Source organism: Companilactobacillus keshanensis, from assembly GCF_003946205.1.
GTDB lineage: Bacteria > Bacillota > Bacilli > Lactobacillales > Lactobacillaceae > Companilactobacillus > Companilactobacillus keshanensis.
Map to the genome: position 1 here is coordinate 1 of NZ_RHOS01000012.1, position 56083 is coordinate 56083.

At 35.5% G+C, this 56083-nt stretch carries 76 protein-coding genes (1 of these 76 cut by a window edge); 14 read left to right on the plus strand and 62 right to left on the minus strand.

Annotated elements, in window-relative coordinates:
* Positions 1–113 precede the first annotated feature (113 nt).
* Both EKM64_RS07440 and EKM64_RS07445 read right to left on the minus strand, forming a co-directional pair.
* Positions 114–1217 carry a lactate oxidase gene (locus EKM64_RS07440; protein ID WP_125677189.1) on the minus strand — a complete coding sequence of 368 codons (1104 nt, stop codon included), beginning with the start codon at positions 1215–1217 and terminating at the stop codon, positions 114–116.
* 89 nt (positions 1218–1306) lie between these two features.
* Positions 1307–2053 (minus strand): TraX family protein, encoded by a 747-nt coding sequence (locus EKM64_RS07445; RefSeq protein ID WP_125677191.1) that lies wholly within the window; start codon positions 2051–2053, stop codon positions 1307–1309.
* 108 nt (positions 2054–2161) lie between these two features.
* On the opposite strand from EKM64_RS07445, the gene EKM64_RS07450 reads away from it, so the two are divergent.
* Positions 2162–2539, plus strand: coding sequence for a hypothetical protein (locus tag EKM64_RS07450; RefSeq protein ID WP_125677193.1), 378 nt, complete (start codon positions 2162–2164; stop codon positions 2537–2539).
* A gap of 30 nt (positions 2540–2569) precedes the next feature.
* Here the strand turns inward: EKM64_RS07450 and EKM64_RS07455 are convergent, their stop codons facing one another.
* The 3 genes from EKM64_RS07455 to EKM64_RS07465 form a co-directional block, all read right to left on the minus strand.
* A complete protein-coding gene (locus EKM64_RS07455) occupies positions 2570–3478 on the minus strand; it encodes an alpha/beta hydrolase (protein WP_225420980.1) in 909 nt (302 codons plus the stop codon).
* Between the two features lie 120 nt (positions 3479–3598).
* Positions 3599–4330, minus strand: coding sequence for a nicotinamide riboside transporter PnuC (gene pnuC, locus EKM64_RS07460; RefSeq protein ID WP_125677197.1), 732 nt, complete (start codon positions 4328–4330; stop codon positions 3599–3601).
* A gap of 368 nt (positions 4331–4698) precedes the next feature.
* The gene (locus EKM64_RS07465; protein WP_125677199.1) at positions 4699–5262 is read right to left on the minus strand and encodes a peroxiredoxin; all 564 of its coding nucleotides are present in this window, start codon (positions 5260–5262) and stop codon (positions 4699–4701) included.
* A 109-nt stretch (positions 5263–5371) separates the two neighbouring features.
* On the opposite strand from EKM64_RS07465, the gene EKM64_RS07470 reads away from it, so the two are divergent.
* From EKM64_RS07470 to EKM64_RS07480, 3 genes are read left to right on the plus strand one after another with little or no spacing between them, the layout of a single operon-like run.
* Positions 5372–6028 (plus strand): HD domain-containing protein, encoded by a 657-nt coding sequence (locus tag EKM64_RS07470; protein ID WP_125677201.1) that lies wholly within the window; start codon positions 5372–5374, stop codon positions 6026–6028.
* A gap of 20 nt (positions 6029–6048) precedes the next feature.
* On the plus strand, positions 6049–6576 hold the full coding sequence (locus EKM64_RS07475; RefSeq protein ID WP_225420981.1) for a phosphatidylglycerophosphatase A family protein: 528 nt from the start codon (positions 6049–6051) through the stop codon (positions 6574–6576).
* A 53-nt stretch (positions 6577–6629) separates the two neighbouring features.
* Positions 6630–6944 (plus strand): DUF2568 domain-containing protein, encoded by a 315-nt coding sequence (locus EKM64_RS07480; protein ID WP_164505325.1) that lies wholly within the window; start codon positions 6630–6632, stop codon positions 6942–6944.
* A gap of 289 nt (positions 6945–7233) precedes the next feature.
* Here EKM64_RS07480 and EKM64_RS07485 read toward each other — a convergent pair whose 3' ends face one another.
* Entirely contained in the window at positions 7234–7662 is a 429-nt protein-coding gene (locus EKM64_RS07485; protein ID WP_125677207.1) for a universal stress protein, read from the minus strand.
* Positions 7663–7807: 145 nt separating this feature from the next.
* Here EKM64_RS07485 and EKM64_RS07490 point away from each other — a divergent pair, with 145 nt between their 5' ends.
* On the plus strand, positions 7808–8377 hold the full coding sequence (locus EKM64_RS07490; RefSeq protein ID WP_125677209.1) for a TMEM175 family protein: 570 nt from the start codon (positions 7808–7810) through the stop codon (positions 8375–8377).
* On the opposite strand, the gene EKM64_RS07495 is transcribed toward EKM64_RS07490, so the two are convergent.
* Both EKM64_RS07495 and EKM64_RS07500 read right to left on the minus strand, forming a co-directional pair.
* Entirely contained in the window at positions 8333–8878 is a 546-nt protein-coding gene (locus tag EKM64_RS07495) for an acyl-CoA thioesterase (protein ID WP_125677211.1), read from the minus strand. The two genes, EKM64_RS07490 and EKM64_RS07495, sit on opposite strands and share 45 nt — an antisense overlap.
* An 86-nt stretch (positions 8879–8964) precedes the next feature.
* Positions 8965–9519, minus strand: coding sequence for a M15 family metallopeptidase (locus EKM64_RS07500; RefSeq protein ID WP_125677213.1), 555 nt, complete (start codon positions 9517–9519; stop codon positions 8965–8967).
* A 136-nt stretch (positions 9520–9655) separates the two neighbouring features.
* Here EKM64_RS07500 and EKM64_RS07505 point away from each other — a divergent pair, with 136 nt between their 5' ends.
* A complete protein-coding gene (locus EKM64_RS07505; protein WP_125677215.1) occupies positions 9656–10111 on the plus strand; it encodes a hypothetical protein in 456 nt (151 codons plus the stop codon).
* A 39-nt stretch (positions 10112–10150) separates the two neighbouring features.
* Here the strand turns inward: EKM64_RS07505 and EKM64_RS07510 are convergent, their stop codons facing one another.
* Positions 10151–10702: a TetR/AcrR family transcriptional regulator gene (locus EKM64_RS07510; RefSeq protein ID WP_125677217.1), complete on the minus strand. Its 552-nt coding sequence runs from the start codon at positions 10700–10702 to the stop codon at positions 10151–10153.
* A gap of 74 nt (positions 10703–10776) precedes the next feature.
* On the opposite strand from EKM64_RS07510, the gene EKM64_RS07515 reads away from it, so the two are divergent.
* Positions 10777–11520, plus strand: coding sequence for a sulfite exporter TauE/SafE family protein (locus tag EKM64_RS07515; RefSeq protein ID WP_125677219.1), 744 nt, complete (start codon positions 10777–10779; stop codon positions 11518–11520).
* A gap of 42 nt (positions 11521–11562) precedes the next feature.
* Here the strand turns inward: EKM64_RS07515 and EKM64_RS07520 are convergent, their stop codons facing one another.
* The 3 genes from EKM64_RS07520 to EKM64_RS07530 form a co-directional block, all read right to left on the minus strand.
* On the minus strand, positions 11563–12420 hold the full coding sequence (locus EKM64_RS07520) for an NAD(P)H-binding protein (protein WP_125677221.1): 858 nt from the start codon (positions 12418–12420) through the stop codon (positions 11563–11565).
* A 112-nt stretch (positions 12421–12532) separates the two neighbouring features.
* Positions 12533–13315 carry a type I methionyl aminopeptidase gene (gene map, locus EKM64_RS07525; RefSeq protein ID WP_125677223.1) on the minus strand — a complete coding sequence of 261 codons (783 nt, stop codon included), beginning with the start codon at positions 13313–13315 and terminating at the stop codon, positions 12533–12535.
* A 12-nt stretch (positions 13316–13327) separates the two neighbouring features.
* On the minus strand, positions 13328–13840 hold the full coding sequence (locus tag EKM64_RS07530) for a GNAT family N-acetyltransferase (RefSeq protein WP_225420982.1): 513 nt from the start codon (positions 13838–13840) through the stop codon (positions 13328–13330).
* Positions 13841–14625: 785 nt separating this feature from the next.
* Between EKM64_RS07530 and EKM64_RS07535 the strand changes: the two genes are divergently transcribed.
* The 4 genes from EKM64_RS07535 to EKM64_RS11400 all read left to right on the plus strand — a co-directional run bounded on the left by EKM64_RS07535 (position 14626) and on the right by EKM64_RS11400 (position 17025).
* On the plus strand, positions 14626–14811 hold the full coding sequence (locus tag EKM64_RS07535; RefSeq protein ID WP_125677227.1) for a hypothetical protein: 186 nt from the start codon (positions 14626–14628) through the stop codon (positions 14809–14811).
* 255 nt (positions 14812–15066) lie between these two features.
* Positions 15067–15768, plus strand: a complete 702-nt coding sequence (locus tag EKM64_RS07540) for an O-antigen ligase family protein (protein WP_125677229.1) — start codon at positions 15067–15069, stop codon at positions 15766–15768.
* A 710-nt stretch (positions 15769–16478) separates the two neighbouring features.
* Entirely contained in the window at positions 16479–16760 is a 282-nt protein-coding gene (locus EKM64_RS07545) for a hypothetical protein (RefSeq protein WP_125677231.1), read from the plus strand.
* A gap of 46 nt (positions 16761–16806) precedes the next feature.
* Positions 16807–17025, plus strand: a complete 219-nt coding sequence (locus tag EKM64_RS11400) for a hypothetical protein (protein ID WP_164505326.1) — start codon at positions 16807–16809, stop codon at positions 17023–17025.
* 561 nt (positions 17026–17586) lie between these two features.
* Here the strand turns inward: EKM64_RS11400 and EKM64_RS07550 are convergent.
* The 50 genes from EKM64_RS07550 to EKM64_RS11745 all read right to left on the minus strand — a co-directional run bounded on the left by EKM64_RS07550 (position 17587) and on the right by EKM64_RS11745 (position 53968).
* Positions 17587–18714, minus strand: coding sequence for a GH25 family lysozyme (locus EKM64_RS07550; protein WP_225420983.1), 1128 nt, complete (start codon positions 18712–18714; stop codon positions 17587–17589).
* Positions 18698–19114: a phage holin family protein gene (locus tag EKM64_RS07555; protein ID WP_125677233.1), complete on the minus strand. Its 417-nt coding sequence runs from the start codon at positions 19112–19114 to the stop codon at positions 18698–18700. The genes EKM64_RS07550 and EKM64_RS07555 overlap by 17 nt, the downstream gene beginning before the upstream one ends.
* Before the next feature lie 42 nt (positions 19115–19156).
* Positions 19157–20494, minus strand: coding sequence for a coiled-coil domain-containing protein (locus EKM64_RS07560; protein ID WP_125677235.1), 1338 nt, complete (start codon positions 20492–20494; stop codon positions 19157–19159).
* Positions 20472–20648, minus strand: coding sequence for an XkdX family protein (locus tag EKM64_RS07565; RefSeq protein ID WP_164505327.1), 177 nt, complete (start codon positions 20646–20648; stop codon positions 20472–20474). The genes EKM64_RS07560 and EKM64_RS07565 overlap by 23 nt, the downstream gene beginning before the upstream one ends.
* 1 nt (position 20649) lies before the next feature.
* Positions 20650–21141, minus strand: coding sequence for a hypothetical protein (locus tag EKM64_RS07570; protein WP_125677239.1), 492 nt, complete (start codon positions 21139–21141; stop codon positions 20650–20652).
* Entirely contained in the window at positions 21141–23114 is a 1974-nt protein-coding gene (locus tag EKM64_RS07575) for a hypothetical protein (protein WP_125677241.1), read from the minus strand. Before EKM64_RS07575 ends, EKM64_RS07570 begins: the two co-directional genes overlap by 1 nt.
* Entirely contained in the window at positions 23115–24188 is a 1074-nt protein-coding gene (locus tag EKM64_RS11405) for a hypothetical protein (RefSeq protein ID WP_164505328.1), read from the minus strand. It abuts the gene before it with no gap.
* Complete coding sequence (locus EKM64_RS07585) at positions 24188–24850, minus strand: hypothetical protein (protein ID WP_125677244.1); 663 nt, start codon at positions 24848–24850, stop codon at positions 24188–24190. Before EKM64_RS07585 ends, EKM64_RS11405 begins: the two co-directional genes overlap by 1 nt.
* Positions 24831–26654: a prophage endopeptidase tail family protein gene (locus tag EKM64_RS07590; protein ID WP_125677246.1), complete on the minus strand. Its 1824-nt coding sequence runs from the start codon at positions 26652–26654 to the stop codon at positions 24831–24833. Before EKM64_RS07590 ends, EKM64_RS07585 begins: the two co-directional genes overlap by 20 nt.
* Positions 26654–27580, minus strand: a complete 927-nt coding sequence (locus EKM64_RS07595) for a phage tail domain-containing protein (protein ID WP_125677248.1) — start codon at positions 27578–27580, stop codon at positions 26654–26656. Before EKM64_RS07595 ends, EKM64_RS07590 begins: the two co-directional genes overlap by 1 nt.
* Positions 27580–32100 (minus strand): tape measure protein, encoded by a 4521-nt coding sequence (locus EKM64_RS07600; protein WP_125677250.1) that lies wholly within the window; start codon positions 32098–32100, stop codon positions 27580–27582. Before EKM64_RS07600 ends, EKM64_RS07595 begins: the two co-directional genes overlap by 1 nt.
* A complete protein-coding gene (locus tag EKM64_RS07605) occupies positions 32101–32433 on the minus strand; it encodes a hypothetical protein (RefSeq protein WP_025025103.1) in 333 nt (110 codons plus the stop codon).
* A gap of 11 nt (positions 32434–32444) precedes the next feature.
* Entirely contained in the window at positions 32445–32912 is a 468-nt protein-coding gene (locus tag EKM64_RS07610) for a hypothetical protein (RefSeq protein ID WP_125677252.1), read from the minus strand.
* A 99-nt stretch (positions 32913–33011) separates the two neighbouring features.
* Complete coding sequence (locus EKM64_RS07615; RefSeq protein ID WP_125677254.1) at positions 33012–33773, minus strand: hypothetical protein; 762 nt, start codon at positions 33771–33773, stop codon at positions 33012–33014.
* A 61-nt stretch (positions 33774–33834) separates the two neighbouring features.
* Positions 33835–34239 (minus strand): hypothetical protein, encoded by a 405-nt coding sequence (locus EKM64_RS07620; protein ID WP_125677256.1) that lies wholly within the window; start codon positions 34237–34239, stop codon positions 33835–33837.
* Between the two features lie 9 nt (positions 34240–34248).
* The gene (locus EKM64_RS07625) at positions 34249–34728 is read right to left on the minus strand and encodes a hypothetical protein (RefSeq protein WP_125677259.1); all 480 of its coding nucleotides are present in this window, start codon (positions 34726–34728) and stop codon (positions 34249–34251) included.
* Positions 34725–35051 (minus strand): hypothetical protein, encoded by a 327-nt coding sequence (locus tag EKM64_RS07630; protein WP_125677261.1) that lies wholly within the window; start codon positions 35049–35051, stop codon positions 34725–34727. The genes EKM64_RS07625 and EKM64_RS07630 overlap by 4 nt, the downstream gene beginning before the upstream one ends.
* Positions 35044–35412 (minus strand): phage head-tail connector protein, encoded by a 369-nt coding sequence (locus EKM64_RS07635; RefSeq protein ID WP_125677263.1) that lies wholly within the window; start codon positions 35410–35412, stop codon positions 35044–35046. Before EKM64_RS07635 ends, EKM64_RS07630 begins: the two co-directional genes overlap by 8 nt.
* A 12-nt stretch (positions 35413–35424) precedes the next feature.
* Entirely contained in the window at positions 35425–36480 is a 1056-nt protein-coding gene (locus EKM64_RS07640; protein WP_125677265.1) for a capsid protein, read from the minus strand.
* Between the two features lie 16 nt (positions 36481–36496).
* Positions 36497–37126 (minus strand): DUF4355 domain-containing protein, encoded by a 630-nt coding sequence (locus tag EKM64_RS07645; protein WP_125677267.1) that lies wholly within the window; start codon positions 37124–37126, stop codon positions 36497–36499.
* A gap of 126 nt (positions 37127–37252) precedes the next feature.
* Positions 37253–38224: a minor capsid protein gene (locus EKM64_RS07650; protein ID WP_125677269.1), complete on the minus strand. Its 972-nt coding sequence runs from the start codon at positions 38222–38224 to the stop codon at positions 37253–37255.
* On the minus strand, positions 38196–39896 hold the full coding sequence (locus tag EKM64_RS07655) for a phage portal protein (protein WP_125677271.1): 1701 nt from the start codon (positions 39894–39896) through the stop codon (positions 38196–38198). Before EKM64_RS07655 ends, EKM64_RS07650 begins: the two co-directional genes overlap by 29 nt.
* A gap of 19 nt (positions 39897–39915) precedes the next feature.
* A complete protein-coding gene (locus EKM64_RS07660) occupies positions 39916–41232 on the minus strand; it encodes a PBSX family phage terminase large subunit (protein ID WP_125677273.1) in 1317 nt (438 codons plus the stop codon).
* Positions 41216–41749, minus strand: coding sequence for a terminase small subunit (locus EKM64_RS07665; RefSeq protein WP_125677275.1), 534 nt, complete (start codon positions 41747–41749; stop codon positions 41216–41218). The genes EKM64_RS07660 and EKM64_RS07665 overlap by 17 nt, the downstream gene beginning before the upstream one ends.
* 30 nt (positions 41750–41779) lie before the next feature.
* On the minus strand, positions 41780–41911 hold the full coding sequence (locus EKM64_RS11665; RefSeq protein ID WP_263852834.1) for a hypothetical protein: 132 nt from the start codon (positions 41909–41911) through the stop codon (positions 41780–41782).
* Entirely contained in the window at positions 41898–42140 is a 243-nt protein-coding gene (locus EKM64_RS07670; RefSeq protein ID WP_125677277.1) for a hypothetical protein, read from the minus strand. The genes EKM64_RS11665 and EKM64_RS07670 overlap by 14 nt, the downstream gene beginning before the upstream one ends.
* Positions 42140–42457 (minus strand): Gp49 family protein, encoded by a 318-nt coding sequence (locus EKM64_RS07675; RefSeq protein ID WP_125677279.1) that lies wholly within the window; start codon positions 42455–42457, stop codon positions 42140–42142. The genes EKM64_RS07670 and EKM64_RS07675 overlap by 1 nt, the downstream gene beginning before the upstream one ends.
* A gap of 561 nt (positions 42458–43018) precedes the next feature.
* Complete coding sequence (locus tag EKM64_RS07680; protein WP_125677281.1) at positions 43019–43465, minus strand: ArpU family phage packaging/lysis transcriptional regulator; 447 nt, start codon at positions 43463–43465, stop codon at positions 43019–43021.
* A gap of 86 nt (positions 43466–43551) precedes the next feature.
* Positions 43552–43740: a hypothetical protein gene (locus EKM64_RS07685; protein WP_125677283.1), complete on the minus strand. Its 189-nt coding sequence runs from the start codon at positions 43738–43740 to the stop codon at positions 43552–43554.
* Between the two features lie 300 nt (positions 43741–44040).
* Positions 44041–44247 (minus strand): hypothetical protein, encoded by a 207-nt coding sequence (locus tag EKM64_RS07690; protein WP_125677285.1) that lies wholly within the window; start codon positions 44245–44247, stop codon positions 44041–44043.
* The gene (locus EKM64_RS07695) at positions 44247–44615 is read right to left on the minus strand and encodes a hypothetical protein (protein ID WP_125677287.1); all 369 of its coding nucleotides are present in this window, start codon (positions 44613–44615) and stop codon (positions 44247–44249) included. The genes EKM64_RS07690 and EKM64_RS07695 overlap by 1 nt, the downstream gene beginning before the upstream one ends.
* Positions 44615–45046 carry a hypothetical protein gene (locus EKM64_RS11475; RefSeq protein ID WP_125677289.1) on the minus strand — a complete coding sequence of 144 codons (432 nt, stop codon included), beginning with the start codon at positions 45044–45046 and terminating at the stop codon, positions 44615–44617. Before EKM64_RS11475 ends, EKM64_RS07695 begins: the two co-directional genes overlap by 1 nt.
* Position 45047: 1 nt before the next feature.
* Complete coding sequence (locus EKM64_RS07705; protein ID WP_125677291.1) at positions 45048–45527, minus strand: hypothetical protein; 480 nt, start codon at positions 45525–45527, stop codon at positions 45048–45050.
* A gap of 11 nt (positions 45528–45538) precedes the next feature.
* The gene (locus EKM64_RS11415; protein ID WP_164505330.1) at positions 45539–45715 is read right to left on the minus strand and encodes a DUF6877 family protein; all 177 of its coding nucleotides are present in this window, start codon (positions 45713–45715) and stop codon (positions 45539–45541) included.
* Positions 45716–45949, minus strand: coding sequence for a hypothetical protein (locus tag EKM64_RS07710; RefSeq protein ID WP_125677293.1), 234 nt, complete (start codon positions 45947–45949; stop codon positions 45716–45718). It lies immediately after the preceding gene.
* 36 nt (positions 45950–45985) lie between these two features.
* Complete coding sequence (locus EKM64_RS07715) at positions 45986–46384, minus strand: hypothetical protein (RefSeq protein WP_125677295.1); 399 nt, start codon at positions 46382–46384, stop codon at positions 45986–45988.
* A gap of 17 nt (positions 46385–46401) precedes the next feature.
* Complete coding sequence (gene ssb, locus EKM64_RS07720; protein ID WP_125677297.1) at positions 46402–46887, minus strand: single-stranded DNA-binding protein; 486 nt, start codon at positions 46885–46887, stop codon at positions 46402–46404.
* Positions 46888–47664, minus strand: coding sequence for a phage antirepressor KilAC domain-containing protein (locus EKM64_RS07725; RefSeq protein WP_125677299.1), 777 nt, complete (start codon positions 47662–47664; stop codon positions 46888–46890).
* Positions 47661–48092, minus strand: coding sequence for a RusA family crossover junction endodeoxyribonuclease (locus tag EKM64_RS07730; protein ID WP_164505331.1), 432 nt, complete (start codon positions 48090–48092; stop codon positions 47661–47663). The genes EKM64_RS07725 and EKM64_RS07730 overlap by 4 nt, the downstream gene beginning before the upstream one ends.
* Positions 48085–48411 (minus strand): hypothetical protein, encoded by a 327-nt coding sequence (locus tag EKM64_RS07735; RefSeq protein ID WP_125677304.1) that lies wholly within the window; start codon positions 48409–48411, stop codon positions 48085–48087. Before EKM64_RS07735 ends, EKM64_RS07730 begins: the two co-directional genes overlap by 8 nt.
* An 11-nt stretch (positions 48412–48422) precedes the next feature.
* Positions 48423–49184: an ATP-binding protein gene (locus EKM64_RS07740; RefSeq protein WP_125677306.1), complete on the minus strand. Its 762-nt coding sequence runs from the start codon at positions 49182–49184 to the stop codon at positions 48423–48425.
* Positions 49185–49193: 9 nt separating this feature from the next.
* On the minus strand, positions 49194–49988 hold the full coding sequence (locus tag EKM64_RS07745; protein WP_125677308.1) for a helix-turn-helix domain-containing protein: 795 nt from the start codon (positions 49986–49988) through the stop codon (positions 49194–49196).
* A gap of 2 nt (positions 49989–49990) precedes the next feature.
* Positions 49991–50647 (minus strand): putative HNHc nuclease, encoded by a 657-nt coding sequence (locus EKM64_RS07750; protein ID WP_125677310.1) that lies wholly within the window; start codon positions 50645–50647, stop codon positions 49991–49993.
* 11 nt (positions 50648–50658) lie between these two features.
* A complete protein-coding gene (locus tag EKM64_RS07755; protein ID WP_164505332.1) occupies positions 50659–51345 on the minus strand; it encodes an ERF family protein in 687 nt (228 codons plus the stop codon).
* The gene (locus EKM64_RS07760; protein WP_125677314.1) at positions 51335–52246 is read right to left on the minus strand and encodes a DUF1351 domain-containing protein; all 912 of its coding nucleotides are present in this window, start codon (positions 52244–52246) and stop codon (positions 51335–51337) included. The genes EKM64_RS07755 and EKM64_RS07760 overlap by 11 nt, the downstream gene beginning before the upstream one ends.
* 141 nt (positions 52247–52387) lie before the next feature.
* Positions 52388–52543, minus strand: coding sequence for a hypothetical protein (locus EKM64_RS11420; RefSeq protein ID WP_164505333.1), 156 nt, complete (start codon positions 52541–52543; stop codon positions 52388–52390).
* A gap of 12 nt (positions 52544–52555) precedes the next feature.
* Positions 52556–52834 (minus strand): hypothetical protein, encoded by a 279-nt coding sequence (locus EKM64_RS07765; protein WP_125677316.1) that lies wholly within the window; start codon positions 52832–52834, stop codon positions 52556–52558.
* Between the two features lie 2 nt (positions 52835–52836).
* Positions 52837–53169, minus strand: a complete 333-nt coding sequence (locus EKM64_RS07770) for a DUF771 domain-containing protein (protein ID WP_125677318.1) — start codon at positions 53167–53169, stop codon at positions 52837–52839.
* The gene (locus tag EKM64_RS07775; RefSeq protein WP_125677320.1) at positions 53156–53656 is read right to left on the minus strand and encodes a hypothetical protein; all 501 of its coding nucleotides are present in this window, start codon (positions 53654–53656) and stop codon (positions 53156–53158) included. The genes EKM64_RS07770 and EKM64_RS07775 overlap by 14 nt, the downstream gene beginning before the upstream one ends.
* A gap of 78 nt (positions 53657–53734) precedes the next feature.
* Entirely contained in the window at positions 53735–53968 is a 234-nt protein-coding gene (locus EKM64_RS11745; protein ID WP_076614545.1) for a helix-turn-helix transcriptional regulator, read from the minus strand.
* Positions 53969–54109: 141 nt separating this feature from the next.
* On the opposite strand from EKM64_RS11745, the gene EKM64_RS07785 reads away from it, so the two are divergent.
* From EKM64_RS07785 to EKM64_RS07795, 3 genes are all read left to right on the plus strand, one after another.
* Entirely contained in the window at positions 54110–54811 is a 702-nt protein-coding gene (locus EKM64_RS07785; protein ID WP_125677322.1) for a helix-turn-helix domain-containing protein, read from the plus strand.
* 53 nt (positions 54812–54864) lie between these two features.
* Positions 54865–55485 (plus strand): DUF4064 domain-containing protein, encoded by a 621-nt coding sequence (locus EKM64_RS07790; RefSeq protein ID WP_125588602.1) that lies wholly within the window; start codon positions 54865–54867, stop codon positions 55483–55485.
* Positions 55486–55644: 159 nt separating this feature from the next.
* Positions 55645–56083: the 5' end (the start) of a tyrosine-type recombinase/integrase gene (locus EKM64_RS07795; RefSeq protein ID WP_125677325.1), read on the plus strand. It continues 701 nt past the right edge of the window; the window shows 439 of its 1140 coding nt (coding positions 1–439); the start codon lies at positions 55645–55647; its stop codon lies beyond the right edge, outside the window.

Here is a 56083-nt window from a genome sequence, read left to right on the forward strand (position 1 = left end):
TCAAAAAACGCCTAATCACATTTAAGTGATTAGACGTAAAATTTCATAATCAACTCCAATTACTGGGGTTCATTGCACACTGCCTTTTTAATAGCTCATTATTTTACATTGAATTATTTGTGTAATAGTTTAGCATGCTTTACATCATCAATTGTCTTTGTTCCAGCCAATTGCATGATTGTTTTAAGTTCGTCATTTAAATGTTCAACAACTGAATAGACACCATCAGCACCACCCAGTGCTAATCCATAAATCATTGGTCTAGCAAGTGCAACTATATCGGCACCACTGGCCAAAGCCTTGAAGACATGTGATCCACGACGTACACCACTATCAAAGATAATTGGAACCTTATGATTAACGGCCTTAGCAACATCTGCCAAAACGTCAAACGATGCAGGTCCACCATTTAATTGACGGCCACCATGATTTGATACGTAGATTCCGTCAGTTCCACCACCGATTGCTAGTAAAGCATCTTCAGGACTTTGAATACCTTTAACGATAACGGGTAGTCCAGAAATGTCCTTAATACGTTGAATATCATCCGGTCTAATCTTTTGAGCAGCGGCCGCATAAATTTCACCGATACCTTTACCCTTACCATCGCCTTCACTAAATTTAGTCAAGTTAGCCATTGGAATTGGGAATTGGAAGTCATTAATAACATCAGATTCACGATAACCATCAACTGTAGCATCAGCTGTTAAAAGAATAGCTTTGGCTCCAGCCTTCTTGGCCTCATTTAATAGTTCCTTATTGAAATCCCAATCTTTACTCATATACAGTTGGAAGAATTGTGGTGAGCCGTTTCCGGCAGCAGCAGTATCAGCAATTGAAGTTGATGAATAGGTACTTTGACCCATCAAAGCTCCAGCCTTTGCCATACCTTTAGCAGTATCTTTTTCACCTTGTGAATGTGCCAATCCTTGTGCTGCAGCTGGTGACATCATAATTGGTGTCTCTAAATTGATTCCCAAAATACTTGTTTTTGTTTGAGGATCATCAATATCGCTTAAAACTCTAGGTACAATTTGTACATGATTAAAAGCTTCAGTATTTTCTTTTAAAGTCCAGTTATCCTCAGAACCACCACTAATGTAACCAAAACCGCCTGTTGGAATAATCTCTTCCGCACGTTTCTCTAAACTTGCTAAATTCAAAACGTCGATTTTTTCCTCACGATCACTTTGAATATATCCATTTATTTCTGTCATATGATTACCTCCCATTTAAGTACCAGATCAATTTAGCACTACTTGTATGGGCTTACAACTAATTATTCTCGTAAAACTTATAAAAATTATTAATTAACCACATAATTGGCTAAAAGATGTATTATCCACAAATGTGCCGGATAAAAAATATAGAATAAGTACTTAAATTTATGGCCCATTTTCCCCTGTTGACTATTGTAAAGATGCAGCATAGGGACAATTAAAATGAAGAACATGCTACTAGCATTCATAGCAATACCATCATAAATAGATAACGAATTACTAAGGTCCATTAACGGAATACTCATTGATAATTCTAAAATGGAAAAAAATATTGCCAGTATCAAATATGATAAATCACGTTGTCTAACATTTTCATAAGTTAAATTAGTAATAAACATAAAAGGCAGTAGTAAATAGCTACCCTCTAAAAGAGGTATGCATCCAATTAATAGTAAAGCAAATGAAATAAATTTATTACGACGATTATTAGAGTTCCAAAGTGCAACAATTACTGCTCCTAATGCTAAAGTAATAAAAATATTATCACCCAAAATTGACATCTGGTATTCAGGTTTTAAAAATTGGTTCAAAATAAAATTACCAATTCCCATAAAAATCCCCCAACCAGTTAATCTAAATAAATAATTACGTTTGCTATGAGTATATTGAAGTCCTTCTATGACCAAATATCCAAATCCAACCGCCACAACTCGTGTGATCAGGTGGAAAGTATCGGCCAAGTATGGTGAAATGAAGTAGGGTATATGATCTAATACCATCAGCAACATCAAGATAATTTTAAAAGCTTCCCTATTATATGTTAATTTATGCATGTATTTCTCCTATAAGTTGTTATAAACATTATTATGGATAGTAACAACAGAGTAAATAGACCTTGCAGATGTGTTCGGGTAGCTTACAAAAACGTAAGGAGAACTTATATGATAACTTTTAATCAATTCACCATCGCAATATCTTTAATAGTTATAGCAATAACTTTAATAATCGGCATTGTTTTATTATCAGCAACTACTTCCAAAATAAACAGGACCTTGAAATATAACAATCAGTTATTGGAATCTATTAATCGACCATTTTTGACTGTTTTCATAAATAAAAATACTTTAATGATTAAAAATACTGGTAAAACTCAGGCAATTCTTGATGATATATCTATTAATGATAATGAAATCAGTGTTCTTTCTGATATTTCAATCAATCCTAAACAGGTTATCTCTACTAGATTAGAAACTAGCGGAAAAATTGAGATCAAGTACCACAGTAAAATCAATTCATATCAGGAAAATATAGATCTATAAAACAAAAAAGTCGGCGATTGCCGGCTTTTTTTATTTGAAATAAGTTTGTGTAAAATCATCGACTCTACGTACATAATTATTTTTATCTGTATTATATGCTTTACCGTGTTCAGCACCCTTTACGATCCACAATTTCTTAGGTTCATTGGCATTCTTATAATTAATGTAGGCATTAGATACCGGTACGAAAGTATCTTTTGACCCATGAATGATAAAAATCGGTACGTGACTATTCCTCAGAGTTTTCTTAGTATCTGCCTGATAGAAATTATAACCAGCAAATATCTTAGAATAGATTGCAGCTGTTTGTACTAATGGAAAACTTGGTAGATTGAACATTTCTTTTAACTGATAATTTAGTTCTCCAGAAATAGTTGAATATCCACAGTCAGCAATTGCAAAATCTACATTTCTAGGGTGTTCTCCCAGTGTATACATAACCGTTGCGGCGCCCATACTGATTCCATACAATCCAATTTTAGATTTAGGATTTTTTTGATTCAAACGGTTGATCCACCCCATCATATCTTTTCGGTCCAACCATCCATAACCTGCGTATTCGCCTTGACTCATTCCAAACGATCGATTATCTGGCGCTAAAACATTATATCCGGATTGATGAAATATTTTAACAAATGAACCCATATACTTGCTAGCACTACCATATCCATGGACTACCACAACTGTTTTATCAGTCTTTTTTTCAGCTGGAAGATAGCGAGCCTTTAATTCTAATCCATCTTTAGACTTCTCTTTCCAGATAGACTGTTTCTGTGATGCAAACCATTTATTATTACCTTTAAGTTCAATATTAGCGTCCTTACTACTGTAATTACCTTTCTTAAAAGCAAAGTTAAACAGATAAGCTCCCCCAGCTAAATCAGCAACCAACAGCAGTCCTATAAGGACAACCAAAAATATCTTTAATCCCTTTTTCATAGCAATAGTCCTTTTTTCTCAATTTTAATTGATTTTAAACTAAAAAAGTCTATTAGTGAACAAAAAAATTCCACCTTTGCGTTAACAAAAATGGAATTATTTTAAATATTAATTTGTTTGTTATTCAAGTTTTTCTTCACTAACTGCAGCTGGTTTATGGAACCAGTGTGTATGTGAATCGAAGAAAGCAATCATATCATTCATAAAGTACATGATATATGTTAGGAACAATACAGGACTGGCATCACCTTGCATGGCGGTAACACCCCATAAAACAATTGACATAATACCTTGAGCCGTCCAGAAATAGTACTGTTCACGGAAACGAAGGGTACATAATAATGCACCAGTGAACCCAATAGCACTGGCAACAGAATCAATAATTGGTCTTGGACTAATGAAAATATTTGTATCCATCAAGTAGAGCAATCCCCATGATGCAAAGAAGAATAATGCCGTTAAGAGCCACTTGGGAGCCGTTAAACCATGAATATGTTTTTCAGCATCCTTGGCCCATTGTGGACTGATCAAAACAGGAATATCCAAAAGTACAATATAACTTGCTTGTAAAACAACATCAGCAAAATTCTTAGCATGAATAGCTACAATAATATAAATAAGAGCTGAAACAAGTCCTAAAACCCCATTTAAGGGTTTGGCGTTAGTAATCGCTACGGTACATGTGAATCCCAGTGTACCAGCGAACCAAGTTAGAATTGCAATAGTTGTAATACTGCTAGAAAGTGTTGAAGCAGTGATTGCTCCCAATCCAAACATCAAAAGCATATAACTCTTAAAACTCCAATGTTTCATTTGTTCGACATACCACTTGGGGCTGAAAATACTCGTCATAAATAAATCTTCTCCTCATTTTGAGAATGCCACAAAACATCCTCCCTCGAATTGGTGATTGGACCTCATTAATTAAGATGGTAAATCTAAAATAACTCGGTTCTTACAATCAAACGTCTGTTCACCTAATCAGACAACGATTAAAATAATACCACTAATACCCGTACCTAAATCAAGTCTTTTTACATAATTAATTTTATGATTATTTTAATGGTTTTGAATATACCTAGAGAGACAAGGAGTTATATAAAATTTATCAAGTTATAAATCTTTTGGATAAATAAATACCAGATAAAGTATGCTAAAATTTTAAGAGCACTATATCTAGAAATAAAAAAAGCCGGAACAAGTCCGACTTTTCAATTAATTTAAATTTTACCAACTAAGTCAGCACCAGGTTTAATAGTCTTTTCACCGGGATGCCAGTTAGCAGGACATACATTGTCACCATTTTCAGCAACAAATTGAGCCGCTTGAAGGGTTCTAAGGATCTCTTGTGCATTACGACCAATACCCATGGCATTAATAGTATATGACTTAATAATGCCTTCTGGATTGATTATGAAGACACCACGATATGCACGGCCACTATCTTCTTCTATCAAATCAAAGAAATCAGCTAATTCATGTTTTTGATCTGATAGCATTGGATATTCGATCTTACTAATTGTTTCAGTATTTTGAGCCCATGACATATGTGAGAACTCACTATCAACTGATACTGAATAAATTTCAGCATTATTATCTTTAAATTCTGAGTATGAACTTTCTAAATCTTCAAGTTCGGTTGGACAAACAAAAGAGAAATCAGCTGGATAGAAAAATAGGATCGACCATTTTCCTAAAAGATCATTCTTCTTATAATTTACTAGCTCACCTTTGTGATAAGCCTTAACATCAAAATCAGGTAGTTCTTTATTAATGTAATTCATTACTAGTCCTCCCAAATTCAATTAAGTTGTTACATGTATACTTTATCACTATTAATATTAAATATATTTCATGTTTGATAAGATATTTATATCAAAAAGGAGAAAACTTATGGAACTTCGTCAACAGATCCAAAAAATTCGTGAATTTGCATATGGAAAAATGCACAATGATGCTACAGGACATAACTTTGATCATATTGAGCGAGTCATAAAATCTGTCAATACGATTCTCTTGACGGAACAAGCCGACCACCTAATTACATATGGTGCTGCTTATCTACATGATGTTGCCGATGATAAATTGGTTGATGATCCAGATAAATTAGAACAAGAAATCGCTAATTTTTTGAAGAGTATCGAACTAACTGACCAACAAATCGATGAAATTCTCTATATAACGCACAATCTTTCCTTCAGCAAGACTCTAAGTCAAAATCCTCCTAAGTTGTCGTTGTCTGGACAAATTGTCCAAGATGCTGATCGCCTAGATGCCATCGGAGCTATTGGAATAATACGCGCAATTTACTATGGTGGCGTTAACGCTCAAGTCATTTATGACCCGAAAATGAAGCCCAGAACAAATATGGATAAAAAAGAATACCGTAATTTAAAAGATGAAACAATCATTAATCATTTTTATGAGAAATTAATCAAATTAAGAGCTATGATGAATACGGAAACTGCTAAAAAAATAGCTGATGGACGCCATGAATTCATGTTGCAATTTTTAGATGAATTCAAAGGCGAATGGAATGGAAAAAAATAGACCCGAGGGAGTATTTAATTTTGACATCATTCAAACAACAAGATACAGAATATTACAATCATATTGTTAGAAATCTCAAGGAACGTGGAGTTCATTTAAATGACATAGCTGAAATAGTCATCTTCCTAGAAAAGGACTACATTAATGGATTGGATGAGGCGCTATCGATCCATGCCATCAATAAGGTACTACATAAACGTGAAGCTCAAAATGCTATCATGACTGGGATTGAGCTAGATGTCCTAGCCGAAAAGGGACTATTGTCATCCCCTATGCAACGTATTATGGAAACTGACGAATCTACTTATGGGATCGATGAAAACATGGCCATCACGTTATCCAGTTTGTACGGATCAGTTTCGGTTACTAATTATGGTTATGTCGACAAGTTAAAACACGGTGTATTGGCCAAACTTAACGACAAATCAACTGGAAAGATCAATGTCTTTCTAGATGATCTTGTTGGAGCAATTGCTGCCGCGGCATGTGGCTGGTTAGCACACAATGAAGAAGCAGTTCAAAAATGGCTAAAAGATGAAACTAAATAGTATTGAAATGAACGTGGGACAAAAAATTGTCTATACCGATAATTCTTAAAGAAATGAACAACGTAATCCGTTTTTTAGTAGAAACGTCAAGTCTTGGCTTGCTCGTCGCTATTGGTCTTAGAAGCGGTAATATTGCTTTTAAAATAGGCATTGGGATCATCATTCCAGTAATCATCATTCTATTTTGGTCACATTACATGGCACCAATGTCCTCCGCCAGATTGACCGAATTAGCTCGTATTATTGCCGAAGTTCTTATTTTTGGCAGTACAACTTTCTTAATCTCTCTTTCCTTTGATTGGAAAGTTGCATTAACATATATTGTCATCGTTGTTCCCAACACAATCCTTGATCACGTCCTGACTTAAAGATTAATCCATCCCCCTAGCCCCACCAAGAATCCAATGCAAAAAAGTCCGGGGACAAAACTCTAGAATCTAAATAAGTAAGTGGTGTCAATTGCCTACCTGTGGCGATTGACACCACTTAATGAAAAACGTTTTAACTTCAGGTAAGTCTTTAAATCACCGAATATTGCCATCTCTGCTTGTAATTAAGCTTAAAAAAGGTAGTTCTGAGAAATCAACTGGTTTCTCAGAACTACCTTTTTGTGTGAGTCAGATGTTTTATCCTAGATTTTTTATATATAAGTTTTGGTCACGGTACCAACATAACTGGCAATTCAGAATTTTCCGAGACATATCTGGCAACTGAGCCCATAAATGTTTTTGTCATCATTCCTTTACCAGTCTTGCCCATAATAATCAGATCAGCATTAACACCGTCTGGAATAACTTTGGCTATCAGTGACTTAGGATCACCTTCTTTAGAAATAACTTGATAGAACATTTTTAAATTGATCAATTGTTGTTCTGCCATATTTAGAATTTGATTAGTTTGTTTATTAATATCATGAATCAAATCGGGCATATAATCTACACCAACATTTACGGGAATACTATCGACATTAGCAATTGAAGTAACAACAATTTTTGAGTCACACCTTTTGGCCATATCGATACTTATTTCTAATGCCCTAAATGATACTGGGCTTCCGTCTAAAGCTACTAGAATTTTCTTGAACATTGCTCTTACCTCCCACAATATTTCTCTTAATATCAGAGTATTAGATTCAAAATTTTTACTCAAGAAATTACTCAACCGTAACCAGTCAAGTTAGATGCATATAAACATTCTCAGTAGTAAAATTCTAATCACGAGGTAGAAATTAATGTTTAAAAACTCTAAAAGTCGGTTTGACAGTATTTCTGATGGAATATTCGCAGTCGTCCTCACAATTATGGTCTTAAATATCAAAGTCCCTCAATCAGTTTCTTCCAGCTCAATCAATCAATTGATCAAAGAAATTTTAATTTATCTAACCAGTGTAGGCGTTGTTTCGCAATACTGGTTCTTTCATCAGGAAATGTTTAATGCTGTCAAAAAAATTAAGAACCATATAATGATTCTTAATATGTGCTTTCTTACTACCGTTTCACTAATTCCTTTTGCCACTGCTTGGCTCAACGATAATTTATTCTCACGAATAACTGTTATTACCTTTGCATTAGTCTTAGCAGTTGCTAACTTCTTTCAATATTTAATGTTCAAACTTATTTTAAGTGACTGTCCACAGATAAATAAACATGATTTAGAAGAAAAAAGATCAGCATTGATTATGCTGATCGGTAGTTTTTTTTATTTGATTATTGGTGGCATATTTCCACCAGTTCTATTGATATTAGTTATCCTTAGTTTATTTATTCGTTCCAGCGTGGCCCATATTATTAGACACTTCTGACGACCAGGGGAAATCCAAACTTATATTCTGATTGAATTTTTCCTGAGTTAATAATTTCTTCATTCGTTCGGATTGGCGCTTTTCATATCCTTGGCAGACATACTTAGCTTCTGGATTATCCGGATGAATCAGTGGTAGGTTAATATCTTTATCAATTACTACAAAAGTTGAAAAACAAGTTAGTCCCAAAAATCTTTCACCTGTTTTCAGATGCTCGCCGATAATTTTAGTAAATACCTCAATTGAGCGACTTCCCACTCCTGAAACATACGATTCAGTACACATTGAGTCTTGCAACTTAAATGGCAAAATAAAGTTGACCTGATCAATCGAAGCAGTGACTGTTTCGATTCTAGCAACACGTGAGGCCGGGATCGAAGAATTATCATCGATCGTAGCCAGAATTCTTCCACCAAAAACTGTATTATGCTCGTTCAAATCTGATGAAAATACTCGATGATTACTAATGGATAACGTTCTTGAACAGTCAATTGAATTCATATATATTTTCCTTCACTCTTTAATCATTTTTTGTCTACCTTCGATTGTACTATGAATCAAAGAATTTTGACATTGTGAAAGATGATTTAATAATCATTGGGATTGGTACTGGCTGGCCCGTATGAATCCATTTCATTATCTCGATAGTCCCACCACTCGTTTTCATAACCAATAAATCCAGCTTTTTTCATAGCCGCATCAAGAATCTGATAATTTCTGTCATGAATTGCTGAACGTTTGGCATTTCTAAAGGCAGATGCTGTAAAATTGTCAAACTCCGTCTGCATGGGCAATTCATTACCTTCTAAATCACAAAGCGTTAAATCAAATGTAACACCTTTTTGATGTGAGAAATTGGGATTTGGTCTGGCAACAAATGATGGATCTGGATAAACCTCGAACAATCTCTCCTGTGCAGACACTGGCCGATAAGCATCCCATACCTTCAGCCGGTATCCCTTTTCTCTTAGATCAGCACTAGATTTAGCCAATTTCTCAGCCGTTCCAGTTCGAGCGACGGCGGTTGTAAAGTCATAGACAACTTGGCCTGTAAAATTATTTGTGGTCGCATATCTTAAGTCAACAATAATACTAGGATCTAGCGATTGAATATTGGTAAAACCTGATTTTGATTGTGACATTAGGGTACCCTCCATAAATGCGTATTAGTCTTAACTATACTAAGATATAATTTAGTTAGCATTTTTGATGCTCATGGTATTGTAACAGCATTGTAAGCGCTATAATTAAATCAACAGATTATCAGGGGGGATTTATATGAAAATTGCAAAATTAGTTGTCGGTATTATTCTTATCGTCTTATCACCATTTATCGTTTTCCAAAGTATTGCCGCACTGTTCGTTTCTACTGTTTCTAAAAACGGTTCGGCAAGTGGCCCTGCTGGAGTCTTAATGGCTTTCGCCTTTCTAGTCTCTGGCATAGTTTATATTGTCACACATAACAGCACTAAACTTGGCGGTGATATCGCTAATGCAATCATTCTAGTTTTATTCGGGGCCATTGCTATGTTTAGCGCTGGTAACACTTTTGGAGATCTGATAATTTGGATCTGGATCGGTTTCATTATCGGACTAGGATTTTTAATTTGGCATTATATTCTACATCTTTCTGCTAAGAAAAAAACACCTCAACGGCCAAATTACAATCAAAACAATTACTATCAATCAGAACCAACTAGAATGCAGACTAGATCAGCTAGACATCACAGATAAAAAAAGTTTCTGAGAAAAATTTTCTCGGAAACTTTTTTGTTATGACAATATTTTATATAAGTTCTCTTCAAAACTAATGGTATTTTTTATTAATGGATTATGAAACAAACCCACGCTTTCACTGACAACTTCACCAATGACCAAGCCTCGAATACCTCTAGTGATAGTCATTTGCTTAGCATTATCTTGAATAAATACATTCATGAATCTCTTCATCATTGAGTTGATTTCTATGATATATTTAAAATATTCCTTATTTGTCAAATCAGACGATTTAATTGCTAACAACGACAGGGAAAGATTCTCAAGACCAAATTCACGCATGACCTTCGCCATTTTGACCAGGCCCTCTTTTCCACTGTAACCTAAACACTCATCCTTCAAAGTTTCAGTTAATGACTTAAGATAATCTTGTGTAATAGCGGAATTTAGTTCATATCTATTTTTGAAATAAAAATATAGAGCCTGCGTTTTACAATCCAATTTTTTGGCTATATTTGAAAAAGTAGCCGCATCAGCATTTCCGTTTAAGATTAAATCCTTTGCGGTTTGAATAATTTTTTCAGCAGATAAATCACGTTTTTGTGTCATTTACTACACTCCTTACTTTACATTTTACACCTTGTAAATTATAATTACTAGTTGTAAACAAGGAGATGTCGAACATGACTTATATATCTTTAGTTATCATCGGTTTTTTAATCGGTGTATTAGTTCTTTCAACTGGTGGTGGCGGTGCTGCCATGTATCTAGGTGTATTGACCACTTTTTTTCATCTGAGTACGCCGGTTGCCGTCGCCACTTCAATTTTTACAGCCTTTCCATCATTAGTAGTTGGTGCAATTGGACACTATCGCAATCACAATATTCGTTTCAAAATTGGTAATAGAATGTTGATATCTGCTGTTCCAGCGACTATTATTGGTTCCCTTCTATCTCCTTATATTCCAAAGAAAATCTATACTTGGATCGTAGCTGTTATTTTCATTTTACTTGGAATACAGATTTTTATTCAAATATTTTCGCCAAATAAGAGTAAAAAACATTCTAAGTATGACAATCTAAAAGCAACTATGTTTGGAATCATCAGTGGTCTGATGGTCGGAGTCGCTGGATTAAGTGGTGGTGGCCCTATTTTGGCAGGACTACTACTGCTGAATCTCGATATGGTCAGAGCCGTCGCCACTTCGGCCTACATTCTAGTCGGGACCAGTGGCGTCGGTTTAATTTTCCATTTAAACAATAATATCAATTGGTCAATTGGGTTTAGTTTGATGGTTGGAGCAATTCTTGGAGCCTTAGTAGCACCAAAATTGTTAGCCAAAGTTGATCCCATTAAATTTACAACTTATGTTAAACCAGCACTTGCCGTTTTGATTATCTTTATGGGTATTAAAATGGTAATTTAATAAAAAAAACACAGGACATATTTTTTATGTCTTGTGTTTTTTTTATTTGAGTTCTTTTTTTAGGAATTCTTGAAGATCAGTTGCAGGATGACCCATAATTTCTTGGTAGTCATCTGATACTACATTTAATAATCCCATGGAACCTGCTTGATACATTGATCCTAACATGTGGCCTTCGCCATTTTGATTATACATATCAGAAAATTCTTGCAACGTTACTGGTTGATAACCAATTTTGTGACCTGACACATATGTTAAAACCTGTGCCAATTCTGGCATAGTATAATTTCTTGACTGCGTCAAAGTATATATTTTCCCGTTTTTACGTAATTTATCCGAAGTGGCAACTTTGGCAAAAGCTTGTGCACTATCTTCCAAACTGATAAAAGTTAAGGCTTCTTTACCAATTGGATAAATCACATTTTTACGCTCGATCAACTCTGGCAAATATGGAATCAATGGATCAGCATAGAGTGAATTTTTAATAATCGTAAAATTTAAATCTGATTCTGCCAAGCGACGTGGCAAATATCCATAAAAAGCTGATAAATCAAAAGGATTGTTCTCCTGATCAGCAATAAATCCCATCGCTAAAATATGTCCAACATGAGCTTTTTCAGCTGCATTGATAACATTTTCTAATTCTGTTACACGACTGAAACTGTCATGACTTTTGCTGGGAACATATACGAATACATCTTTATTGGTTAATGATTCAATCATTATATTTTCATTCAAGTAGTCTATAGGTAAAACTTCTAACCCCTGATCAGCCAAATTTTTGGCCTTACTTACGGTATGAACACCAACACTTATCTCTGAGTTAGGCACAAGCTTTTGAACTTCTTTTAAAATTTTTGATCCTAAATGACCTGTCGCGCCAGTAATAATATATTTCATATTTATCCACTCCTTTAATTCAACATTGACATGTTACTTTATTTTTAACAGCTTTGCAAGTGTTTTATTTTTATTTAAAAAAAGCTGTATCCTAATAGATACAGCGCGGAAACTATAGTAAATACTTAGCATCGTAATCTTTATCAAATGATGTCAAAATTTTAGGACCATCATCTGTAATAACAATTGTATGTTCATACTGACAACTTAAACTACCATCAACTGTATAAATAGTCCAACCGTCATCTCCAGGTTCACTGCATCTCCAGTCACCGACATTGATCATAGGTTCTATAGTAATCGTCATACCTGACCTTAAACGCGCTCCATGGCCAGGTTTACCATAGTGTGGCACATCTGGTAATTCGTGCATTGTGGGTCCGATACCATGTCCAATATAATCACGAACAACCCCATATCCAAGACCTTCTGCATATGTTTCAATTGCATTTCCAATATCACCAATACGATTACCAACAACTGCTTGATCAATGCCTAAATAGAGGGATTTTAGTGTTACATCCATCAACTTTTTAACTTCTGGTGAGGCATTTCCTACAACGATTGCATGACAAGCATCACTCATGTAGCCATCATACTCAATAACAGTATCCAGTTTTATCAGATCTCCATCTTTAACGATAATATCTTTACTAGGACAGCCATGACAGATCATATCATTGACACTGATACAAGTCGAATATTTGTATCCTTCAAAATTCAGCTCACCAGGAATAGCATTATGACCAATGATATATTCGTATGAATATTTGTCGATTTCCCATGTATTCATTCCAGGTTTGATAAATATTTCCAGTTTATGGAATAAACCAGTCAGGATCTCTCCTGCCTTTTCCATGCCCTCAATTTCTCTTTTTGATTTAAGTGCTATCATCTCTAAGATCCCCTACAGTTTTTTATTAAATAGAAAACAAGTCATTTTTTGGTCTGACTTTCTTCCCGGCTCCAACATTCTTCTAGCATCAAATTGTGCAAAATTTCGATGTTGGTAGAATTGATATGAACAATTACTATCAGTAAACAAGTATACCTGTTTTCCTGAAAACTGTTGCTCTAAAAACTTTAGAAGTTTACTACCTATTCCTTGACCTTTTCTCTCTGGATCAACCGCAAAGAGAGTAATTTCACCATCCAAGTTTATTTTTGATTGCAATTCTTTTAACATTGCATGATTGATCTGCTCATATGTGTAAGAATTTCTATCAAATACCATACCTATTACCCCTTGGAATGCGTCAACATAAATTTTATCCAAAATATTCTGATTGAGAAGTACCTCATCATTGAATCTCACCATTATGACACCGCAAAGTTGATCATCTTCATATGCAGCAATCGCAACAGTAGAATTGATCCATGCATCATGGACAAAATATTCGGCATATAATTTTTCGGCCAATTTTGAATTCGTATAGTGATTAAAGTTCATCCCTATTGCTGAAAATTTAGCCAGTTTGGATAGATCCTGTTTTTTTAATTGTTGAATTTTGATGGTTTGATTTCCTCCTATTTGGATAAATAAAAATCATATTTTAGTATTTCCCTATAAAACAATTCTCATTATTTTTAAATTATCTCACAAACTTATATTTTTTTATCAATTGAATCAGTTATCTATTAATTTTGTTAGGAAAATAATGGATTTTACTATCTATTCCATCCAATACAAAAAAGTGAGAAGGATATTATATCAGCATCCAAGTAACTATTAGGGACAATGCATTTTAATTACACATTACTCTTAAAATTTGACTACCTGAATTAATATTTAGTATTAATTACACTTAACACTTTGTAGAATATTAAACACTTGCTGAAAAAAGTATTTTTTATTTTATTTACGATAATATTTTCATATACACCCATATGGGTACGTTATAATGATCATATAGAAGATACGCGAACGGAATTATGGCAACAAAAAAGAACATTAACAATCGAGTTTTCAGTAAATATTTTTGAATTGATAAGGTTCCCCCATCATGTCAACAAATAAAAGCCCTTAGGGACTTGCCCTTTGTGCAATCAGTATAATATCTAGGTGGTATTAATCAATGAAAAAAGTAATCAAAACTAAGAATAGCACCATGACATTCGAACTCAATAAACCTACTAAATAGTATCAGTAGTCATCAATTTCATTGATATTAGTGGGTATAATCTATTTAATTGTGAGAGAAAAAAATGACACAAAAATATACAGAGGCAAAAAAGAAAGCCAACAAAAAATGGGACGAAAAAAACAAAGAGCGTACTAAATACATCAATTCTCATTCTCAAGCACGTGTTTTTATTAGACGATATGCCACCATTGATGATATAGAGGAGCTTCGAAGACTGCTAAACGATAAAGAAAATGAATTAAAATAACTTTTAAAGAGATAAATAAAAGAGAAAATCATGACTACCTAGAGTATCTAAATGATTCCACTTCGTATCGAGATAAAAACAAATTGGATGCCTATTGCCAGGGTATTAAATTTGGTAGCTACATTCAGTTTACGCAACACTTCAGTATACCTTCAAGCTTGGAAGGATATGGTTAAAAAGCATGTGCTTATGCAAAATTAAAAAGCAGCCGTTGGATTGACTGTTTTTTAAATATATTATTTTTTGGGGGAAATCATGGACACTAGATCATCACGTCATAAATCTAAAAAGCACCTAAATGTTAAGAACGACATAAATTGGAAGTATTTGATATATACCTTACCATTTCCAATTACACTACTAGTTTTAACTTTATTATTAAATACAAATACAACTTTAATAATAGAAGCACTACTCATTTTAATAACTATCATCATTTTCTTAATATTCATCATATTATTCTTTTTTAAAAAGCGAAAATTTGATTTTCAAATATCAATAATTTCAGCAATATCATTTTTAATGATATTTGCGTCAACGTTCTCATTCGGACCAACAAATATATATGATAATAGCGATTTAGCAATTAATGCATTTCAAAAACATCAACTAAAAGAAGCTTCTGATAAACTTAAATATGCAAAAAATGCTTCTAATACTGACAGCTATTCAAAAGAAAAAAAAGCAAAAGCTGATATTAAATCAATTGCGTCCGAGATTTTAAATCATACCGATGACAAAAAAATAAGAAATTCTATTAAAACATCCACACGTAGTGCATTAAAATCTATAGATAACGGATCTGATGTGGTATCAGATGCATCGTTTTTAATCTTGGGCGTCAATTATAGTTACATTGTATTAATGCAACATTACTCAACTAAGGAAATAAGAGAAGACAAAGGTAAATTCATTGGAGGATTCATTAAAGAATCGCATATATCAATGAACGACTAAAACCGATCCCGAACAATCCCAAAGGTATCTAATAGTGGACATTACTACATTTTTAGATTTGTATAATCGAATCCATAATTAAGATTCCATATCTAACGTCCAAACAATGATAACTTAAAAATAAAAATTATGAACAAAATTGTTGAAATCAATATTGCAGAACACGTAATCATTTAACCTGATGATAATTCAGTAAAAATAATTAGAAAATGTATTAGATCCTTTATAAATCGTGAATCAAATGGTAAACAAACAATATATCTTCAAACTATTATTTAAACTGATTTAAAGCTTATTGGTGTGATGTCCAGACATATTAATTTCATTACAGCCGCCGAAAATCAAACCACAAGTGGATTTATTAATCATGGGAGTCGGAAGTTGATTACAACAAAGAAAATTCACTTGTAGTTTGTAGTAATAGCGACTAAATATCTTAATTTATGAATTTATTGAAAATTATATGGCTAATAAAATTATCAATCTAATATTGTTGATCAAATAAGTGATGCTGATGGATTGTCTAAATTTAAGAGCTTATTAGATAATAAAACAATTACACAAGAAGAATTTGATGTAGATAAAAAGCAGGCCTTAGGGTTTTAATAAATTAAATAATGCAAAAAATAGGTCTAACGGTACTGAGTATATAATTTGATATAGATAAATAAGAGCACTTCTGAGAAAAAAATCTTGGAGGTGCTTTTGCTTTGACTAATAACAAATATTCATATGAAACCGAATTAGAAGCTATTAGGCTTTTAAATGCCGGTATCCCCGGCAGACAAATTGTTAAACAACTTGGTTTGAAGAGCGATGAACTTATTTATACTTGGAGAAAATATCTTCGTAATGGAGACTATTATCGTCTTTCGCAATCCCAAGAGAAACAATATAAATACAGCAAATGTGTGGCAGAATTGCCAGAGGTAGAACATCACGACGGAGGAATTAACAAGATGAAACAAGAACTTGAATTGGAATCCCTATAAGACTTTTGGCAATATTATTAATTAGAACTGGTCAATATAAAAACCAATGACTAAACTAACAACCGATATCACTTATTTGACATTTGGAATGGATATACTTTATTTATCTTCGATATTAGACAGCCTTAATAATAAAATAATTGCATATAAAATATCAGATTATCCAAATGAGAACCTAGTTATAAATACCTTGAACCAATTACATGAATTGCTAGGGCATAAAAATACCGCTATAACTATGCGTGCTAATGAATTATCTCAATAAGGTCTGATATAACAGCAATTGTCCCAAAAACGGCAAAAATGGGACAATTGGGACAACTTTGGGACAATGGAATACCTATTGCTAGAATAAACTAGAAAAGGTTTATATGTTTTGTTAAATATTTCACCGTCTACGAGTGTTGATACAACAACGTTTTTAGCAATTAAAGACAAAAAAATAGAACACCAAAAGATGTTCTAAAAAAAGGTATCTAAGGAGAGTACAGGATTTTAAAAAGCCTATATATCAGACCCTATTTGACATATGCGCAAAATGTGCGCAAAGCCTTATCTTTTGTTATGTTTTCCTACACATTATATGGTGAAAACATTTAGAATTGATAGTCTTTCAACAGCTCAAATTATATCACAGCTATATCTTTAAAATTAAGTTTTTTAAATAGCACAAAAAAGCCCATCACCTAAATTAATAGATGATGGGCTTTTCTAACACTATCAAAGGTAATTCAAAATCGAGGTAATTTATAATATTGTCCACGTCAATGAACAACCTTAAGATAACGCATATTATTATATTTGTCTAGCATTTACCGTTTAAAATTTATCCAGTAAATCCCGAACCTTGAGCATATTTAATAGGAATATATTCATTAGTTGCGACTTCATAAGCATAACCAATATTAGGAATGTTAACTAACTTATCTTTAGTTTGCCAGCTAGTACCGCCCTTAAATGTCTTATTAGAGTCTTTAATTGAATTCCCCTTACTATCATAAGCAAGTACACCATAATCTGAACGATAATTAATATTTACAACATTCTTAAATGTCGTTGATGATTGTGGTAATAAAATGTTTCCACCAATTAAATAGTAAGGCACGTCATTGATGACTGTGATAGTACCAGACTTCCAGTCTGTGCCACTAATTACATCAGTACCTACATTTGCTTTGCCTTCATTATTATAAGTAGTAAACGCCTTATAGCTGTTACCTTTTACAGATATCACATTACTAATAGTTTCGTTAGGGTCAACTTGTGGAGATTGTCCACCAGTGAAAAAATTGTCATAATTCTGAGAAACATCAAAATTACCATATGAACCAGCAAAATTATATGTGCTTCCCCATTGCCAAGCATGATTTCCTGAATACCAAGACTTGTCAGACGCATTGTAAGGATATGAAGCAATCCAGCCACCACTGTTAACGTCCATCTTACTGCCTAGCCATGAACTCATAGTATAAACATCCGAACGATATCCATACTTAGCAACTTGATCCATAAATGCTTTGTTATTAGCATTATTAGTTGCTCTTGATAATCCATTTTGCTCTTGTGCTTCCACATCAGTGATCAACACTGAACCAATTGGTAAACCGTCAGCTTTAGCCATTTTACCAGCATAGTCAGCCTCATTGATAGCACCTTGAACCGTTGTATATCTAGCAAAATGATAGCCATTGATATATAGTCCTGCCGCTTGAGCCGTAGCAATATTATTTGAAGCCGTGTAATCATGGTAGTAAGTACCTTCGGAAATCTTGGTGGTAACAGCCTTTACACCATAATTATCACGCATATCTACAAAGTTGGCCGTAGTCATATATCCGTTGTGATTGGATACATCTACCATGTCGGTTCTAGCTGCTTGCACATTTTGAGTGCAAAAAAATAAGCCTGCAATAAGCAGACTTACAATATAGATTAATTTATTTTTTAGTTTCACTATTATCACTCCTATTTCTTAGTTTCTCCAAATTATCTGTAATCCAATTTGGAAGTGGAATACCCATAATTCCTAAATTTTCTACAATTGAAATACCATATTGACCGATAAAAAACATTAAGAACAGGTTTGCATAGTTGGCTAATCCCCAACAATCTACTAAAGGATAAAAAATAACTGCTATACCGGCTATAACAGTATGTTTAATAAGTCCTTTTCTCCCCGTAGTTGAGTTTACTCGCTCATTAGAGCTCTTAAAGAATCCTTTTAAAAATCCAGTAGCTAAATCAACTAAAATAATAATAATGAATGTTGTGAACCAAGGATTCTCAGTCAACTTTTCAGCAGCAACCCACCATTCCATAAACCCGATGTGCGGTGCTGGTGTTGGTGCATACATATATTCATCTCCTAAATTTTTGTACTAAAAAAGGAACTAGCCTTAGCTAATTCCTGTAATTTTCAAGTTAACTGTTTTGCCAGTGTCATCTGTTGCTGTGATGGTTTTACCACTCATCACTATATCTTCTGGAGCTGGTGTCCAATCAGTTGAAATATTTCCCTTTTCAAGTTTATATCCAGAAAATTGAACGGTGGCAGGTACTTTGTCCAATTCAATAGGTGAGAAACTGATTGTACTATTTGGATTTAAGAACTTAAATGTCACAGAAATTCTTTTCCAATTTTGCCCAACGGTTCCTGCATCTATTGCAGAATCAAGCCCAAAAAAGTTTATTTCAGCCGTAACGTTGGTAGTAGTTCTTGCATATGATGAAAATGTCCAACTTTGTGAAGTATCATCAAGTAAACCTCTTTCTTTTAAGTTATCCACTGAATATTTTGGCCCACCCCAATTCACATTTGTTTGGGCAATCTTAGTACCATTAAAACTATCATTTAAGACATCTCCAAAAATACCTATGTTTCTTAACCAATAGTTTTCATTATAGTTTTCTGAATCTAATAGATAGTTCCTTCCACCAATTTCAAGAACTCCTAAAGCATCTAATCGAGCCTTTAAATCTGAAATTGATTGAGATACTTTGGCTTGCTGATCAGCTGTGAAACTAGCATTGGCCGCAATAATTTGTTTTTGAACACCATCCAAAAATGAATTAACGGGAGCTATTTGTGCCTTGATAGCCGTAATTGTAGTATTCAATTCATCACTATTATTTTGCAAATCTAATTTTTTAGCAGACAAATCAGCGGCAATGCTTTCTACATTTTCTTCAGCAGCATCTATGATTGGTTGGTACTGTGCTTTAGCTTCATCCAAAGAATTATTCATGAGTAATTTGAATTCCGTTGGAATATCAAGACCAGCAATTTGGGACTTCATTTGCTGGATTCTACCGAGCCAGTCATTTTCGGTATCAGTTAAGAACTTATTGATATTTTCGATGCCCGGAATGTAGCTGACTGAAGTATCATCAAGCTGCGTACTTGGAATGATTGAGATATCAAATCCACATGTGGTTACCTCATTATTGATCATAAAATAAGCATCTTGAATGTTACCGACAGATTCCGTTAAATGATCACTTACAGGATAATCGATCACGCTACCATTAACATTTGCTGGGTCATTAGAAACAATTGTCCCATCGGGCTTTTTTGCTACAAAGGTAGCAAAATCAATCTGTAAGTTTTCGTCTCCCCCATTTAAGACAGTTGCTTCAATAGTCACATCACTTTCGCCTTGACGCAGAATAATTGGTTCATTACTGACCACAGCGTCTTTACGAATATCAAGGCTAATTTTGGCTATTCTTATCATCTGCTTCGCCTCCGTCAACCTTGCCTGACGTGTCATAATCTTTACCTGTAATATCTTTATAATCATCTTTTGAGATGACCATAGGCACATAGCCAACGATGTCAGCGGCCTTGAGTGTTCCCCATCCAAATTCCATTTTAAGTAATCCAATCATATTATTTTCCTCCATTATCTGTTGTAGTTGATGTATCTGGTTCAGTGCTTAATGTTGTGTCTGGTGCTGGTGCTGGTGCTGGTGCTGCCTTCATTCCAATGACTTCTTTGGTCAATTGTGTAACTGCTGATTGAAGTTCATCACTAATATTCTTTTGATCAGCGTTATCAGCCATCAAGCTCAAATTCTGCTTGGTACTTGTTGTTAAAGCTGTCTTCAAATCTTCGATAATTTTAGTTAGTTGCAAATTTTGAAGAGTTAACTTAGTTAATACATCGTTGTGTTCTTCGTCTGGTGTCATATTTGTTGATTTATGAACCAAAGCATTATCAGTGGGGCGAATAGTCCAATTGAATTTCTCTGAAATAGAAAAGGTTGGGTCATCTTCTACGACAATCCAACCTTTGTTTTTATCCTGATAAAGTGATGAGGGATATTCTGCAATATCAGTAATATTTCCATCATCATCTTGTTTAAAAGCTACTTTAACCATTATTCTCCCTCCTTATAGTTAGTTACGTATGCTATATGTGGCAACGATTTAGGAATAGCTGCGATAATCGCATCAACTGTGTTTAAACTGCTACTACCTTGACCAGCAGCCAGATTACCTTCGACTTCAACAGTCCCATTACTAAATGAAAATGAAAGCGATGTACATCCGACGTAATAGTATAGACTACCATTTGGGTAAGTCGCTTTATAATTTTTCCATGTCCCTTGATAATAAGTTTCAACGTCATTCCCACCAAGATATGTCTTTAAGGGACTATCCAAAAGGCTATAATTAGAAATTCCGTTAAGAATGTACTGCTTAGGAATCCTAACTACACTTGGTAGATCCATATATGCCAATCTAGCTCTATAAGTACTATCTGCTGAAGTAGCCGGATCTACAAAATGTATTTCTAACCCGTCTCCGATATTGCCAAAATCTTTTGATACTCCAACAAGCGAAGCACTAGTTGAATCTCCAACGAATAAATAACTTCCGACGGTCAATTGTGAAACCTCTTTTTGACTTGCGTAGGAATTAACATAATCTACGATTAAGTCAAATGTTGATATTAAATTATCGTCTTTATCTTTTATTGAACCTTGTGTTGTACTAATGTTCATTGTTCCATCATCATTAAATTTAAAACTGACTGAAGGATTAGTAACAATATCTCCTTCTTTAATGTCACGAGAAAATACTTTGGTCAATTTAAATCCTATGTAAGATTGATTTGGTTGTAAATTATTATAAAAAAGATATCTTACTCCTGGAGTCCCTTTTGCAAGAACTCTATTATTTTTATCAAGTAAGACCAAGGAATAGCCCGGGGTATTATCTTGGGTGTCTATTACGATACCGGTACTTCCTATTGTTACAATATTATTGGTTACATTCGGATAGCCACTTGCTGGGAAGGTTCCCGGATTCGTCCAATTCACAACACCGTTATATTGAAAAGTTGGCAACTTAGTTGGTACGCTCTCGTCATTTGCTAAAGTAGTAATTTGAACGACTGGAATTGTATTAGACGCTGGATTACCGTTAATATCCTCATATCGAACAGTAAATTGTCCCCGCTTATATATCGTTGCCGGGTTCAAACCGTCAACTTCAATAATACTAATATCCATAGGACCAACCGCATATTTTTCATTATCCTTATAAACAACTAATCTCGTCCCAGTTCTATTTGATTTTTCATATAAAATCCTGTTTCTATCCAAAATAAAACTCGTACTAGTGATATTTGTCGCAGCTATACTGGTCTCAGGATTTTGGTATCCATCTCCAAAATTATAACGTGTTATTTTCGTACTCGAAACGTCTTCTCTGGAATTAAATCCGGGAATTTGAAGTATTGGCCCTGAGATTAGAGTTTCTTTAGACCCATCACCGCTTAATTCCACTTTTAATATATCTTTAGATGCTAAACGTCCCTTCTTTAAAGAAATTGGAATTGGGGATGTTGTTGAAAACTTGTTCAATCCGGCCTCACCATTCGTAATTTGAATTTTCTTAGGTGTAGTGGACTTACCATTAAAATAAGGAGTTTCCACCATACTTAATTGTGCTTGTAACCCGTCACCCAATCCATCTAAATTCTCGCCTAAATCTTGATTAAAGGTAACTGTAGTATCGGCGTTTGTATTAGATGGACCTTGCCAAAGTTTAAAACGCTTAGTAACTTCGCCCTTGTTAACGTCACCAGGGTATACATCGTCTCCAACAGTTTCGTGACCGGGATTGGTTGTAGTTCCAGTGTTTCCGCCTGTGTTTCCACCTGTTGAACTACCGGAACCATTTCCTAACCATGACGAATATAATCTTATTCTGTTTGTTGTATGATTACCTATTGACTGATGTATTACATTCCCGTCGTCGTCAGCAATTTCAACAGCAAGTGGCATTTTCTTCAATAAATTTCTTGCTTGTTCGTCTTTAACAATAGCTGTATTAGTATCTGACATTTACATATCTCCTTCTAACATTTTATTCATCTGATCCATTTTTGAATCAGTAGCTGGATCACTTTTACCAATTGATAAACCGCCGGTATCAAGAATATCTTGCATAACAGTTTTAGCGTTATCTTGCGTTACAACACCGGCAGACTTAATATCTTCGGCATTAGCAGCGATATCGGCCTTATTTTGAGTTATGTCATCATCGTTCTTTCTTTGGCGATCTTCGAGATCATTTAAGGACTTATCGACCTCATCTTTATGAGCGGTGCTGTCAGATACCAATTTATCAATTTTGGCTTGGCTATTTTTGGTATCGGTGTCTAACTGTTCTTGATTGGCTTTGATAGCAGTGTCCGTTTTATCATTCATATCCTTAATAGCCTTATCGGCGGTATCGTTCAAACTAGCAATATTGTTCTGCATAATACCAACGTATAAGGATTGGTAGAACGCTAATTGCTTTTGGCCAGATTTAATTGATTCATCAAAATTAACTAATAATCTATTTAATTCCGAAACATAATTAGCGTGTTTCTCTGGAATGGCTACATCATTATTAATAATTTCTAAATCGAAATCCAAAGTTTGAATTACTTTAGTGCGTTCTGGATTTTCGATAAGGAAGTGTGCCGATTGATAATGTCCAGCATTTTGAGTGATAGCTGCTTCAGGTTGCCAGCTCAATACGCCTAAGGACGCTTGAGTTCCGTCAAATCCTTCATCTGAACGGACATAAGATCCTGTTGCGTCTGTACCCTCAAAACTAACCAACTTATTAATTAGGGTACTATCGTCCATATCAAAACTGGATAGATCATATAGAGATACGCCGCCCCAATTTTTATTTGATTTTAAGAAATTAATTTCAAATGTGTTACCGCTCGAAGTACCTTGAATTAACCAGGCATGTTGAAATTCTCGACTGTTTAACAGAATATTTTCAATTCCGTTTGGACCTAGATGTTCATGCTCATCCTGCGTATATTGTGCTGGTAAATGGAATCCTTCCGCTAGATCAACGCAGAAAAATAATGGTTCGACTGCCGGAATATTCATCTTCATTTCTACATTTGACATTAAATATCACCACCTTTGTTTAATTCTGAATTCATTTCTGCAAGTTTTCGGTCAACTTCTAGATCGTCATCAGAATACTGTTGACCATTTCCGGTATAACTAGGAGCGTGTACACCGTTTGAGATTGGACTATCACGAAGTCGACTTTCAATATTAGAAAGTCTTTGAGATAAGTTACTTGTCTCTTTACCTACTTCACCGCTGACTTCATCGGCTATCAATTCAGATAACGATGAAACTAATGCTTCACCAGTTGAATTACCGAAAGCACTAAAATAAGCGTTAATCGACTTTTGATTACTAACAATTATTGCTAGATCTTTCAAAATTAGATTTAACGCTTTTTCTATGGTTTCGATATTAAAATTCTCTGAGTGGAACATTGACGAACCGTATAGTTCCGACGTAATACGATCTAATTTAACAGTTAGACCGTCAAAGCCTTCAATGTCTTGCAACTCTGGAACTTTTAATTGTGTAGTTTGGTCAGTGTCGATCAGCTTATATTTTTTGGCAATTATATTACCGTCTGGATCTTTACCCAAAATCTTGAGCGCCATTTTGCCACCTTCATCAAATATTGATCTGCCGGTATCAACAGTTTTGGTAATTCCGTCTAATGTTGAATTACCAGACACGAATTTAATTTGAGGTTGTACCATTTGATTCCTCCTTATCTTTATTTATTTGATCAGTTAAATCTTTTTGCTTTTTATTTAAATCGCTAAGTTTAGCGTTTTGACGTCTAACCGTCTTAGTTAGAAGTTCAATATTACGGTTGGCCAAACGGAGTTTATCTGAATTTTCAAAGTTAATATTCTTTCGTGACAACTTTGAATTGTCCAAACTTACGGTCATCGGCGAATCATTGTTAAGAGGATTGCCACTGATACCGTTCAACGTAACCATAAGTTTTAGTCCTAGTGGCTCTGCGTTTAGAAACATAGTGTCACCAATGTTTAACTCATCGTCCTGTTGGCTCAAGTTAACAGTTAATTCAACAATAGGATCAACTTGCATTACTGAATCTGCATATTTCTTCATGGATTCAACGTCCTTGATTTGATCATTAGTAATGTCTTCACCAACGATTAAACCGTGCTCTGACTGTGAGGCCGAATTGTAATAGAAAAATGGTTCAAAATAATACTTTACTTCGTCCGTATCCGTTGTGACTGTGCCATCTGTAGCAGTTTCCGTGGACTTGGGTTCTACATCAGTATCGCCATCGAAGCTAATATCATCAGCACAAACCCATTCATTTGTTGCCACACGATACCATGTTTTTCCACCATACCCATCTGATACGGTTCCATCAATCTTCCATTGACTTCCGTTAGACAGCGTCTTGCCAGAAATTTCATGTTGACCAGAATATGGAGAATCATAAATTTTTGCAAAAGTTGGCGTTGTAGTAGTTTGATTGTCACCAGTACCAGTGGTTATGTCAGCAGCCTTAATGGTACCTTGACCCCAGACCTGTTCAATAACTTGTTGTTCTGGCTTGACATCTCCAGACTTATCAAATGAGAAATATTTTTCGCTTACCCATTCGTTTGTGGCAACACGATACCAAACAACACCATCAATAGATATTTGTTTATCAATAGCCCATTTACTACCATTTGGCAATTTTTGGCCGGTTAAGTTATTTCCTACCGGTGAGCTATAAACGGGTGCTCCACCATCTTCCATAGTTGAAATAGTTCCTATGGAATTACCAGTAGAAGTTGCTGCCAATGTGCTAGATGATCCAGTAGAATCACTGGTTGATGTTCCATCAGCTGTTGAACTGTGGGAATCGTCAACTGTAGCACCATACAACATAGCCCCATTGACCATTGAAGTGGAGTCTACCGATAACTCAATGTCATTTGTATTGTGAGACCAGATGAATTGACGGTTGGTAGCATTCTTATATGAATTCTGATCATAGATTAAAACCGTTTTTCCATTTGGAAGCCAACGTGCTCCATATGAATCAACGGCTTTTTGAATTGCATCTAAACCGGAGCAGTTACCCCAATCCGTAATATCAACGGTGGGAAAGCTTCCATTAATTTGATATGAATATCCTGAATTGTACTGACTATCAAAGACAAACTTCATCATTGAATCAATGGAATAGCTTTGGCTGCCCTTATTAACGTTGAATTGTCTAAAATTTTGAATGCCAAAGATTTCATGTGTCGCGGTGACATCTTTAGTAACAAAATCATCCACGTATTTAGATACGCACTGCTTGATTTGATACTTTTGGCCGTCAAAGATAATGTAAGCATCGTTCTCCAACAAGTCGAATGAAATACCATTCTTTTTTGTAAGAAATGCTGTAAAAGACAGCTGAAATGTCGAACTAACCTGCTTATCTATTTTAAATGTGTCTTCATTTAAGCACGTCAACCATTCTTCGTGCTGGCCATCGAATGATAGAACGTAAATTTTGTGTCCGTTGAAAGCTGGCATTAAAAATAGATGAAATAGAATTCAAAGGCAATATCTGAGTTTGTTAGGCCAGAAATTTCAAACTCGTTATCACCTTTTACTAGTGAAATTGTTCCGTGATTACTATTGATTCCATCAGGCTGACCGTTTAAATACGGGTCAACTCCATCAAGAATAAGCTCATCATTTTCACCTAGAACACGGTTATAAGTAAACGATTCACCAGTAGTTTTATTAGTCAAAGTTGGTGAGCCAGAACCTTTAATGTGGATTTTTAGATAATGATTTTGTCCCAATGGATCAATATCAATTGAACTTGGATTATAAATAGAAAACTTCTCTTCTTTGGATTCATAAGAAATATCTTTATTAGGTATTCCCATTCCATAAGAAAAGAAGTTTTTTTCTTTATCAAAAATTTCTAATGATGTGCCCACACTCTCACGCATACCTGTGTAGTTGTTGAAAGTAATAACTATCGTTGCTTGTTTTTCATTAACATATGTCGGAGCAAAAACTTTAGTTTTAACTCGATACTTGAATGAAGGCTCATTGCCAAACACAATCCAAAAGCCTTTCCGATCCATAAAGAAATCATGTAGAGCAGCATATAGCATCCGGAATTCTGCTTCACTATTCCCGATTACTTCCCAGGTGGAAGTAATATCTCGACTATCAAACGAAGACGACGTTAAATGTTGACCATCTCGAGTATTGATTTTCTGCCAATTCTCTACAGGATTAGTTTGAGCTATATCCCAATCATAGCAATGAACACCGAACATATCTTCAACGTCAAAGTACGAAGTCCAATCAATTCCCTCATCACTTATAGCAACTTCAATTGGATCAAGTGGTAATCTCGATGGATTATCACGACCGTTTGAAAAGCCATAAGCATGAGGCTTAGGATTAGTCATTTCATCTTTAAATACCTGATTTGTCATTATTGTCTATCACCTCGCTGGTATGCATAGATATCTGTATTACGTCTGTTTTGCTGATTTAAATTGCTATTGGTTCTAGCAATGTTAATTTCAGGAGCAAAGTTCTTGCCTTCGATAGAACCTAGTAGATTAATGACAATATCCAGTTTTTGACCAAGGTCAGCGCTGATATTGCTTGTTAAACTTGAGGATCTAAATTCTGGGTGATAATCTGCCATTCTCCCCATTAAATCTCCTATTAATGGGATAGCTGATGGCTTAGAAGGATTAATTGCAAATTCGTCACCAGCTTCACCGATAATGGCATTAGTAGCACCAAAGACATGTCCACCGTTAGCCATTAATCTTGGACCAGAAGGACCACTAGCTGAACCACGCCATTCACCATACTTTCCGTTGTAGCCCATACCCATATCAGAACGCCATGTAGCATCATTGAATAACGCTATCAATTGATCCAATGGATTCCAAATATCCTTGTGTCCAGGCATAGCGTAACTATTAAATGTTGGGTCAATATACTGCAAAATTCCTTTTGATGGTGTACCGGCTTTGGCATTATTATCAGTCAAATTAATAGCGTGTGGATTACCGCCAGATTCATTGCCGATAATACGTTCAATCATGTCCACATTGAAGTCAGTGATTGATTGATGCATGTAATCGGCTGCAGCTCTAATCATTGAACCATACGCTTTAGCTGGTCTAGCACCACCAACAGCAGATTGAGCTTCTAACTCTTGATCCTTTAGCTTGTTCATTTGGTCTTTAAACCAATTGATTGATTGTTTAACAACGTAATGACCGGCTGGAGGAGCGAACACATTACCGAATTTAGTTGACTGAGCAATTTTAGACGTGGCTTTATCCCAAACAGATGTTAGATTTCCTAACGGATCTTTTAAGAAAGAAGTAATACCTTCAAGCTTATCCTTGACCCATTTGCCCATGTCGCTTAGCTCACCTTTGACCCAGTCACCGACACCATTTGCATAATGTGGAACTGAACTAGGTGCGAATCTTCTGGCTGTTTCAGTAGCAGGTACAACTGTAGCACCCGGTTTCAAATCAACCATGACATTGCGCATTTTAGGAATGATTCTCCAAGGCTCACCAGGGTTCTTAAATGCTTCCTCAAATACTGAACCTTTTTGATCATTAATAAGTGCAGGACCACCGGGGTGGTAGCCAACACCACTAGCATATTTGATAGGTGCAATTGATTGAGCTTTACCACCGAAGAATTTAATGACGGTATTGATTCCGCCAATACCACCGTTAATCGCACCAACAACGCCGCTCATAGCATCGTGAGCCCAGCCTTTAAATTTATCAAATATCTTTTTAAAGAAGTCGGCTACACTTTGCCACATGGAATTCCAACCTGATTTGAAACTAGAGCTAAACCCGGACCACCAAGAATTAATTCCAGCAGTGAAATCATCGTAGGCGCTATGCATGTTTTTCCAGTTATCATGCATATCGGTCTTTCTGTCTTTCCAGCCTTGATTCCAGTCTTTACCAAACGAAGTTGAAAATCCAGACCACCATTTACCTATACCTGTAGTGAAATCATCATAGGCACTGTGCATGTTCTTCCAATCGTCATGCATATCAGTCTTTCTATCTTTCCAAGACTTATCCCACTTCTTGCCAAAGTCCTTAGAAAATCCAGACCACCATTTAGATATATTTTTATCCCAACTAGATGTTGTCTTTTGTGTGTCTTTCCAAAAGTTATCCCATGACTTACCAAACTTAGATTTCTTTAATGACTTTTCCATCGAATCTAAAGAATTGCTAAATGATTTAGCAAATCCTTTTTTGCCATTAAATACGCTTCCAAGTTCATCAGACCATTTTTCCATGGCCTTCTTTGTTCCTTTATCCTTCTTGAGCCATTTAGAAACGCCAGCAAAAGTTCCGGTAATATTAGCTAATAAGCCTTTTTTACCTTTAGTTGCATTTTTAACAGAACTCTCAAGGCCAGACATCCATTTATCAAAGCCTTTTTTAGTTGACTTGTCCTTGAGTAACCAATCTCCGACACCTTTAAAAGCGCCAACTAGATTGTTTCCGAGACCTTTTTTACCTTTAGTAGCTGCTTTGACTGATTTTCCAAGTCCTGATACCCACTTAGTAATGCTTTTGCCAGTCTTAGTATCCTTTAAAAGAAAGGCACCAATACCCAAAAATGGGTTGGCCAAAGTAAGAAGTATTTCTTTTTTATGCTTACCCATCCAAGTAGTGATACCCTTTGTCCACTCAGCAACAGCATCGCCAGCTTTACGTGAGTAATAACCAGCTTTTTGGATAATTCCTTTTGGTGGCTTAGCCCCCTTACCGGCTTTATTCCAGCCATCAGTGAACTCTTTAGCTGCCTTACCACCATACTTACCTAAAGTACGTCCAATCAATGCACCAACCGCTTCACCAGCTGGACCACCGAGCATAAAGCCAATTCCACCACCGATTGCTCCACCGGCAGCCTTACCAAAGCCTTCAAATTTCTGTTCTGGATTCTTTGCTTTTAACGCTCCCACAATGTCAAGCCCAGCAGTGGCAGCAACACCGGTTGTAACACCGGCAGTTGCTAATTTAGCACCAGTAGACATATTTCCAACACTTGTACTAGATAACTTACCGCCTTGAAATCCTTTTCCAATGAATTTAAACAAACTACTAAAGTTATTTTTTGTTCCTGAAATAAATTCTGCTATTTTAGCTTTAGAATCATTCAATCCGGTAACACCAAATCTAAGTACCTTTTTAGCGTTATCACCCTTTCCAACAACTTTAGTAAGTAAGCCACCTTCTTTACCACCAATACCAACAATCTTTAATAGTGGATCGAAGGCGCCTTTGGCAAGCTTAAAACCCTTCATTGCTACAAAATAACCAGCGATAGCTTTGATAGCGGTTTTATGCTTAGCGATAGAACTCAATATACTTTCAAAAGTTTTTAAAGGATCAGCTGAATTTTTAGCATTTTTATCTGTTAACCCAAACATATTAGCAATGGTTTTCATGATAGACTTCATATCACTCCAAACAGCTTTACCGAAAATTCCTACGATGGTTCCTAAATCCTCAGCAATATCAGAAATAGTTCCTTTATGCTGAGAAAGATATTTGATAATGGAACTTACATGTTGAGACAGCTTAGCCAATCCGTTTCCGGCGTCGGTTAGTAATCCCTTGAATGCTGATGAATTTAACTCATCAGCTATATCAGATAGACCGGTAGTCTTTTCCTCAACCAATGGCTTCATTAATGTCCCTTTAGCAGATGTCCAACCAGATTTAATACGGGCAATTGCTCCTTCACCAGTCTTGCCGAACTTATCAAAAGTATCTGATGAATGTGCGGCAACTTGAGTCATAGCATATTCAAATTTTTGTGATGTGATATCACCATTTGAAACAGCTTTAGTTAACTGATCTTGAGTCATCCCCAAAGCTTTTGCTAACTCACGCGGCAACGCTGGCACTGCTTTAGACATTCGTGTATAAGCCATGGTAGAAAGCTTACCTGATGCTTCAACTTTTGCATAAGACGAAGCCAAACCGTTTGCAGCATCTTCACCCTTGCCTGATTCTATTGCCAAGCTTGAAAATGCTCTAGTCAGATTTTGGGTAGTAGTAAAACTACCAGAAAATCCATAAATTTTCTTTTGCAAGTCATTGATTGCACCAGCAGAAAAACCAGTGGCACTTCTTAATTCAGCCATAGAGCCAACCATAGCTTTAGTTTGACCGGCAGAAAGCCCCATGCCTTCCCAGACACGATTAATCTGTTCACCAGCTTCTGCTACCTGCATACCACTTTGGGCAGCAGAAATAAGGCCACCAGACATTGCTTGCAAGCCACTCAGAACAGCGCCACCAATTAATGAACCACCGATAATTGACTTAAATCGACTAGTTTTTTCCTTAGCTGCATCCATCCGACTACTAAATCGTTCAAGACTTGTATTAGCACTAGATGTATCTGCCGTAACTTTTGTATTGATGTGATCTGGAATATTCTTTGCAACACGTTCAAAATCTTCAAATGCAGCCTTGTGCGCAATTGCATTTAATTGTGTACGTGCTTCTTTTGGAACTTTGTCATACCACTCTTTGAACGTACGAAAGCCAGTATCGTTTAGTTTTGCCTTTAACTCAGTCTGCTGACTTTTTGGCAATGATTTTAGATCTGATTTATATGCTTCAAATCCATTTTGTTCAACGTTTGCCTTTAACTTTGTATATTTATCCTTAGGCAATGCCTTCATATAGCTGTCAAACGTATCAAAGCCGCTCTTTTCAGCCATAGCATTCAACTTAGTTTGAACGTCTTTAGGCAGGCCCTGAAGTTTTTGGTTAAAGGTAACGATTTTCTGCTCATCAGCAGTAGCATCAAGTTTTACGTTCTTATCCTTGATGTTATCCATTGCTTGTTTAACTCTCTGAGCAGTCGGAGTTAACTGATCTTTACCAAGAAAATTAATAACTTTGTTTACTACGATATCTGGCATCTATTCTCGCCCCCTTTCCATGACCAGATCATGAAACGCTTTTGCACTGATTTGTTTTCTTTGAATGTTGTCCGATTCCTTGCCAAAATTGGTAGCAAAATCTTTAACCTCGAAAAGTGAAGATTCAATTGATCGATTTTGTGTTTCAATATCTTCAATCAGACCTACTGGTCTTACCATTGAGGATTTAAGACGCTCATTCTCAAGATCGTCATATTGAGCAAGCAACGCTCCACGACACAAATCATTAAATTCAAAGGGAGTTAACTTCCAAAAATCATCAATATTTGTAATACCGATAATTCTTCTAGCTCTACTTATCTGCTCATCCAAATCAAACTGATTTACTTGCTTGCTTCCTCGATTCTCTTGTTTGCTTCCTTCATGTTTTCTTCGAGTTGATCGATTTGAATTTGAGTCATTTCTTTTTCTTCGGTTTTTACCGATTTCAATTCCAAACTCTTCTTCATACCTTTGATCAAACGATCTCCGTATCTCATCCACTCGCTTATTTTCGCTTTTAAAAAACCTGCGTTAATTAGCCCCTTAATAATTTCGCTAGTAACTTCGTGGATATCGTCAAATCGACCATCTTCACTTAATTGATCAACTAACTCATCTTCTTTAAGCAAATTTCCAGCAACAGCCTTAAAGAAAGTAATTACTGAATCTACATTGTCAGCAAATAAACCATCTAAAAATGAATTAAATTTGTCAGCACGTTTATCCTTGTCTTCACCAGCAATATTCTTGTATAAAAGATAATTAAAAGTAGGTGTGACCATTCCTTTTTTTGTCTCTAAAGTTAGCATCTTAATTTCTCCTAGTAATTTGATTCCGTCCACCACCGCTCAAGTGTGTGAGTATGCACTTGATTAGATGCTAAGCAATCGGCTTAGTATCTAAGATGCTTATGATCCTGTAACTGATCCTGTACCTGATCCTGTACTTGAACTTCCTGAATTAGATGTATTAGCTGGTTTAGAAGCTCCAGGACCCATGACATCTTCACCAGTTGTTGTATCTTGAACAGTGATGGTTTCATCATCGGCAGAATTATCAACCACATCCCCATTTTCTGTACCAATGTCACTTGGATGTGCCCAGTTGTAATACTTATCTAAATCATCAAGTACACCATCATCAAGGTCAGATTCGTCCAATTCAAAAGCATTCTCATCAGAATTAATTGCTCGTTCAACACCATTGACTTCAAATTGAAGATTGGATGTAACGATTCCACCAAGTGCTTCAGTATTTGGCAAGTTAGGAACATAAGATTGAGAAAATTGTGCTTGAACTTTACGATTTGGCTTTGTTCCATGAAGCGTATTTAGGTCAACACGCCATAAGCCAATTAATTCACCTTTTTCCCATGCTGCATATAGATCCCAATAGAGATCTTTTCCGTTGTTGTCAGGATCATCAAAGATAACATCGACTGTTCTTTGTTGATTAATTGCACCAACGCCCTTAGCAGTTCCACGCTTAGTAGCAGTTGATTGAATTGCTCGTGTGTTAGTACCTGATGTAGCACCTTGTTGACCTAAAATGTGTGCCTTATTAGTTACCGGCTCATGCATAAAACGCTTATACAAATAGATGATTTTGTTTGCATCACGACCTTTAAAGTCTTTTTTGAGTTTGTTTCCTGTTTGTGTATTGTCAGCCATTTTATTTCCTTCTTTCAAATTCTTTGGTAAAAAAATAAACATTCACTCTTGAAATGAATGTCTAAATAAATGATTTTTCTGTTATGTTGTAATCCATCGTGATTGTCACGTGTCTCAAACTCTGATCGGTTGAATTATCAATTACTTCAACTTGATTGAAAGCGACAGATGAGCAATTATAACTTGATAATCTCAAATATTTCAGATACTCACGTATGCTGAAACAAGTATCCATCATTAAGCCGTGGTCATTGTCTACCAAATCAAAATAATTAACGTACAACGTATAACTTGAAAGCTGTTCGTTCTTAGCACGATTAACGTCTCCAGTGTCACCGGTTGAAATGATTATTTGAGGATATTCATTAGTATCACTCACATTTGAATCAAATATTGGTATGTCGTCTGCTATGGTTTCGATTGTTTTAATAGCTGATGTAACCATGTCTCGTTGTGGTGAAATCAAATTTATCACCTACTTTATTGAATTTTCAATGATTTCGTCTGAATATTTATCAACGTCAAGCTGCATACCCGAATCGTGCATAACATGTTGAGCTGGATAATTTCTATCTTTCAGACCATTTTCGAACGCCTGAATATATTCATATCCCTCTTTTGATTCAGCATTGGCATAGATATCAGATGACATCTTATTCTTAGAAGGGTGCTTAGCCACAGACTTCCACAAGTTACCATGTCCAACATAACCACTTTTAGAATGATATTCACGCTCTCTGATCAATTTTTGGGCGCCATCCACTTCATCATTGGCAATTTTATCGACTGCCTTGGGCACATTATTTTTAAGACGTGCTTTATCTTGAAGTATCATTTCTGCCAAATCAGCATTGCCAGACTGTTTTAGTGATCTAGCCATAGCAATCAATGGATCACTAAAGTTATCCTTAGCTTGAATCCTGACTACTGGTACGTGTTCATTATCCCAGCTCATGGTTTCACTTCCGTTCCAACAACATATAATGTCGTTCTGCTCTTATGATGTCTTACTTGTTTGACAATATATTTAGGAGATTGTTTCTTTTCGTCATATTCACCATCAAAAGCGACATAATCAGCCGTTTCAGGGCAATTCAGTCTGATTACCCACGATCTATCATATTGCTTGCCAATTACATTAATTTGCTCCTGTGATCCATTCAATTCTGTAACTCTAGCACCGTAAAACTTAGTCGCTACCAATGTCTTTGTGTGATTGAGTACATCATCTTTAGGATCATTAACTTTTCGTATCAAATAAATAATTGGTCTAATCAAAGGTAAATACGCCCCCTCTGTGGTCATTATCAGCAAGGCTATTCTTATATGAATCAAGCAAACTTTGAATTGGCTCTAGGTCAGTATCGCTAAATGTCAAAGACATCCCTTCTTCGCTAACTGACTTAGTTCCCTCATAATTTTCTCTGGTAATTGCATTCTGTGTGACTTTTTGAACAGCAACAGATAGCTTTGAATCCAGATCATCAACGCCTAAATATAATTCAATTTCATCTACAGCATTTTCGATATAAATCTTAATGCGAGGAATCCTTGGATCATCTTCTTCTAAGTCATTGACGACTTTTATATTTGCCAGTACCGAATCATTAACTGTGGTCTCTTGAGTTTCTTCACTCATAAAATCACCTCATTACTTACCTGGTGTAGTGCCTGATGTTGATGTTGCTGACTTCTTAGCCTTAGTATTGATATTTGTAACGACATACTTAGGATCAATCTTAAATTTATAAGCAACAGTACCGATATTTCTTGGATCAGTAACAATTTTATAATAAGGAGTTGTAGCAGCTTCCAATTTATTAACGGTTAATCCGACATATGGTTGTGTGACATCATATCCTAAACCATTTGGGTGTAACGAAACGATACGACGGTTAATAAGTGCGGATTGACCACCTTTGCCAAGTGAGTCACGTGTTACTTCAACTGCGTTTTGACTAGCTGGTGCTGTTGAATATCTCAAAGCTCCATCCATCATTGCGTACATTGTAGTTGTTCCGTCAGCATCTAGTGGAATATCGTCATCTTCAACGATTGGGATTCCATTATAAGTTGTTAATACCGTTGCACCTTGTGAAGGTTGAACGTCAGCAATCAAATTTTGTTCACGCATAGCATAAACGGTAGCAGAGTTAACTACTAATCTTGTCAATGATGGAGTAGCAACATCACCCATTCTTGATAATGCAGCTAAATAATTACCAGCCGATAAGGCTTGAACATTATCAAATCCGAATGACTTAGCTTCTTTAAGATCGTCAAGTAAAAACATGTTGTTGAGAATTGCTAATAACAATCGTTCATCTTGACCTTGCCAATAGTTTGAAAATCGTGATGTAATGCGTCCTTGTACTTGAGCACCTGAAACTTGCTCTGCAAAATCGGTTTGTCCAAACGCCTTAGCTTGATAAAATTTAATAGCGTTATGTTCATCGCTTGTGATTCCTTCAATTGAGATATCATCAGTATCGTTCCAGTCTTGAGGATCTCCACTAAGGTCATTCAATACAGGAATATTCATTAGTCTTCCGGGATCTTGGAGATGTGCCCCCATAACATCATCGGCAGTTACTGCTCCTGATGTTAAAAGACGATTAGTTTTAGTTGTATCGTTATTGATATATTGTGCCCATAATTCAGGGACAACTAATTGTCCTAGAAATGTAGCTCCAGTAAATTGTGGCATTTAAAATTCCTTCTTTCTATTTGTTTAAATAATCTTTCTTAATTAAATCAGGATTTTCCATATAAACCTTTGTAAGTTCTTCAAGGCTCATATCCTTCAAATCCTTATCAAGTGTCACTGTCGCATTACCTGTGGCAGTTTGAGGCGTACTCTTACCTTTCAAACGATTCTCAACACTTTCTTGCACAGCATTATCAAATTCAGTTTTGACACTTTCAAGGTTTTGTTTTGTTTCGTCATCAGTAGAACCAACGAATAATTCAGCAAGCGACAATGGCAACTTCATGCTTTCAGCAATTTTAGTAGCTGAGTTAATTAAATTCCGATGCTGATTCTCAGCTTGTAATTCTTCAAGTTTCTTCTTCAAGTCAGCTGTTTCAGCATCAGCTTTTTCTTTATCGGTCATATTTGCCTCAGCATCGTGTTCAGTAATAGCACTCTTGATTAAATCAGGAATGCTATTAACTTTGTCTTGGAGTTCTTTAACGATTTGACCAGATTTATCTTTTTCCTTAGCTTTTGCTTGACTAACTAATTGGTTAACCTTTTCTTGCTGCTTATCATCAAAAGATACTTCCTTAGATACTTCTTTAGTCTCGTTGTCGCTCGTTTGAATATTTGGCTCTTGATTATTATCTGGGTTCATGAGTTATCCTCCCGTTTTAAGCTCGTCAGCTTTAATTTCCATTTAGAGTCCGTCGACTATATCCGTGGCTCTTTAATGCCTGACACACGTTTGAAGGCAATAAAAAAGGCGACCACTTAAAGTCGTCTATAAATTATTTAATTCATCGGTTACATCATGATTAGAAGTGTCCCAATCATCGTCATCATTCTCCTCAATTACTGTACATTGGCAATTAGGATGCATCAATGGAAAATTCACGCCTTCTTCAGCATCATCAACATCAAATATTTGCCCATCTAGTGCATCACAGTCAGCACACGTCGTTGGTGATTCGAGTGAAATATATTTATACTTCTTAACGTTCCTTGAATAGAATTCTTGCAATCTAGTTCTATTCATTGCTTGAGCGGTAGCCGTTCGAATCATGCCAGCAGCGCGTCCCATTTGCCCATTCATTGCTTTGTTTCCACCAGTCAATATATCAGAGACATCCTTGGTCCAATTTAATGAATCTTTAGGACTTTTAGCAGCCTTTTCAGCCACTTCACGAACTTTTCTCAACGTCTGCATAGTTTGCTTATTTATTGAAGAAAACATATCAGAATCAACATGACTGTCTAACACGGCATTTTGCGTAGATTTATAAATGATTGCATCCACGTTCTTACTTTGCTCAGCAATATGCTGATTATTATTAATAACATTTTTAGCCTGCGCATAAGTTGGTGCATAAACAACATTAGGAATATTTTCCGTTGCGACACCTAAATGAATCTTTTGTGCCATTGCCAGTCTAACAATATCTTGAGTAACATTAGCCATCAGCATATCGCCATTTGTATCTAAATTATTGCTATTGAAAGCCATCTTAATTAAATTCTGATCATCAGGACTGGCATTATAGAATGTGTCTTTCAGATTACTAAGAAAGGCAGCAATTTCACCAGGATTAGCTTTAGCAGTCCATGACTTATTAGCTCCAATAAACGCATCAACATCACTGATAACTTTTGATTGAGTATCACGATACATCGATTCGATTTCTTTAACTCTAATATCTTGTTTACCGTAAATCTTTTGAGCAATACTAATCGCTTGGCTTTTCGTCAATTTCATTGTTGTCTACCTCGTCAGGATTAGAATCGTCGGTGTTATCACCATCATCATCTTGAGACTCATCAGGCTTTCTAGTAAATACATTGTTAAATGGATCATTTTCCTTTATTTTCTCATTTTGCTCGTCAATACGTTGTTGTTCGGCATCATTGCTTACGCCAGTGACGGGTTCGATTTGCTCACGAATAGTCTGATCCGATACCTTGCCAGTGTTAACTAGAGCCGTAACAGTCTGCATAATATCTGCATCATTTTTAGGCATATTAGGCGTATATATAGGATTGATATTTTCAACCATATCAGCATTCTGGATACTTCCTAATGCTTGCCAATAATTTCCAAGTAATCGTAAGCGTCTCATTAGTCCACGTGTATAAAGTGATTCTTGATTAGCTCGTTCTTGATCATTGCCCCACAATTTATAAGACATAGCAACACCCGACGCATTAGATGCAAAATTAGCATCGCTTGTGTCAGGCGTATTTGTGTCCTTGTGGATTTCCATATTAAGAGCATCAATATAGAGTTTCCAACCGTCTGTGTTTAACTCTTTGGTTAGATATGATGCAGTTGGCTGGATGACTTGACCATTATCATTGATACCATTCTTAACCAATGCTGGTTTTAACCAGATTTTACTTTGACGAGTATTAATTTCGGGCGTCTTTCTATAAATGATATTGCCGTCTTTATCTGTCAATGGTTGCCCATCAGCACCAACCCATGGAGTTTTAGGAACATCAATATCACCTGTGATCATCAACATAGCATTGCTGAAATCTTCTTGTGAATTGGCCATTTCGGATTTGCTTTTATCAATTGAATCAATGGTATCGAGCTTATATTCCCAGTCACCCATGCGCTCATCATTGTTGATATATTCGGTCAATGGGACTGAGCCGAAATTGTGTTCTTGATTATCGGATAACGTTAATTGACCATCAAAGCTTGATGTTGGCTTATAAATGAAAATATTTGTATCCGTATAAATAACTGTGTACCAATAATCTTGTTCATTGAAATTGACGTTGTAATAATAAACGCCAAATAAAGAATGTTGTTCCATTGATGAATCATAGACGACAAAAGCATTAACAGGGTCTACAGGACGTAATGAAACATCATTGGTATTCTCACGAACATACATCAATTCGTAAGCACGTCCCATGATAGAAAGGTTCTTACCCATTATTTTTTCATGATACGACTCATCATTTTTAGAATTGAATTTATTAATTAGATCATTGAGTGTATTTTCATCAGCTTCAGATATTTCAGAATCATCATTATATTGAAACTTAATAGGATTACCAAATCGATAACCAGTTTTAATTGATGTAATGAAGTGGGCAAATCCACTAGCGATACGATTATCTGCGCGGCTTTCGGACTTCTCACTGTCCCAATAATGAATGTCATTATCACCAATGTAATAGCGGTAGAGTGTTAACAAGCGTGGTACTTGTAACGATTGATGGCTCTCAATAAACTTTGTTGCCATTTCACCTAACTTAACAGGGTCGTCCTTGATAACGTTAAACAACTCGGCTGGCATTTTATATTGCTTGTTTGAATCAAGCGAGAAACGTCTACCACTGAGCATATGAACTGTTCTTTGATTCGGATAAGGCAAACTTGAATAGTATGCTATCGGATTATCTTCAATTGCCATTAGATCACTCTCCTTTCATTTAAAATCCCAAACTATTGAGATAATTTGCTTGTTCATTGATACTTGGGCTAGTAGGTATATTTTTAATACGCTCATATGTGGCAATCGCATAACGAATCGTATCCATGACATCATCGTTAACCTTTAATGGTTCACCAGTTTTGTCATCCCAAACATATTGATATATTTCTTCAAGAAACCAATGATACTTATCTGATGTCTGACTGATTCCAGTATTATCAATAGCATCTTGAGCAACAAAAAAAGCGTTAGTCTTCATAGCTTTAGCTACGTACTCAACGCCTGTTAAACGGTTTTTATAAGCATTAATACAGTTAATACCTGATTGCTGAAAATGAGCTACATGCTCCGGTCTAGCCGAATCAGCATAGAATGGAACACGATTGCCATATCGTTTCTGAATATCCTTAGCAATATCAGTCCAGTAGTCAATTTCCTTAAACTGTGCTGTGTGTTCTTCAAGAATGAAATATCTATCCTTGTTATCAACGCCAGCAACTACGATACATCCCTTATGCTCATATCCCCAATCGACCCCGCATATAATTGTGAGATTATCGGGGACTTTTGAACGCGGTATAATCATAGTTTTCTGGTCAAAGTCTTGATAAACAATACCTTCGGCAGCTGCCCACTCACCTTCAATAGCACGATCATAAAACATTCCTGCCGGTTCAGTTTCCTTAAGATTTTGAATGTAAGTCTTAGATAAAAAAGTATTGTCATCAATCCTAAAGTGATTGCTACGGATAGCCTTACTATGATTAGGATTATCAATATATTTTTTCTTCAAATAGTGCGTTGGTATATCAGGGTTAGTATCACAGACAACACGAGCACCATCAGGTGAACAACGCTTTCTAATTTCATCAAACACTTCTTCATTAGCAAGTGAAGCTTCATTGATATAAGCACCGTAAGCAGTCATACCACGAATAGCACCTAAACCAGCTATCGAACCAGTGAAAGCCTGTACGATCTTAACCGCTGGCAATCCCGGAAACATTATTTCAAACGAATTATGCTTATCAAAATGAAAACTCAATCCAAATGTATTCTCAATTTCATTCAACACATTATTTTGAATTGTCTTAGATGAAACACCAGCCAAAATATATTGCGGGTGCAACACGCCTTGACCTTGAGCAACCTCTGCTGCATGTCTAACATCCAAAAGAAATACAAAATTATCAACAAATGTCTTACCGGCACGAACAGCTCCGTAATTAATCATTAGATTCCACATTGGATCATTAACCACCTGGTCAAGCACTTCTAATTGTTTGGGGGCAAAAAGTTTATTTAGTTGTGTCATCTTTTTGAACCTCCGTTTCAATCTTATCAAGTAAACCGCCGATAGCCTTCATTTGAGAATCATCGCTCTTAACCATATCTTTAGCCTTAATTTCAGCAATTTTAGTTTCAGCATTAATTTTACGCAACTGTACTTTTAACATCGCATCATCGTTTGGATGACGTTTAAGAATTTCCTTTATTGCTGAAATTCTAGTTTTTAAATCAGGTGGAACATCTACCGTATCAGCACCATATTGAGTGCCTATTACCTTAGTTTCAGTCACTTCTCCTCTAGCAATACTAGACAATAATTGAACTGCTTCAGTAACGCCCATAATCTTATCTGAAGCAATCTGTTTCATACGCTCTTCAATATACTTTTTAACGTTAGCATTTGTTAGCAATCTGCTTGCGTTAGCTCTAATCACTGCAGCACTTTTAGCCTTGTAACCCGCTTCACGATAAGCTTCCGAAGCATTACCATTTTTGATGTAATTATCTGCAAACTCTTGCTGATTTTTAGTTAGCTTTTTCATTACATGGCACCTACCTCCTTCTAAAATTATTTATTTAATTTCTAACTGCTTTAGTTTTATTAAGGTACTTCTTTTTTGTTTCTTTTCATCTCTAGCAATGTCACCAATCATCTTAGCTTCTTGAGCGGTCATATATCCACACGATGTCTTAATCATTTTCATGGCTAAACACCTTCTTGATCCCTGCAACCACTCCGTAAATCAGCATACAAACTAAAATAAATCCATAACTAATAATGTATGCCACAACGATAACACCACCTACGAACAATAATGGACTAAATACCCATAGCCAATTCCATGTAATAAAGCCAAATACTTTAGCTGCTGCGAAGATTAGTGTTAATGCAAATAGAAACCACGTATAATCGTTGTAATCAATTTTAAGCATTATTTATACACACCTTGAGTTGCTGACATCATTCCATAAAGACTACCTGAATTTGATTGCTTTTTTTGATAAATTAACTTTGCTAAATAATATCCTTCAAGTTCCCAAATCTTCGATTCAATATGATCCATACAGATTTCTTTGCCCATGTCCTCATCATAATTTTTCTTATCGACTGCTCCACTAGATTCAACTAATACAAAGCCATTTGGCAATTTGCATGTAACTAACGTTACTTTGTTGAAAACCGTTTTAACGTCAATTCTTGAGTGTTTAATGATATTATCAATTTGCTTTTGTGTAACTTTATTTTTCATATTTCCCCTCCAATAAAAAAAGACCACCCAATGAGTGATCTATAATTTATTGCCTTGGCGGTAGCACGTCTGCACCCTCATCGTCACAATATCCACCGAACTTACGATAATAGTTCGATCAAGTTTCACGGCAATACTATTAATATATAAATGCGGTCGGCAGGAATCGAACCTACCTATTTGATTAATACATAAAAATATAAATTGAGAGGATTATATTTCACATCATTGTATGACTATAAACACCAGTGACCGCAGTATGACCACCGTTATCATGAGTGGTCAAAGAATGAGAATCACCATCTCATCCTGTAACGTTTGATTGCTGATTTTTACGTCTTATCTGACGGTTGTCTTTTTTAGATATCATTCTGGTTTTAGGGACTTTTCCTTGTCTCTATTGCTCCTTGTAAGTAGAGTAACTAGAAACATTCAAATAAAAGGTTGCTTCTTTCAACTCTTTTCTATTTAAATTTTCTTACAATATCAATATACATCCTCAAAACGTACTTTTACCCTCAACATATAGACAAAATACAGACAAAGTTTGACAAAAGTCCCTCATAAAACAGATGACTGATTTCTATCTTTGTATACAAGTAATTGTCCATGTCTATAAGATTCACAAAACTGCAATAATCCATCTTTCTGACGACGTTCCACTGTTTTATTAGCATTTATCGTACCGAAAACAATACTTGCAATCTCAAGATTCGTATATTCTTCTTTAGATAAATATGTGTAGTAGATCACAGCAAAACATTCCTGCGATAAATTTTTAACCGCTCGATTAATCTCATCAACTTCCATCTTTGCTGAAACAGATATAGAGTTCTCTTTCTCCTGATTATTATCAAATGATAGCGATCGTGGCATATCTGAAATTATTGGAGACCTTAAATCAGTGAGTGGCCGACCAGCAATTCTAGCCATTCGACGATACCGTTTAAGTATTGGTCTCACATTGTTTCTACACTTGATTTCGTCATATTCTGGTAACAAAAACATTCGGCCACTTCCCTATGATATAATTGAATTGTCGGAAACAATCACATCAAGGACTGCTCACATTTGTGAGTGGTCTTTTTTTGTCTCTAATAACCAGCATGTTCTGAACTAACTTTAAAGAATTTTACGCCCAAGCTTTTTAGAGCTTCGTTCTCTTCCCGAAATAAAATTGCACTTTCATCATTCGTAACTAGTTTTAGTGATTTAATACCATATCCAAAGTTATTATATTTAATCTTGGATATATACATGCCGCCTAGTACAGCTTCCATCATTACCATTATTCACTCCATTCTCTCTACTCATATATCTATAATCGCGTTCAAATATGCATGTTGCATCAGTTTCAAGTGATATTGGTCTATCGTTTCGCTGATCTAGTTTAACGATTAACCATCTATTAACATTTGAGATACACATAACACCAAAGCAAAATGCATCATTGTTTGCATCTAATGGTTCTATTAGCCCTGAACATTTAGCGATTTCTGGTAAATTTTCTTTAGTTATATAAACTGCTAGCCAACGCCGTCCATCTTTTGAATAATATTTGAAGTCTGATAAGTCACACTTCATTAATTATCTTCCTTATAAAGAGCTTTCTCATAGTCAGTTAAAACAACATTAGTGTCCCAATTCTCTTTCATGTTGGGACCAATTTGTTCATTAAATGTTTCAATCAAATCAGAAATTTCTACTTGATCAGCATTTTTAAGCATATAAGCAGCTACTGATAAACTAGCAATGAATTGTTGCTTGTTAATTTTAATCTTCTTTTCCATTATTCAACCTCATATCCATTGCATAAGGCATCAACGCAGTCTGAATATTTCTTTTCATCTGCATCACTACCATCTCTGAACCAATCATCTAAATCACTAAACTCATATCGACTTCCCATATAGGCATTAAATATATCTGTTAATGCGTAATCTAGCCCAGCTGTAGTCCCGACGTCATAATTAGATGCCCAATCGTCAAATACTTTTGGCATCCTGGGTTTTGAATTAACTTCTTTAATGGTTTCACTAGCTAAATTAATAATCCCGTGCATATACCTATCTTTTTCATTTTCTGTGGCTGGGTGGTCAACGACTCCCGCCCACTCTCTAATATTCATCAAATTATCTAAAACTTTATCTTTATTCATTATTCGCCCATCTCTTCAACCGGTACAGCAAACGGTACATATCTTTCATCAATTGCTTTTATTTCGTCCATAGTAAATTGAGTTTTAATACCTGAATAATGCCTAGTGCTTCCAAGACAATTGTCATAATGAATAGTATCTATATTTAGATAGCCTTCTCGTTCGTCCATAAGCTTTACATAATATTTCTTATCCTCAAATTTAGCCTTACCAGTCACTAGATCAACAATATCTTGAGCAAATTGATTATCTTTGGAGTTATTATCATTCACTGCATATCTATCATGTAAGTTTGGAAAGCTTCCAGTTATATTAACAACACTACTAATTACTACCATGCTACTTAAATCTCCATGAGAGCTTTTATATACTGACATATAATTCTCAAATTCTTTAATTTCATCTTCTGACCAATCTTTAATTATTCTCATATTATTTATCCTTTATCTTTTCGATGTGTAATCCCAAACTTTTATGGCTCAACCGTTCAATATCTAACGCGGTGTAATTCATTCGATTGCGAATCTCATTGATTGTCCCGACCATTTGAATCCTGCGGTCATACATCAATCTGTATTTTGGTAGCCGATTGTTAATTTCCTCCAGCCACTTTTTATCGCTCAAAATTCCTTTTTTAATACGATCATTTAAGACCCACTGACCAATACCAAGCTCGTCCGAAATGTCCTGCTTAAACTTTCCCGAATCTAACAGTTCTTGAGCCCTTTCAGTATCGAAGGTGTAGTAGCTATATGGCTTTCTAACTTTCTTCTCGTAGCGTCGAGGCCTGAACCATTTTCTAAGTATTAACAATGTCGGGTCGTCTTCTGGAATATCTGACGCCTGATCGTATCGGTTTAACAAATCCTCTGCTACTAAACTGGCGTTCTTACGGTTAATTGCCGAATTCATAACCTCACCCCCTAAACTTTTAATTTCAAAAATCTCTCTGCGTATCTTACCTGCTGCCACATATAAGGATCATTCTGCTTTCCACCGGATAGCACCCAGTCGCCCATTCTATTTTTTATGTCTATTAATGCTTCAATCGGAATATCTGACGCTATTTCTGATAAGCTGTCTACTGGTAGTTTTTCCATCTAATCACCCCACAAACTTGTTTCTATGGCTCTGTTCGGATACAAAACACGTGAGAACTCTGTATCGTTTTGCAAAAATAATTCATTATTAACAAAATCCCAATAATATATATTGTGGTCTGTCTCAATTCGATATGAATATTGACCATGAACTTTGCCAACTTTAACTATTTTTTCTCCGTTTTTACTGATCCAATTTTGTAAACTTTTGGATAAATACTTTAGATCATTCATTATTTTTCCTTTCGCAAATACCGCTAATTATTAGTTCTACATTTCCTCACGTTTAAACATTTCACTGTTCAAATAGTCATTATCTTTTATAAATTGGTCAAACTCATTTTGAGTAAACAAATCTGGCTTAGTATTATAGAAATTGCCCAAAAACAATTGATTTAGTTCACCATTTATTGGCAGAAATCTCCACGCATATTTGGGACCTTCAAGCTCGTAATTGTCGTTATAAATATCAGTTACAATTGGAATTAACTCATCAAAGTCATAGCTGGTAGCCAGTCCATCACATAATCTATCGGCAATATGTCTTTGATTAGGGTCATCGTTATAATAAAGCCGCTGAATTATGTAAAATAACGTCGTATCCGCTTTATATGATTCAACATGATCTACAAGTTCCTTATACTTACTTCTTAACTGTCTTTTTGACATTTTCCGTTCCCCTACATTTAAAATGGTAAATCATCATCCGATATATCTATTGGTTTGCTGTTATCTGCAAAAGGATCACCAGTATTACTCGAGTTATTGTTTGACTGATTAGATGGCTGGCTGTGACTAGGTGTCTGACCTTTGTTGCTACTATTACTTGATCCAGATTTCTTTTCACTATCTGGTCTTGATTCTAGTAGCGAGAAGTTCTCAACGACTACCTCGGTAACGTAAACCCTTTGACCTTGATTATTTTCATAGTTACGTGTTTGAATACGTCCATCAATTCCAACAAGTGATCCTTTATGTGTGAAACTAGTAAAATTTTCCGCAGCCTTTCTCCATATAACACAATTAACAAAGTCGGCTTCACGTTCACCTTGAGAATTAGTAAATTGTCTGTTTACATCCAATGTAAAGCTTACAACAGCCACATCATTAGCTGTATATTTCAATTCTGGATCACGTGTTAAGCGTCCAACTAAAACAGTTCTATTGATCATTTATGCTTCCAACCTTTCATTTTCTGATAGGAATTTATTAACAAAATAATTTTGACCTTTGCCGGTAACTTTTGGTGTCTTAGTAACAACCGTCACTCCATCTCCGTTAACATGAGAAGATTCTTTAATTTGAAACAATCCTAAATTCATTGATTTTTGAGTAGGAGAATTGTAGTCAGCACCCTTACGTTTCATTAAATAGCCATTATCTCTCATCCATTGGAACAGCCTTCTTGCACCAATATTGATACCATTGCCTTTTAGAATCTTTGCTAAGTCGCCTATAAGAATAGTTGTATGCGAAGTTGATACTGAATCCGCAAATATTGCCTTAGGTTTCATCTCCGTAATTTGAGCATCTTTCCATTTCAATTGTTCACCCGCTTGTAGTAGCAAGTCGGCCAATGAATTAGGGTTATGAGTAATGTCATAAGCCTTTTGGTCTGTCATGTATGCCCCGTGCTTACGTATTGACGGTAGAACTTCTGATGTAACCCAATCTTGAAACTTTTCAGCTGTTGCGTTATTAGCTTTGATTGCTAATTTATAAAACTGTGGTTCGGTAATGAAATCACCCTTTAAAACATGAGCGCCACTTTTGGCGCTACCAAGATAAGTATTTAAGCGTGACCAGCGAACCTTAATATTTCCCTTAGATGTATCAACAATTCCCAATCCAATAGCTGCTTTTTCAGCATCGAATTCAATGTCACCGTTTTCTTTTGTTCTAACTGGTAATTTGATATCACCATTAGTAAATTCTTGTAAGTTATTCATTTTTTCCACTCCTCAATCAAAATTTCAGTACGTGGGTGCTCATCATAATTTTTTTCAGTATCGTGTTTCCAGATTTGCCCGTCATCAAACCAAGCTTTTGTTAAGCCATCAAAAATAGCTTTTTCATAGTTGTCCAAGTCGGGCTTTACAGTCGGCTTTACCTCATGATTAGCACGTCTCTTATACTCCGCTTTGGATAATCCTTTTTGGATTCTTCTGTAAAAGCGTATGTGTGCAATGAGAGGAGCGCCTTTTTTAAAAAGCTGTTTGTTATGGTACTTATCCCAATACAACACTTTGATTTCATTTTTGTAAATCCGATATTTTTTGTCTGTATATGCTCTCTTATTGCCACCAAATGAGCTAAAACGAGGACGTGAGGCGGGTACTGGGTCTTCATCGATTATTAGTTTCAATTGATTAGTCAAGTTGCACGTCCAAAATGTGTGGGTTAGCATCAACAAGCTTTTTATCGATACGTCTTTGAATATGATTGATCAAGGAAGCAGCTAAAATGATGTCGTTGTTTAGTTGCATGTCACCTTGAAACAGCTCACACTCATCGTCTAAGGCTGTTAGATTCTCAAGGGTGCCATATAACTGCCCGTAAGCGGATTCAGCTACATCACTGGCAACAATCAGTGTTTGGTTCAAGTTATCGACGCTATTACGTGAATAACTTCGATTTGTGGGAAGCAAAAGCATTTTTAGCTCTGGAGTTAATTCAACATTTTTTTGTTTTAGCATTTTAATTTCTCCTAATTATTTCTCATGTCGCTACCGCTAAATTTAATTGTGTTAGAGGCTTTTTTTGTCATTAAGCGACTAATAATTTTTGGATCGTAAAGCTGTTGTAGCTCACGCCCTGTATTGTTTGTGGTAATGATATTTGTTTTATTTTTTCGATAATCTGCAAAGCGAAATAAGATTCGTTGAGCATAGTTAGTTGCTTCGTTCGTTTCAGATCTTAGCGATGATTCACTGCCCAGATCGTCAATGACAAGCACGTCACAGTTCTTAACACACTCTTCAACCTTGTAGTTGTCTTGTTGTAAGAACTGATCTTTAAACGCCATTTGTGAGTTATTAACGAACATCGCAAAACTCAAGAAGTAGCATGATAATGTGGTATCTTGGCTATTCAAACCGTTCAAAATACTAACAGCCAACATAGATTTACCAAGTCCTGGCTCACCAGTAAAAAGAAAGTTACCTGTTTCACCGACATAGACCCTATTAGCAATATTCTTAGCCTGTTTAAGCTCACTTGCTTGATTAGGTGTATCAGTCCTAAAATCTGCAAAATTGTATTGTAGGTCGCTGAAATCACTCACTAAAGAGCTTCTAAATATTCCCTCACGCTTAACTTGAATATTTTTTTTAGTGAATTCGATAGATCGCTGCTGTTCTCGTTTATCACGCTCAGAAATAACTTTTTTGAAGTCAATTCCTGAATAGTCAACACCGTGTTTTAAGGCTATTTCACGGGAAACTTTATCCAATCCAAACATTGATTCCATAGCTACCCCCTAGTACGGCAAGTCATAGAGTGGTTTTCTACCACCCTTGTTGCCATTAAAATTATTTGGTGCGTCTGCTTTATCTATCAACTTGCCAAACTGCTTTCTAAGTTTTGAAGCAGATAAGATATTGTTCTGCCAGAAACTGTCTTGTTGACACCATTCAATAATTCGTTTGATATCGTCGTAAGAACGTGCATCACGTTCGTGCATTAGTCTGATGTCATTAGCCCATTTCTGTGTATCAGGTGGGTTCTTAGAATCAGTCGGATAGATGCTAGAGTTACGTTCACGGATCTTAGTTAGCAAGTAATTGGCTAGTTTCAAGTTAAGGTCGTCCGGTTCGTAAACACGCTTTGCGGGTTTCGAGTCGTGACTATCTTTATTACTTTGTTTTGTTTTAGTTTGTTTTGTTTTAGTTAATGTGTTCGGACTGTCGTTCGGTGTGCTGTTCGGTGTGTTAACCGGAGTGTTGTTCGGACTGTCGTTCGGTGTGTCGTTCAATATGACCTTCAAGAAGTTATCCAATAATTCCGGTATCGAATATCTTGGTGCTTTATTTGATCCACGTTTAGAATAGGTGATTACTTTTTTATCAACTAACTGTTTCCTCGCTCTTTGCAAACCAGACGTACTTAATCCGCTTAAGGACTCCAGTTCAGAGGCTGTACAAGTAAAGGACCTTATCCATGCTAAAGAGTTATTCTTGTTCAATAAAGAAAGATATAACATTCTAGCTGATGAACTAAGTTCAAGACTTCCAGCGACTCTAAAGAATGCATTTAGCTGAGTTACGTAATTCATAGCTACCCCCCTATTCTTAATTTCTTTCGATCATCACTATCTAATTTGATAGGTTTGATATGATACTTTTGTAAAAACTCTTTGATTCCAATCCTGTGTTGTTCCATATGATGTTCTCGACATAGTGCCATAAAATGATAATTACCATGATCTATATGATGCCTATTTCTACCCATTCCCACTGTTTCAAAGTGAGCCACGTCAGCAGATTTGCCACATATGCAACACTTTCTATGAGTTAAACATCTGTACTGCATTGCAAAATCATTCGGTAACATATCCCAGGTACGTGTTTTGAAAGGGATATCGTTGTTAAAACAGAAATCTAGTAACCAACTAAGATAGTTATTGGCCTGAGTCATCGTACAATCAGATAAACTGAACATGTCTTTACCCGTCTGCATGAGATACTGCCATTTCATAACCTGCGGTGCCTCGTCAGCAATCATGTAGCCTGACCAATTGGATATCTCACCGATCAACGCATATATCTTCTTACGTTGATCTACTGATATCGATCGTCCATCAGAAAATTCAACCTCAATGGTCGGCTGCTTATTACCAGACAACTTTTGTAGTCTCGATATGTTCACATCGTCATCTAAGACGGCACTTATTTTGTTACCTATAATTCCTTGCAGCTTTGCGTAAAACTTCATCTAATCGCTTCCTACGAAATCTGTGCTGCCATTTGAACAATGGCTTGCTTAGCCTCATCAATTTGCTTGTTTAAATCTACTAGCATTTCGTCAGCTACATCATTAGTAATGTTTTGAAAATCAACATTTGGAAAATGTGACCTTAAAACCTTTGTCATGGCTTTATTTGTTGAACCCATGATCTCGGCAAGCTTTTCAATATGTCCATTGATTAAATTGAGCCTTGTTTTACTTGCGAGGTTAGATCGTTGAGACTGAGAGTTCTGACTTTGACTACTTCTATTTGTAGAACGGCTATTATTTCTTTGTTGCTGATTCTGATCAGAACTACCATCATTATCTTCTGCTCCAAGTCCGAAATAACTTTGAAGCTGATAACGTCTCAAATAGGTTATAGATTGACCAAACATTTGAAGTTTATTGGTTCCTCTATTGCCATCCATCTCAACTACCTTCATGGTTGAAACTGTTTTTTCATCTTCATCAGTAATAATATGAAGTTCGATATAGCTATCACCAGTTTCTTTGTCAACGTTTATAGGCTGAGTGAAACTTGCCTGTTCAGGTAAAGAATTAGCAATCACTTTCAGCACGTCGTTAAGTTCCACATATGAACTTTTGAACATCGGATTTAGTCCCTTTTTTTCAGGATTCTGAATCTTTTCTCTAATTGATATAAGTGCTTCATTAACCTTCATGATTGATCTCCATTTCTGATAAGCCTTTTGTTGTCTCAACGGTGACACCATCAATTTGATTTAACGCAGAGAATGCATTAATGAGTGCTCCCTTTGAACCTACTAGTCTCATTGACCACTCAAATTTATTAGGTGGAACAACTTCACCGGTCTTTTTATTGACAATAGTCTCACCAATCTTCATTTGAATTGCTTCACGTTTAGCTCTTTCGGCCTCTACTCGTTTTTGCTCGACAATCTTCTTCTGACTTTCTTCTTCCATATGAGCATCAATAGCCTCAATTACTTCTTTAGCATTTGTATCATCAGTTAATTGACTTACCCAACCTGCTGGATCAATTCCTAGCACTTTACAATGTTCAGCAATCAACTTCGAACCCATTTCATACGCTGATCTTTTAGCTTCAATGCTTGTTAACTTATCTTCAAATATGGAAGCCAACTTTTTGTCAGTCATAGTTTTGTTAGTCCACTTGTCATCGAATTCTAATTCATCAGGTTCAATACCGTTATCTTTAGCAAAATTAGCAATTAAATCTAATACATGTGATTTACGCTCATTACGCTGTTTCTCTAAAAGTTGCTTAACTGATGCATCGATAGGATCAATAGCCTTATCTAAAATTGAAGTTACTTCATCAATATCAGACTTAAATTCTTTATAAGGTTGATCATATGTTTTATGAATGCTTATTCTTTCATCATTCAAGTTTTTCTTTAAACTTTTTAAATCCGCTAGCACTGCTTTGTCGCCTTTTAAAGTATCTTCGGTAGCGATTGATCCTTCGTATTTTTTAACAATCTCATTAGCCTTATCCTTCAAACTATCAAGATTATTAATTGATATTGTTGCTGGTTTGAATTCAACATTAGCGTTAGATATCGAAAGTTCATTTGCCATAATTATTTCCCCTCATTTTTATGCTATAATTTGTGTATAAAATGTTTTGTTATTACTTCGACGGCCTATTTACCAGATAGGACGTCTTTTTTTATTACGCTTGGTGTGCGATCGGTATATGTATCGGTTACGCACCTTTTCTTATTTGAAAAAAATATCGAAATACTTCTTAAAATTTGCATTTTGCTTCTTTATCCACCTTTCATCGAAATCAAACAGGTTTAGAATTCCGCCTTCCTCACCAGCGAGATACCCAATTACGAAAGCTGCTCCGCAAAAAATTATTAGTTCAAACATTATTGAATCCTCCTAAAATCTAAAGATGTAACGGTAAGTCATGTTTACTAAATCACGACCAACAACTGTATTAGTTTCAATCTCAATCCCTGCTTTTTCAAAAAATGAAATAACTTCATCTGGAATTGAATCAACATAACTTTTTTGAATGCTGTTCATTTGATTAAATTTAGCTAAAGTAATTTGCTCTTGAAGATCAGTTAAAAGTTTTCTACTTTTAGCTTTTTCTTTTCCAATTTTTTCAGTTTTGTTTAAGTAATCCGCAAACAGTTCCGGATCTGATATATACATTCTTAAATTCCTCCTTTAATAAAATATTGCGGGTGATCTATTACGAACTTCCCAAACTCTGGAGCTATAAACTTCCAATGGCTATGACCATCTGAATAATAAACACAACCACCGTTTTTCATATCAAGTTGTTTTTGGATAAATGGTTGATCTAAGATCTTTTTCAATGTCTTACCAGAAACTTTTGTGATTCTGGTTGCCCATTTCAAATCTTCAATCGGATCAGCCTCCGGCTCACTTTGTAATTCATGAAGTGTATCTTTACTTATCCAGCCAAGAACCTTGTTATCCTTCTCGGCGATTGCTTCAAATTCTATTTGTTTAGCCTCTAGCACCTTGGTAGCTCCTCTCTAATACCGCTTTATGAATTGGTATCTTATATTCATTCAATGTTTCGAAAGCTGATAGGATCATCATTATTCCTGTATCAAGCATTTCATTAGTGCAACTCGCTATTTCTAATTCATCAGGTTTTGGCTTGCTCAATTCACGTATCAATTTAACAATGGCTGTATCACTGTCAGCGTCTTCTATTTGAGTTCCTACTAGCATAGAAAATGAATTGCTATTGTACTTAGATAGAATATTAAGCATCGCTGATGGTAATTTAGTTTGGTAGCAAAGTACTGCTAATTTGAAACGGTTATCTCCGACACCATTAGCGATCCCCCACAAATAACGTTCATCGACGTGGTGGGATTTAACAAACCATTTCTGTACTGTACTTTTAACGCACCCTGCAGCATCTCCGATATTTTCATAACTAAGATGACCCCGATTCTTTAGATCAACTAACTCTTTAAAGATATTTACATCGTTCAATTTTTGATCACCTCCTTAATACGGAATGTCTATTCTTTGTTTCCTTATACAAAGTTATTATTAGAATGTTGAAGTTGATTAATTTTGTAAAACTTTTGTGGACGGTTTGAACGTAAAAATATCCTCAAAATTTGAACTTAGCAACGAGCTGATCTTATTCGCGGTCTTTGTCCCGACCGGCTTATGCTGATTTAAAATCGAAGATAGGTATGATTGTCCTACTCCCACTTCGTTTGCAAGATCTACTTGTGTGAAATTATTTATAATAAGAAGCTCGTTTATTCTGTCTTTATCTTTTACATAGATTGCCATTTCTCAATCACCTCTTTTTAAGTACATATATATAATAACACTTGTAAAACTTTTGTAAACAGTTTTTGTGTACAAATTTACACAAATATCAAAAATAAGTAAAACATTTGTTATACTTTTGTTGATGAAAGGATTGATTATATGCCTGAAAGAATTAATAAAAAACAGTTCGGACAAGAAATAAAAAAAATAAGAGATCAACATAGCTATTCGCTCCGTCAGGTATCGTATCAGTCAAAAACTGAATCCGAATCTGCTATTTCGCCTTCATATTGGTCTCTTATTGAACGCGGAGAACGCAATATACCTAAACCGGACACGCTAAAACGTATGGCTCACGGTTTGCGAGTACCCGCTAACATCGTTTTGTCTTTGGCTGGTTATCAAGAAACGACTGAAAACAAAATAATTGAAAACCTTGGAGAAATAACTCCATTCGATAATGAGGAGACGATTGCGATACCTGTTGTTGGAACTATTAAATGTGGGCCCGATGGATTGGCCTTATCAGATCAGACTGGTTATGAACCTGTTCAAAAATCAGAAATTGGGGATCCAAAAGATTATTTTTGGTTAAAAACAAAGGGCGATTCTATGATTGGTGATGGAATTTTCGATGGAGATTCAGCTTTAATTAAAAAAGATGTTGAAATAGAAAATGGAAAAATCTATGCGGTTATTATTGACGGAGAAGAAGGAACATTGAAACATGTTACTAGAAAAGATAATTCTATTGTTTTGACTGCATCTAATTCCAGCTACCAACCTAGAATATTTGTTGGATCAGATATGAATGAAATATTTATTGCTGGTCGCTTAATACAAACAAAGCGTACTTTTTAAATTAATGTCCAATAACTGACGACATTAAAAGCTGAATTTTAGGGGGCTTTATTATGATTATGTGGCTTATTACCATTTTTATGGGTTTTATGGTTTACTACCTGTTTAAAAACAAGAGCAAAGGATGGGGTTATCTTTTTGTATTTTTAACAATTTTTTGTTTAATTATTTCAATTGGAATATCTGCTGATAAAGATGATTCTAATTCAAATAAATCGTCCAAGAATAAAACTGAAAAAGTTGCAACAAAGAAAAAAGAAAAGTCTAAACCTACGGCAAATGCAACTTCTTCAAAACCAAAATCTAAGGATAACGAAGACGCAAAGGTTAAGGCGACTAAAAAAGCGAACGATCAAAAAAACTTTGACGATTATAAAAATGCCCTTACTACTCTTCCTGATCAATCCAATGGTGCTCTGACTAAAGCATATGTAGACAATGATAGTGGAAATACTGTCTTGGTTCTTTCTGACGATGCTTTATCACTTTCAAGTAATGAACTAAAGAGTGTATGTAAAAGTGCATGGGATCTAGGAATTAAGATGTCTAGCAGCTATATGCCCGGAGATAACTCTGTAGGCGATGCAAGTAAATACATAACTATAGAAGATAACACTGGTAATAGGCTTGCTCACACGTCTTTATTTGGTTCTTTTAAATATGACGGTGAATAACTAATAATTAGCCGGAAACGGCTTTTTATTTTTAATGTCTAAAGAACATATGTGCCCCTGAATTTACAGTAATCCCTTAAATGTCAACTTAGAACGCAAAAAAAGCTTAAATATGGCTAAATCATTAAATAAATTTACATAAGAAAGGAAATTGTAATCATGGCAACAATTCATAAACGCAATGGAAAATGGGAATATCGCGTTTCCTATAAAGATCCTACTACTGGCAAATATAGAAATAAAACAAAGGGCGGGTTCGTAAGAAAAACAGATTGTGTTGAAGCTGCCCGAATAATCGAAATGGACAAATCAAACAATGTAAACTTATCTAAAAAAGAAGTCCTCTTCTCTGATTACTTTAAAGAATGGGTCAATACATACAAGATTGAAGGACGATCTAAATCTACCGTTAATCGATATTACTTCACACATAAAGTAATTAAAGAGAACTTTCCTGATGAGCGGCTTATTGATGTAACCAAAAAGGAATACCAAACATTCATGAATAAATTCGGAAAGAAAAGAACTTTGGTTACTATGCAGAAGTATCAATCCTTTATACATAAAATGGTTGTTGAAGCAATTGAGGAAGGCATTA

Bases quoted from the DNA above. Each gene is read 5' to 3' on its own strand.
- EKM64_RS07515 (WP_125677219.1), top strand. From the start codon at position 10,777: ATGACTTATATATCTTTAGTTATCATCGGTTTTTTAATCGGTGTATTA.
- EKM64_RS07590 (WP_125677246.1), bottom strand. From the start codon at position 26,654: ATGCCAGCTTTCAACGGACACAAAATTTACGTTCTATCATTCGATGGC.
- EKM64_RS07640 (WP_125677265.1), bottom strand. From the start codon at position 36,480: ATGCCACAATTTACTGGAGCTACATTTCTAGGACAATTAGTTGTCCCT.
- map (WP_125677223.1), bottom strand. From the start codon at position 13,315: ATGATAGCACTTAAATCAAAAAGAGAAATTGAGGGCATGGAAAAGGCA.
- EKM64_RS07760 (WP_125677314.1), bottom strand. From the start codon at position 52,246: ATGGCAAATGAACTTTCGATATCTAACGCTAATGTTGAATTCAAACCA.
- EKM64_RS11420 (WP_164505333.1), bottom strand. From the start codon at position 52,543: ATGTTTGAACTAATAATTTTTTGCGGAGCAGCTTTCGTAATTGGGTAT.
- EKM64_RS07650 (WP_125677269.1), bottom strand. From the start codon at position 38,224: ATGAAATTGACGAAAAGCCAAGCGATTAGTATTGCTCAAAAGATTTAC.
- pnuC (WP_125677197.1), bottom strand. From the start codon at position 4,330: ATGACGAGTATTTTCAGCCCCAAGTGGTATGTCGAACAAATGAAACAT.
- EKM64_RS07600 (WP_125677250.1), bottom strand. From the start codon at position 32,100: ATGCCAGATATCGTAGTAAACAAAGTTATTAATTTTCTTGGTAAAGAT.
- EKM64_RS07480 (WP_164505325.1), top strand. From the start codon at position 6,630: ATGAACAACGTAATCCGTTTTTTAGTAGAAACGTCAAGTCTTGGCTTG.
- EKM64_RS07610 (WP_125677252.1), bottom strand. From the start codon at position 32,912: ATGCTAACTTTAGAGACAAAAAAAGGAATGGTCACACCTACTTTTAAT.
- EKM64_RS07680 (WP_125677281.1), bottom strand. From the start codon at position 43,465: ATGTTTTTGTTACCAGAATATGACGAAATCAAGTGTAGAAACAATGTG.
- EKM64_RS07505 (WP_125677215.1), top strand. From the start codon at position 9,656: ATGAAAATTGCAAAATTAGTTGTCGGTATTATTCTTATCGTCTTATCA.
- EKM64_RS07665 (WP_125677275.1), bottom strand. From the start codon at position 41,749: ATGAAAAAGCTAACTAAAAATCAGCAAGAGTTTGCAGATAATTACATC.
- EKM64_RS11665 (WP_263852834.1), bottom strand. From the start codon at position 41,911: ATGAAAATGATTAAGACATCGTGTGGATATATGACCGCTCAAGAAGCT.
- EKM64_RS07565 (WP_164505327.1), bottom strand. From the start codon at position 20,648: ATGATTGGATTACTTAAAATGGAATTTGGATGGGGAACACTCAAGGCC.
- EKM64_RS07500 (WP_125677213.1), bottom strand. From the start codon at position 9,519: ATGTCACAATCAAAATCAGGTTTTACCAATATTCAATCGCTAGATCCT.
- EKM64_RS07470 (WP_125677201.1), top strand. From the start codon at position 5,372: ATGGAACTTCGTCAACAGATCCAAAAAATTCGTGAATTTGCATATGGA.
- EKM64_RS07555 (WP_125677233.1), bottom strand. From the start codon at position 19,114: ATGTATGCACCAACACCAGCACCGCACATCGGGTTTATGGAATGGTGG.
- EKM64_RS07440 (WP_125677189.1), bottom strand. From the start codon at position 1,217: ATGACAGAAATAAATGGATATATTCAAAGTGATCGTGAGGAAAAAATC.
- EKM64_RS07710 (WP_125677293.1), bottom strand. From the start codon at position 45,949: ATGAATGATCTAAAGTATTTATCCAAAAGTTTACAAAATTGGATCAGT.
- EKM64_RS07660 (WP_125677273.1), bottom strand. From the start codon at position 41,232: ATGACACAACTAAATAAACTTTTTGCCCCCAAACAATTAGAAGTGCTT.
- EKM64_RS07540 (WP_125677229.1), top strand. From the start codon at position 15,067: ATGGACACTAGATCATCACGTCATAAATCTAAAAAGCACCTAAATGTT.
- EKM64_RS07655 (WP_125677271.1), bottom strand. From the start codon at position 39,896: ATGGCAATTGAAGATAATCCGATAGCATACTATTCAAGTTTGCCTTAT.
- EKM64_RS07560 (WP_125677235.1), bottom strand. From the start codon at position 20,494: ATGATAAGAATAGCCAAAATTAGCCTTGATATTCGTAAAGACGCTGTG.
- EKM64_RS07695 (WP_125677287.1), bottom strand. From the start codon at position 44,615: ATGAATAAAGATAAAGTTTTAGATAATTTGATGAATATTAGAGAGTGG.
- EKM64_RS07495 (WP_125677211.1), bottom strand. From the start codon at position 8,878: ATGAATTCAATTGACTGTTCAAGAACGTTATCCATTAGTAATCATCGA.
- EKM64_RS07450 (WP_125677193.1), top strand. From the start codon at position 2,162: ATGATAACTTTTAATCAATTCACCATCGCAATATCTTTAATAGTTATA.
- EKM64_RS07675 (WP_125677279.1), bottom strand. From the start codon at position 42,457: ATGAAAAATAAAGTTACACAAAAGCAAATTGATAATATCATTAAACAC.
- ssb (WP_125677297.1), bottom strand. From the start codon at position 46,887: ATGATCAATAGAACTGTTTTAGTTGGACGCTTAACACGTGATCCAGAA.
- EKM64_RS07585 (WP_125677244.1), bottom strand. From the start codon at position 24,850: ATGGTACAACCTCAAATTAAATTCGTGTCTGGTAATTCAACATTAGAC.
- EKM64_RS07635 (WP_125677263.1), bottom strand. From the start codon at position 35,412: ATGAGTGAAGAAACTCAAGAGACCACAGTTAATGATTCGGTACTGGCA.
- EKM64_RS07785 (WP_125677322.1), top strand. From the start codon at position 54,110: ATGCCTGAAAGAATTAATAAAAAACAGTTCGGACAAGAAATAAAAAAA.
- EKM64_RS11415 (WP_164505330.1), bottom strand. From the start codon at position 45,715: ATGGAAAAACTACCAGTAGACAGCTTATCAGAAATAGCGTCAGATATT.
- EKM64_RS07745 (WP_125677308.1), bottom strand. From the start codon at position 49,988: ATGAATTACGTAACTCAGCTAAATGCATTCTTTAGAGTCGCTGGAAGT.
- EKM64_RS07485 (WP_125677207.1), bottom strand. From the start codon at position 7,662: ATGTTCAAGAAAATTCTAGTAGCTTTAGACGGAAGCCCAGTATCATTT.
- EKM64_RS07575 (WP_125677241.1), bottom strand. From the start codon at position 23,114: ATGTCAGATACTAATACAGCTATTGTTAAAGACGAACAAGCAAGAAAT.
- EKM64_RS11400 (WP_164505326.1), top strand. From the start codon at position 16,807: ATGACTAAACTAACAACCGATATCACTTATTTGACATTTGGAATGGAT.
- EKM64_RS07755 (WP_164505332.1), bottom strand. From the start codon at position 51,345: ATGAAGGTTAATGAAGCACTTATATCAATTAGAGAAAAGATTCAGAAT.
- EKM64_RS07490 (WP_125677209.1), top strand. From the start codon at position 7,808: ATGTTTAAAAACTCTAAAAGTCGGTTTGACAGTATTTCTGATGGAATA.
- EKM64_RS07705 (WP_125677291.1), bottom strand. From the start codon at position 45,527: ATGAATTCGGCAATTAACCGTAAGAACGCCAGTTTAGTAGCAGAGGAT.
- EKM64_RS11475 (WP_125677289.1), bottom strand. From the start codon at position 45,046: ATGAGAATAATTAAAGATTGGTCAGAAGATGAAATTAAAGAATTTGAG.
- EKM64_RS07465 (WP_125677199.1), bottom strand. From the start codon at position 5,262: ATGAATTACATTAATAAAGAACTACCTGATTTTGATGTTAAGGCTTAT.
- EKM64_RS07520 (WP_125677221.1), bottom strand. From the start codon at position 12,420: ATGAAATATATTATTACTGGCGCGACAGGTCATTTAGGATCAAAAATT.
- EKM64_RS11745 (WP_076614545.1), bottom strand. From the start codon at position 53,968: ATGGCAATCTATGTAAAAGATAAAGACAGAATAAACGAGCTTCTTATT.
- EKM64_RS07615 (WP_125677254.1), bottom strand. From the start codon at position 33,773: ATGGCTGACAATACACAAACAGGAAACAAACTCAAAAAAGACTTTAAA.
- EKM64_RS07690 (WP_125677285.1), bottom strand. From the start codon at position 44,247: ATGGAAAAGAAGATTAAAATTAACAAGCAACAATTCATTGCTAGTTTA.
- EKM64_RS07790 (WP_125588602.1), top strand. From the start codon at position 54,865: ATGATTATGTGGCTTATTACCATTTTTATGGGTTTTATGGTTTACTAC.
- EKM64_RS07645 (WP_125677267.1), bottom strand. From the start codon at position 37,126: ATGAACCCAGATAATAATCAAGAGCCAAATATTCAAACGAGCGACAAC.
- EKM64_RS07595 (WP_125677248.1), bottom strand. From the start codon at position 27,580: ATGACAAATCAGGTATTTAAAGATGAAATGACTAATCCTAAGCCTCAT.
- EKM64_RS07535 (WP_125677227.1), top strand. From the start codon at position 14,626: ATGACACAAAAATATACAGAGGCAAAAAAGAAAGCCAACAAAAAATGG.
- EKM64_RS07570 (WP_125677239.1), bottom strand. From the start codon at position 21,141: ATGGTTAAAGTAGCTTTTAAACAAGATGATGATGGAAATATTACTGAT.
- EKM64_RS07625 (WP_125677259.1), bottom strand. From the start codon at position 34,728: ATGAGCTGGGATAATGAACACGTACCAGTAGTCAGGATTCAAGCTAAG.
- EKM64_RS07670 (WP_125677277.1), bottom strand. From the start codon at position 42,140: ATGCTTAAAATTGATTACAACGATTATACGTGGTTTCTATTTGCATTA.
- EKM64_RS07765 (WP_125677316.1), bottom strand. From the start codon at position 52,834: ATGTATATATCAGATCCGGAACTGTTTGCGGATTACTTAAACAAAACT.
- EKM64_RS07455 (WP_225420980.1), bottom strand. From the start codon at position 3,478: ATGAAAAAGGGATTAAAGATATTTTTGGTTGTCCTTATAGGACTGCTG.
- EKM64_RS07510 (WP_125677217.1), bottom strand. From the start codon at position 10,702: ATGACACAAAAACGTGATTTATCTGCTGAAAAAATTATTCAAACCGCA.
- EKM64_RS07445 (WP_125677191.1), bottom strand. From the start codon at position 2,053: ATGCATAAATTAACATATAATAGGGAAGCTTTTAAAATTATCTTGATG.
- EKM64_RS07685 (WP_125677283.1), bottom strand. From the start codon at position 43,740: ATGATGGAAGCTGTACTAGGCGGCATGTATATATCCAAGATTAAATAT.
- EKM64_RS07725 (WP_125677299.1), bottom strand. From the start codon at position 47,664: ATGAATAACTTACAAGAATTTACTAATGGTGATATCAAATTACCAGTT.
- EKM64_RS07735 (WP_125677304.1), bottom strand. From the start codon at position 48,411: ATGCTAAAACAAAAAAATGTTGAATTAACTCCAGAGCTAAAAATGCTT.
- EKM64_RS07750 (WP_125677310.1), bottom strand. From the start codon at position 50,647: ATGAAGTTTTACGCAAAGCTGCAAGGAATTATAGGTAACAAAATAAGT.
- EKM64_RS07715 (WP_125677295.1), bottom strand. From the start codon at position 46,384: ATGTCAAAAAGACAGTTAAGAAGTAAGTATAAGGAACTTGTAGATCAT.
- EKM64_RS11405 (WP_164505328.1), bottom strand. From the start codon at position 24,188: ATGTCAAATGTAGAAATGAAGATGAATATTCCGGCAGTCGAACCATTA.
- EKM64_RS07740 (WP_125677306.1), bottom strand. From the start codon at position 49,184: ATGGAATCAATGTTTGGATTGGATAAAGTTTCCCGTGAAATAGCCTTA.